Raw genomic sequence first — 56,125 nt, forward strand, 5'->3', positions numbered from 1 at the left:
CGGACGCGCTGCGGGTTCTCGCGGCGCGCTACCGGGACCGGCTGGCCACCCTCCCGGACGATGCCTACCCGGCGTTCGCCTACACGGCGACCGTGGGCCGGGCGCGCCACGCCGTCCGTGCCCGGGTGCTCGCCGCCAGCCGGCCGCAGGCCATCGCGGCGCTCGACGCGATCGCCGCCGGCGCCCCCGCGGAGCCCGACGACGGCGAGCTGACGGAGCTGCCCCGCGCCGTCGTCGACCTGCCGCACTATCCGTGGGAGCGGCGCCGCTACGCGATCGTCCCGGCCGGTGGTGCGCAGACCCCCAGCCGTCGCCTCACCACCGTCTGACCCGCGGCGCGAACGGCCCCGTTCAGCTCGCGCGTCTTCTCGCGCAGCGCCTCAGCAGTCCCCCATCTGCGTCTGATCATGGTGCGTCACACTCCTGCCCCGCTCCGCTCGGGTATCCGAAGAATCGAAGGGTGACGAGCGAAGGGTTGAGGATCTTGGTCGTTCCGGCAGCCAAGGTCCTCAACTCTTGCTCGGCGGCAACGGTAACCTTGGCGGCGGCCCGAATTCGCGGCTTGAAGCGCTGAGGATTTTGGTCGTTCCAACAGCCGAAATCCTCAACTCTTGCTTGGCGGCAATGTCAAACTGAAGATCGCGATTCTGCTGCGGGCTCTCCGGCAACCAGAATCCTCAGGTCCTGCTCGGCAGCGGCGGCAGGAAGGAACCACTGAGGCTCAGGACACCAGCGGTCCTCGCGACGCCCAGCCTTCTGGGGGTTGCGAGGACTGTGGCGTTTTCGGGTGCGTCAGCCGGCGAGACCGAGGCCGGCGGTGCCGAGGCCCGTGGGGACGTCGACCGGGGGGCCGGTGACCTCCGCGCCGAGCACCGCGGTCAGCTCGGCGCGGGACGCCACGTTCACCTTCGCGAAGATGGCCTTGGTGTGGTCGCGCACGGTGTGCTGGGAGATCCCCAGCCTGCGGGCGATCCGGTCGGTGCCGTGCCCGGCGACGAGCAGCTCGGCCAGCTGGCGTTCGCGCGAGGTGAGGCCGTAGAGGGCCAGCATCACCGGCAGCAGGTCGGCGCGGCTCGCGGGTTCCAGCACGACGGCGGTGCGCGCCGCGCCGGCGCCGCCGTGCGCCGGCGAGGAGACCAGCACCTCGCCCTGCACCAGCAGCCAGCCGCCACCCGGCAGCGACATTCGCAGCCGCGCCGGTCGGGGCGGGCCACCCCCGGCGGCGTTCGCCTGGGCCTGCACGGCCACCATCGTGACGGACACCGGCAGTTCGGGGGGTTCGACCGGGCTGATGCGTCGCAGCCAGCGGTCCGCCTCCGCGGTGGAGGCCTCGAGGCGGCCCGCGGCGTCCAGCACCAGCGTGCCGGAGCCCGCCAGCGGGGTGCGCGGCGGTGGGGTGCGGGCCAGGCCGGACCGCAGGCCGTGGCCCAGATGGCGGGCGATCGAGGCGACGTAGCGGACCTCGGCGGCGGTGAAGTCGGGCTCGTCGTCGGCACGCCGCAGACAGCCCATGCCCCAGGTGGCGCTACCATCTCGGGCGAGCAGCCGCAGCTCGTCGCGCAGCCCCAGCGGCTCGTAGACGGACCGGTGCCGGGTGGCGCGGTCCAGCTCGCCGCCGGTGGAGGCTGCGAGGGACACCGCGCAGCGCCCGGATCGGTCGAGGTCGAGGAACCCGTTGACGCCGGTGCCCGCCAGCTCGTCGTGCAGGTCGTCGGCGCGCAGGCAGACCTTGGGACCGACGGCGTGCAGCCGGGTCGGCAGCAGCGTCTCGGGGTCGGTCGTCATCCACGAGCCGGCGTCGTAGGGAACCACGCGGCGGACGCGCTCGGCGACCTCGGCGACGAGGTCCTCCGGGGCGATGCGTTGCTCGCACAGGTCCGCGATCCCCTCGCGAACGGCACTGGCGCGGATTCCGAGGGCAGGTTTCGCCACGCCCGCCATCTTACCTCACCACACCGATCGAAAAAATCCCCAAAGTTGGGGGGGTCCGCGAGGCCCCTAGTTGCGGGATGGGCGCGCCGGCCGGTCCCCGCAATTATGACGGGTACTGAATGAGCCTTTTCCGTCGTCGGCTTGGACGCGCGGTGGCCTTGGCCGTGTCCCGTGAGATGGAAAAAGCTCCATAGAGGAGGGGATTCCTCATGGCGATCACCGTTTACGGCGCGAGTGGATACACCGGGCGGCTGGTGGCCGCCGGGCTTCGGCGCCGCGGATTCTCCGTCGTGCTGGCCGGCCGGGACGGTGACCGGCTGCGGGCGCTGGCGACGGAGTTGGCCGCCACGGAGCCGGGTGATTCCGTCGACGGCCGGGACGTCGAGATAGGGACACGCCAGGTCGGCGTCGACGACCCGGCGGCCTTGGCGGAGGCCTTCCGCGGCAGCGACGTCGTCGTCAACGTGGCGGGACCGTTCGCCCTGGTGGGTGAACCGGTTGTCCGGGCCGCGATCGACGCGGGCGTGCACTATATCGACACGACCGCCGAGCAGCTGTTCGTGAAGAAGGTCTTCGACGAGTACTCCGGCCCCGCCGAGAACGCCGGGGTGACCGTCGTCCCGTCCGTCGGCTTCGACATCGTTCCCGGCGATCTGCTGGCGAACGTGGTCGGTCGTCGGGTCGAGCGGGCGACCGAGCTCCTCGTGGCCTACGACGTGCGCGACTGGGACATGACCCGGGGCACCGTCCGGTCGGCCTTCGGCGCGCTGACCAGCGGCAGCTTCGTCTACAGCGACGGTGAATGGCGGCCCGGCGACGGCACGACGCCCTACGAGGCGGTGACATTCCCGGGGAACGCGGAGCCGACGCCGGTCATCAACTGGGCGGGCCCCGAGGTCGTCACCGTCCCCCGGCACGTGCCGACCGACCGGCTGTCGGTGGTCATCAACGCCAGCATCGTCACGCCGGAGTTCCTGCAGCTGCTCCAGCTGCCCGCCGAGACCGTCGCGACCATCATCGACGGCCTCGCCGAGGGCCCGGACGAGACCCGCCGCGCGGCGGCCAGGTTCACCATCGTTGCGGAGGCCACCGGTGCCGACGGCCGCCGTGCCCGCGGTGTCCTGCACGCCAGCGACATCTACGGGTCGACCGCGGTGATCGTGGCGGAGGCCGTCCGCCGGCTGCTCGCCGAGCCGCCCCGCGCCGGTGTGCTCAGCCCCGCCCAGGCGTTCGACGCCGCGAGCTTCCTCGACTTCCTCGTTCCGCATGGTTACTCCTGGGCCGTGGAGACGCCGGCGGACGCGCCTGCCGCGCAGTAGCGGAATCGGCCGCGGGTCCGGGCGGGGAAACGACCGCCCGGACCCGCGGCCCGGAAACTGAGCCGTTTCCATCGTCGACTCGAAACCGCGGCGCCCTGACCACGCACCGTGAGATGGAAAAGGCTCATTGGTGACATTCGCTCGAAAGGAATTCGCAACCCATGACGGAAAAGCAGGAGTCCGGGGCGGCGGTGCGGGCCGTCGACGGGCCGGCGCGCGAGCCGGCCGCCGGGAGCTCTGCGCTGTCGAGCTCGGTGCCCCCGAACCAGGCGCCATCGAGTCCAGCGTCGTTCGTCTGGACGTCCGTTCACACGATCGCGTTGACGCTGTTGTGTGTCGCGGCGATGCTCGAAACCCTCGACATCACGATCGTGAATGTCGCGCTGCCCAGCATCCAGGACGATCTCGGTTTCTCCCAGGGCGACCTGCCGTGGGTGGTGAACGCGTACACGGTGGCGTTCGGCGGTTTCCTGCTGCTCGGTGGCCGGACCGGTGACGTGTTCGGCCAGCGGAGGATATTCGTCGGGGGAATCGCCCTGTTCCTGGCCGGCTCGCTCGCCGCGGGCCTGTCGCAGGACGCGGGCGGCCTCGTCGCCACCCGGGCGCTGCAGGGCCTGGCCGGAGCGTTCAGCATCCCGATGACGCTGGCCATGATCGCGTCGATCTTCCCGGCGGGCCCGGCCCGCAACAAGGCGCTGGCGGTCTGGGGTACCGCCGCCGGCGTGAGCAGCGCCCTGGGCGTGGTGCTGGGCGGCGTGCTCGTCAACGGGCCCGGCTGGCGGTGGATCTTCCTGCTGAACGTGCCGGTGTGCGCGCTCATCCTGGCCGGTGCCACCCGCTACCTGCCCGTGGACCGCACGACCCGGTCGCACCGCTTCGACGTCGTCGGCGCGCTCGTCTCCACCGGCGGCACCGCGCTGCTGATCTACGGGGTGCTGCAGGCCAGCGAGCACGAATGGGGGTCCGGGCGGACGATCGGCCTGCTCGCCGGCGCCGGCGTGCTCCTCGCCTACTTCGTCGTCCACGAGCTGTTCGTCGCGGCCGAGCCGCTGATGACGTTCTCGCTGTTCCGCAACCGTTCGGTGTCCGGCGCGAACGCGGTCCAGGCGCTCGTCGCGGTCGCGCTGTGGGCGATGCTGTTCTTCGTCACCCTGTACGCGCAGGAGGTACTGCACTACTCGCCGCTGAAGACCGGCCTCGCCTACCTGCCGCTCGCCGTGACCCTGTTGGTCGCCGCGCCGTTCGGCCCGCTGCTCGTCCCGAAGATCGGCATCCGCGCCGTCGTCGCCATCGGCTGCGCGATCGTCGCCGGCGGTCTGCTGTTGTTCACCGGGATCTCGCCGGACGGCGGTCTGGGCATGAACATCATCCTCCCGTCCGTGGTCGTCAGCCTCGGGTTCGCGATCCTGTTCGTCCCGATCAACATCGCCGCGGTGACGGGCGTGCCCGCCCAGAGCACGGGCATCGCCGCGGCGCTGCTGAACGTCAGCCGCTACGTCGGGGGATCGCTCGGCTTCGCGGTCATCGCGACGCTCGCCGAGAGCCGGACGGACGACGCGGTCCGTGCCGGTGACGCGGCGGCGGTCGCGCTCACCGAGGGGTTCAAGCTCGGCTTCGTCATCACCGCGGTGACCATGGTCGTCGGGGTGCTGGCCGCGCTGCTGCTGTTTCGCGAGGACGGTCGAGGCGAGAAGGTGGACCTCGCGGCGGTGCAGTCCGCCGCGATCGAGGGCGGCGGCTGACCGGGCCCGGGTCTGGGCCCGGGCACGGACAGCCCCTGGGCGGGTCGGGACGAATCCGTGGCCGGCCCGGCCCGGGGAGGTCAGCCGGCGAGCCGGGCCATGCCCATGTGCCGGTCGCCGACCAGGATCGCCCGCTGCACGTCCTGTAGGGAGCGGCAGGGCTCCAGGCCCAGCTCGTCGCGCAGCCGGGTGCGGGCCGTCCGGTAGACATCGAGTGCGTCGGCGACCCGCTCGGCCCGGTACAGCGCAACCATGAGATGGCGGTAGAACGGCTCGTGCAGCGGGTGCTCGGTGATGAGTGAGTACAGCCTGGGCACGAGCCGGCGGTGGCGGCCAAGCTCGAGCTCCGCCTCCAGGTTGGCCTCGAGGCAGCCCAGCCGCTGTTCGGCCAGCCAGGTGTCATACCAGACGATCATCGGGCTGGCGGTCGGCCGGCCGAGCAGCTGGCCCCGCCACAGCCCGAGCGCCCGGTCGAAGCAGGCCACGGCCTCCGTGTACTTCTTCAGTCGGACGTGCTCGTGCCCGCGCGCGGCCAGGTCCAGGAAGTCGTGGGCGTCGAGCGTGTCGTCGCCCAGATCCAGCAGATAGCCCGGGGCCCGGGTCACGATCGGGCTGTCCGTCCGGTCCGGCCGGGCGAGGAACTTGCGCAGGTTCGACACCATCACGTGGATGCCGGCGTTCGCGCTCCGTGGCGCGGCCGCCCCCCAGATCTCGTTGATGAGCTGGTCGGCCGACACCACTTCGTTCGGGCGGACCAGGAGGGTGGCCAGCAGGGTCTCCATCTTGGGGGCGCTGATGAAGCAGTGGCCGTCCTGCTTCGTCACCCGAAGAGGTCCGAGGATCTCGTATCTCATTGTTGTCCCATCGTGTCTCGTGGGGCGGTGCGTGCGGGCACGAATCGGTGTCCGGTTCCGCGTGACGGCGCGGCGGAGAGATCAGGGCTCGGATGGTCTGCAGAAATCACCAGGTGTTTCGGTGCCGGCGGGCCGGAGAAAACCCGGGATCCGGGGCGCGTTGAACTGCGGCGCGACGCTCCTTCAATAATTGCCTGAGAATTGTCCGCAGGGTACCCCTGAAGACCCCCTAGGCAACCCCTATACAGCTTCTTTCTGTCGTAATGTTAACCGGAAATGTCAGGGCCTTTTCCTTCTCCCGGTGGTATGGGTAGCCGCGAGGATGAGTAGGTGACGGAATAGGTTCGCTGATGGTGACCGATGTCACGCCGTACTGGTCGCGGTGGATCGTGGATTGTGGAATATCGGCGCCGGCGCCTACGCGGGATCTTCGCGGGCGAACTGCGTGAAAGCGGCACGCAGGCCGGCGCGGCCTTTCAGTCCGAGTTTGCGGTAAACCCGGGTGAGATGCTGCTCGACCGTACTCACGGTGATGTGCAGGATTCTGGCGATCTCCCGGTTGGTACCGCCCAGTGCCGCCTGCACCGCGACCTGATGTTCGGCCGAGGTGAGTGGGTCGCCCTCCGCACCGGGCGACCCGATCCGCAGCCGCAGCAGCGCGACCGTCGCCCGTTGGACGTCGTCGGAGCAGGCCAGGTGGGCCAGCCGCAGGCACCCGGCGGCGAAGTGCCGATCGCGGTCGAGGGCCTCCTCGATCGCCCGGCACAGCACGGCGAACGCCCACGGTCCCGGCTGGCGGTGCGCGGCGATCAGGTGCGCGGCGACGGTGCGCGCCGGCGCGCCGTCGATGTGCAGCAGGCGGGCAGCTTGCTGGTGCAGGTGCGCCCGTTCGTCCGGGGACATCTCGGCGAGCACCGCGGCCCGGGCGGCCGGATGCCGGAACCGGCCCGCGCCCAGCAGGCCGGCACGTTCCAGCAGGCCGGCACGGTCCAGCAGGTCCAGGGCCCGTTCGACGGTCGGCTCGTCCGCGTCGACGAGCTGGCGTAGCGACGCGGACGAGTCGGACTCGGCGAGGATCGCCAGCCCGCGGGCGACCTGGAGCAGGTCGGGCCCGCCGCGGTGAAGGCAGGTCAGGTAGGCCTGGCCGAAGGCCGTGCCGGCAACCGGCTCGGCGACCTGGGCGAGTCCGGTGAGCTCGGTGAGCTCGGTGAGTTCGGCCGGTTCGGCCGGTTCGGGTTCGGTGGGTTCGGGGAGCCCGGTGGGTTCGGGGAGTGCGGTGGGTTCGGGGAGTGCGGTGGGTTCGGGGAGTGCGGTGGGTTGCCCGGCCACGGCGGCGGCGTCCTCGATCAGAGCACGCAGCAGCAGCGGGTTCCCGCCGCTGACGTGGTGCCAGCGCGCGGTCGGGACCGCGTCGACGGACCGTCGGAGCCGGGTTTCGAGCAACTCGGCCACCCCCTGCGGTGACAGCGGGGAGACCTGGATCCGGTGGCAGTGGGGCTGGCGCAACAGGTCGATGTGCCAGGAGGCCCGCCGAGCGTCCGTCCCCACGTGCCCGATGTTCTCGCTGACGACCATCAGCACTCGCGACGCACGCAGCCAGCCGCCGAAGTACGCCAGGCAGCGCAGCGACGCCACGTCGGCGAACTGCAGGTCGTCGACACCGATGACGACCGGGACCCGGCGCGCCAGCGTGTCGACCACCGACCACAGGTCGTGCACGGCGCTGGTCGACAGCTGGTCGGCGGGGCCCTCGTCGGTGTCGGTGCGGGCTGCGGGGGCAGCGCCGGCGGCGGCGCGCCAGGCGAGGTCGCCCTCGGGGCCTGAAAGCGGTGGTGCGCGGAAAAACTGGCGCACCAGGGCCAGGGGTTTGTCGCGTTCGGCGGGGGAGGCGAGCGCGGTCAGCACCACCGCGCCCGTCGCCGCCGCATCCTCGACCAGGGCGTTCAACAGTTCGGTCTTGCCGGTCGCGACCGCCCCGGTGAGCACTACGACGCTGCCGGCCCCGAGCCTGCCGCGGGCCAGCAGCCGGGTGAACACCGCGATCTCCGCGGCCCGTTCGATCAGGCCGTGAGGACGCCGCGCCGCCTTCCCACCTGTGGGTCCCTCTCCGACCGCCAACGCGCTAGCGGGCCATCGCCCGTGTGGTGGACCCGGCGGGCCGGGGGACGGCGGCGAGCAGCTCCCGGGTGTACGGGTGCGCGGGCTGTGCGAAGACCCGCCCGAGCTCCCCGGACTCGACGACCCTGCCGTCGCGCATCACCAGGAGCCGGTCGCCGACCTGGTGGATCACCGCCAGGTCATGGGAGATGAACAGCATCGCCACCCCGAGGTCGCGTTGCAGGTCGGCGAGCAGGTCGAGGATCTGGGCCTGGATCGACACGTCCAGGGCGGACACCGGCTCGTCACAGACGAGCAGCGCCGGCTCCGGCGCCAGCGCCCGCGCGATCGCCACCCGCTGGCGCTGTCCGCCGGAGAGGTCCCGCGGCCGCCGTCCCAGCAGGTTCGCGCCGAGCCCCACCTGGTCGAGCAGGACGGCGACCCGGTCCCGCCGGGCCCGCCGCCCGCCCCGGCGGTGGGTGCCCGCCACCGCCTCCCCGACGATCCGCTCGACGGTGTACCGGGGATCGAAGGAGCTCAGCGGATCCTGCTGGACGGCCTGTATACGGCGGCGGTGCGGCCGGCGGTCGCGCTCGAGCACCCCGTCCCCGTTCCACGGGGCACCGGCGAAACGGACCGTGCCGGCGTCCGGTGTGAGCAGGCCCAGCACGATGCGGGCCACCGTCGTCTTCCCCGACCCGGACTCGCCGACGACGCCGAGCGTCTCGCCGGCGCGCAGCTGGAACGACACGTCGTCGACGGCGTGCTGCCAGGCCCCGCCGGGGCCGCGGAACCGCTTGGAGAGACCGTCGACGTCGAGGAGGACCTCGCCGCGGGCGCCCGCGGTGGGCACGTTCGCGGTGGGCAGGCTCCCGGTCGGCACGTGTGCGAGCGGCGGCGGTTTGGCAACGGTCAGAACGGCAGCTCCGGCAGCTCCGGCAGCTCCAGCGGAACCGGCGGGACCGGCGGAACCGGCGGGACCGGCCGGTCCGAACTGGTCGGACGGGCCCGCCGGGCCGGACTGGTCGGACTGGTCGGGGGTCGGCGCGGGGTGCCAGCACAGGACGCTGTGCCCGGGGTCGGCCTCGGCCGGGGGCGGGAGCTCCGTCCGGCAGCGTTCGTCCGCCAGCAGGCAGCGGGCCGCGTACGGGCAGCCGCCCGGACCGGCCCCGGGCTGGCGGGGCACCGGGACCGCCAGCCGGCTCCGCCTGGTGCGCAGCGTGGGGACGGCCGCGAGCAGCGCCTGGGTGTAGGGATGCCGCGGGTCGCGCAGCACCTGCGCCGCTGGTCCGCCTTCGACGATCAGCCCCCCGTACATGACGGCGATCCGGTCGGCGATGCCGGCCACGACGGCGAGGTCGTGGCTGATCAGCAGGAGTGCCAGGCCTTCCTGCCGGAGCCGTCGCAGCAGATCGAGCACCTGGGCCTGCACGGTCACGTCCAGGGCGGTGGTCGGTTCGTCGGCGAGCAGCAGCCGCGGTCCGGCCGCGACCGCGGACGCGATCAGCGCCCGCTGCCGCAGTCCGCCGGAGAGCTGGTGGGGGTACTGGCGGGCGCGCCGGGCCGGATCCGGCACGCCGACGTCGGCCAGCGTGTCCCTGACCCGCCCGGCGACCTCGTCCCGCGCGGCAAGCCGGTGGACGCGCAGCGGCTCGGCGACCTCCGCGCCCACCGTTCGCAGCGGGTCCAGGGACACCAGCGCGTCCTGCAGCACCAGCCCGATGTGCCGTCCGCGCACCGCCCGCCAGCGTGCCTCGGTGAGCGTGGTCAGGTCGGTGCCGTCGAAGGACAGCCGGCGGGCGCGCACCGTCGAACGCCCACCGGTCAGGCCGATCAACGTGCGAGCGGTGACGCTCTTCCCGGACCCGGACTCGCCCACGATCGCCAGGCACTCGCCGCGGTCGAGGGTGAACGACACGTCCCGCACCGCGTGCACCCGCTCGCCACCCACCTGGAAGGTCACGTCGAGTCCGTCGACGACCAGCAGCGGCCCGTTCACCGGCCCGTTCACCGGCTCGCCCGCCAGTCGACCCGTCCGGCGAAGCGGGCCTGCGCGTACCGGCCGACGACCGTCACCGCGATCACGGTTCCGGTGATCGCCGCACCCGGGAACACCCCTGTCCACCAGGCCGTCTGGAGGAAGTCGCGGCCCTCGGCCAGCATCAGGCCCCACTCCGAGTTCGGTGGGCTCGACCCGAGGCCGAGGAAGCTCAACGCGGACGCGTACATGAGCGCGGTGCCGAACCCGACCGTGGCCAGGACCAGCACCGGGCCGAGCGCGTTGGGCAGGACATGGCGCGCGATCACCACACCGCGACGCAGGCCGAGCCCGACCGCGGCCTCGACGTAGCCGGAGCGCAGCACCACCATCGCCTCGGTGCGCACCAGCCGTCCGTACACCGGGACGAGGGCGATCGCGATCGCGATCACGGTGTTCGTCGTCCCGGCTCCGAGCACGGCGACCACCAGCAGCGCGAGCAGGATTGGGGGCAGTGCGAGCAGCACGTCCGTCAGCCAGGTGAGGATCCGCTCCGCGCCGCGCCCGCCGAGCACCGTGGCCAGGCCGAGCACCACGCCACCGGTGACGGCGAGGCCGATCGCGGCGAGGCCGAGCAGCAGTGACGTGCGGGCCCCGTAGACGACGCGGGTGAACACGTCGCGGCCGAGCTGGTCCGTGCCGAACCAGTGGCCCGCTCCCGGTCCGACCAGTGCCTGCCCGGGGTCGATGTCGGTTGGCGCGCCGTCGGTCAGCAGCCCCGGCGCGACCGCGACGAAGGCAGCCAGCGCCAGCACCGCGGCCGCGACGACAACACCCGGCCGGGGGACCGACAAGCCGCGTGGACCCGGACGCCGGGCGCCGCCCGTGACCACGGTGTCGATGCCCGCCCCGGTGTCGATGCCCGTCCCGGTGTCGATGCCCGTCCCGGTTTCGATGTCCGTCTCGGTGTCGATGTCCGTCACAGCGCCGCCGCCGTCCGCAGCCTCGGGTCGAGCGCCAGCTGCACCAGGTCCACCAGGATGAACACGACGGCCACCACCGTGGCGGTCAGCAGGACCACGCCCAGCACGACCGGCATGTCCCGGCTGGACACTGCCTGCAGCAGCAGCGAACCGAGGCCGGGGCGACCGAAGACGGTCTCCACCAGCACCGCGCCGCCCAGCAGCGAACCCGTCACCCAGCCGGTCAGCGTGAGCAGCGGGGCCGCCGCGTGCCGGACCGCGTGCCGCAGTCGCACCCCGATCCGGCTGCGGCCCCGGGCCCGGGCGGCGACGACGAACGGCTGCTCCAGCGCCGTCTCGATTCCCTCCCGCAGCACCTGCGCCAGCACCCCGGCGACGGGCAGCGCGAGGGTGACCGCCGGCAGCACCAGCGCCGTGAGGTCCTGCGCACCCGCCACCGGGAAGAGGTTCAGGCGGAACGAGAACACCGTCAGCAGCACGATCCCCAGCCAGAACTGCGGGGTGGACAGCGCCACCAGCTCCGCCAGCGTGACCACGGCGCGCAGTGCCGAGCGGCGGCCCGCCGTGACCACCGCGGAGACCACCGCGATGACCACGGCGAGGGTGACGCTCGCCGCGACGAGCTGCACCGTCGGCCACAGCTGCTCCTCGATGAGCGTGGTGACCGGCTGCTGGAGCTGGTAGGAGCGGCCCAGGTCACCCGTCACCAGATCGCCCAGGTAGTGCAGATAGCGCACCGGTACCGGCTCGTCGAACCCGAAGTCGACCCTGATCTGCTCCCGGACCTGCGGGGACGCCGACGTGGCCGGCCCCAGCATGACCGCCACCGGGTCCCCGGGCAGCAGCTGCAACGCGGCGAACGCGAGGGTCGCCGCCCCGAAGACGACCGCGCCCGCGCGGGCGAGCCGCCGCCCGACCGCGCGCAGCACGACCCACCTCCGTGGCCGAACGGGTTCGACGGCCTTCACTGAGCCTTTTCCCTCTCACGTTTGTCGAGCGCTGTATCCACAGGCCGGAGCCGACGAGGGAAAAGGCTCATTTCCGGTCGCGCCAGGCGTCGTAGAACAGCGGCCAGGCGTTCGTGTCGAAAGCGATCCCGTGGACGTGCTTGCCGGCGGCGAGGATGGACGACGGTGTGTAGACGGGCACGACCGCGCCGATCTTGACCACCCGCTGCTGGGTGCGCCCGTAGACGTCGTCCCGAACCTTCTCGTCGAAGGTGCCCGCACCGGTCGTCGTCCAGGTGTCCACCTCGGGGTCCTTCACGAACGCGGCGTTCTGGCCGCCGCCGGCCAGGGCGCTGGCCGAGTGGAAGAACAGCCGCAGCACGTCCGGCTCGAACCGGGCCCAGCTGAAGTCCAGGACCGCGTACTTGCCCGCGTACGCCTCCTTCAGGTAGGTGCCGGCGTCGAGCGACGGACGGGTGAGCTCGATGCCGATCTTCTTGAGGTCCTCCTGGAACGCCTGGCCGAGGACGTCACGCTGTTCGCGGACGGTGGCCGGGATGATCGGCCAGGCGACGGTGAGCCGGCGGCCGTCACGGGTGCGGTAGCCGTCGGCGTCACGGCCCGTCCAGCCTGCCTCGTCGAGCAGCTGGTTGGCCTTGGCCGGGTCGTAGGGCCAGCTGTTCTCGAGGCTCTTGTCGTAGGAGGGCGTGACCGCGGTGAGCGGGCTCCAGGAACGCTTGTACTGGCCGAAGTAGACGGTCTTCACGTCCTGGTCGATGTTCAGGCCACGCTGGAAGGCGACGCGCACCCGCTCGTCGGTGAACGGTGCCAGCGTGGTGTTCAGGTAGAGGCTGTACGGCGAGCCCGCGGCGTCGCGGCGCAGCACCTGCAGGCGCCCGTTCGCCTCGACCGCGGCGACGTTCGCCGGCGGCACCGCACCGGCGACGTCGATCTGGCCGCTGGTCAGCGAGCCGATCCGGGTGGAGTTCTCCTTGAGGATGCGGATCGTCAACGTGTCCAGGTAGGCGGCGCCGGTGTGCTTCGCGGTCGCCGGTGCCCAGCTGTACGCCGGGTTCTTCGTCAGGACGATGCTCTGGCCCTTGGTGTAGCTGGTGAAGGTGAACGGCCCCGTGCCGACCGCCACCGGGCCGCCGCCGCACAGCTTGTCCGCGTCGGCGGTGAGCGTCTTCGGCGAGTAGAAGCCGAGATAGGCGGTGCTGGCCGCCTGCAGGAACGGCGCGAAGGGCTGGGCGAAGTTCACCCGGGCGGTGAACTCGTCGACGACGTCGGTGCCGGTGTAGCTGCCGAGCAGGCTCGCGGCGTACCGCGACTTCGTCGTGGGCGCCTTGATGTGGTCGAAGTTCGCCTTCACCGCGGCGGCGTCGAAACGGGTGCCGTCGGTGAACGTGACGTCCTGGCGGAGCTTGAAGGTGTAGCTCTTCAGGTCCGGCGAGGTCTCCCAGGAGCTCGCCAGCCACGGGTGGAACTTGCCGGACTCGTCCTCGGCGACGAGCGAGTCGAACACGTTGCGCTGGATGGCCGCGGTGATGTCCTGCGGGCTGACGTGGATGTCGAAGCAGGTCGGCTCGGTGTCGATCGCGTAGGTGACCGACCCGCCCGCGACCGGCTTCTCGGCGGTGCCGGTGCCCGTGCCGGCGGCGCCCGGAGCGGGGTCGTCGTCGGAGCCGCAGGCGGTGAGCAGGAGTCCCGCGGCGAGCGTCGCCGCCACCGCGAGTCGTAGGGGCCGTGCCACTGGACGTCCGGGTCTGGGGAAACGCATGGGTGAACTCCGAGGGTGTTGGGACGAGCTTCGTCAGGAAGGGGAGGAGGCCCCCACGCCGAGCCGGGCGAGGAGCTCGGCGCGCAGCTCGACGAACGCCGGGTCGGTCACGCTGCGCGGCCGCGGCAGCGTGACGTCCACGCTGTGCGAGATCACGCCGTCCTCCATGACCAGCGCCCGGTCGGCGAGCAGCAACGCCTCCTCGACGTCGTGCGTGACCAGCAGGATCGCCGGGCGGTGCCGCTGCCACAGCTGCTCGACCAGGCTCTGCACGCGGATCCGGGTCAGGGCGTCGAGCGCGCCGAACGGCTCGTCGAGCAGCATCAGCTCGGGGTCGCGCACGAGCGCCCGGGCCAGCGACGCGCGCTGCGCCTCCCCGCCGGAGAGCGTCTTGGGCCAGGCGTCGGCACGGTGGGCCAGCCCGACCTCCTCCAGCGCCGCGAGTGCGCGGGCCCGGTCGGGCCGGCCCGGCAGGCCGAGCACGACGTTGCGCCACACCCGTTTCCAGGGCAGCAGCCGCGGCGACTGGAAGGCCACCGCGCGCCGGGACGCGATCCGGACCTCGCCGCTGATCTCGTTGTCGAGGTCGGCGAGGATCCGCAGCAGGGTGCTCTTGCCGCAGCCGCTGCGGCCGAGCAGGGTGACGAACTGCCCCGCCGGGACGGACAGGCTGAGGTCGTCGATGACCGTGGTGTCGCCGAAGGAGCGGCGCAGGTTGCGGACGACGACCGCGGGTGGGGCTTCGGTGCCCCCTCCGGTGGCGGTCACGCTCCGCTGAAGGCCGGTCGCCATGACAGCAGCAGCCTTTCGAGTAGTCGGACGACGGCGTCGACGGCGAGCCCGAGAAGGGCGTAGACCACGAGGCAGACGACGATGATGTCGGTGCGCTGGAACTCCTGGGCCCGGTTCATCAGGTGCCCCAGGCCCCGGTTGGCGTTGATCTGCTCGGCGAAGATGAGCGCGAGCCACGCGATCCCGAGGGAGAACCGCAGACCGACCAGGACGTTCGGCAACGCCCCCGGCAGGATGACGTGCCGGATCAGCCCGGCCCGGCCGAGCCCCACCGTGCGCGCGGCCTCGACGAGGGTCGCGTCGACGTTCCGGATTCCGGCGTAGGTGTTGAGGTAGAGCGGGAACGCGACGCCGAAGGCGACGAGGGCGGTCTTCGGCCGCTCCCCGATGCCGAACCAGATGATGAAAAGCGGGATGAGGCCCACGAAGGGAACAGTGCGGATCATCTGGACGGCGGCGTCGATGAGGTCCTCACCGAGCCGGAAGAGCCCGGCCAGCAGCGCCAGCGTGATGCCGATGAAACCGCCCAGCAGCAGCCCGGTGCCGGCGCGCCGTAGCGATACCAGAATGGCCTTGGGAAGTTCACCGTTGCCCACCAGATCGGCGAACGTCGTTACCACTGTCCACGGCGAGGCGAGAAGTTCGGTGGACGCGCTGCCGGTCCACACCGCGATCTGCCATGCGGCCAGCAGACACAACGGTCCCACCGGACGTCGCACCCAACGGGGTACTCCCCGCCGCCGTGCACCGGCGGGCACGACGGTTGTCAGAACCGGCGCCACCTCGACCGGTGTTCCCTGTGCTCCGGTTGCTCCGGGTTCTCCGGATCTTCCCGGTGAATCAGTTTTCTCAGTGCCCTCGGGGGGCGTTCCGTTCTCGCCGTCCTTGCCGGCGGGAAAGGTCTGGATGGTCACGAATTCTCCCGTCGCGGGCGCACGAGTCATCGCCGTGAAGAGCCGTCACGGTCGCCGGTGAGAACGGGAAAGAGAAAGGCGACGGCGGTAGCCGTCTCGGTGAGCCTTTTCCATCTCACGGTCCACGGGCACGGATGCCGCGGGTCCGAGTCGCCGATGGAAATGCCTAGTCGTCGGCCCGGTGCCGTGGACATGCGGCGGACTTGATCCGCTGAAGGTCAATGTGACTCCGGGTAACCAGTTGCGCCGATCTGTACACGGGAGCAACCGAAACATGTCTGACGTGCCAGGTCAATGGGGATCAATGTGTGATGCAAGTCACTTCTTCACTTTTTAGATCGTCAAAGAAGCATTACGGACAGTTCTGTACTGTGCTCGGTGGGACGCAGCCGTGGTGAGGCTGAGCCGGTCTGTCATCGCCCTGTCACCAGGTCGCCCGGTCCGCTCTGGTGTGCTGCCCGTCCCAGCCCGATTTCCTGACCTCGGAGCGTTGTGCGATGTTGCGCGTGTTCAGACTGCTCGGATCCCGGCTGCGGGTCGGCGTCGCGGCACTGGTGGCCGTCGTGGCTGTCGTGGCCGTCGCCGCCTGCGGGTCGGATTCCGACGACGGCCCGGCGGCTACGACAGCCACCGGGCGGCCCGACCTCTCCCGCGTGACCCTGCGGGTGGCCGACCAGGTCGGCCAGCTGAAGGCACTGCTCGAGGCCTCGGACGCCCTGGCGGGCGTCCCCTACAAGATCGAATGGTCTGACTTCTCCGCCGCCGCACCGCTGCTGCAGGCACTACGCGCCGGCGCGGCCGACATCGGGCAGGCCGGTGACGCGCCCATCCTCAACGCGCTCGGCGCCGGCGCGCCGCTGAAGGTCGTCGGGGCGACCCGTGCCTCCGCCAAGGGCGTCGCGATCCTCGTTCCCAAGGACTCGCCGATCCGTACCGTCGCAGACCTGCGTGGCAAGACGGTGTCCCCGTCGACCGAGGGCAGCATCGGGCACTACCTGCTGCTCGGCGCGCTCAAGGAGGCGGGGCTGACCCCCGACGACCTGACGATCTCGTTCCTGGCCCCGCCGGCGGCGTCGGCTGCCTTCGATGCCGGGCAGATCGACGCCTGGGTGACCTGGGATCCCTACGTCGCGCTCGCCGAACGCAAGGGCGCCCGCATCGTCCGCGACGGCGAGGGGATCAACAGCGGCCTGGGCTTCGTCGTAGCCACCGAGGACGCGGTCGAGGACGCGGGCACCAAGGCGGCGATCGCCGACTTCCTGACCCGGCAGCGCAACGCGTTCACCTGGTCGAACCAGAAGCCGGAGGAGTTCTCGAAGATCTTCGCATCGCTGACGAAACTGCCCGAGCCGGTGGCCCTCGACGTGGTCAAGCGCCGCCAGTGGAGCGCACCGCCGATCGACGACCAGATCGTCAGTCAGTTCCAGAAGACCGCCGACGTCTACGCCGAGGCCGGTGTGCTCGAGAAGAAGATCGACGTGAAGCCGTTCTTCGTCCGCTCCCTGACCTCCTGACGAGGGTCGCGAACGGGGCCGCTCGCCGGGCCCGCCTGCTCCGGGACGTCACCACCCCCGTGGGGCGCGCTGGCTGTGGACATGTCCAGCCAGCGCGCCCTCGGGCATGGTGCGGGCGAATCGGCCCACTGACAGCCCGGTGAGCACGGCGTGAGCCGAGATCAACCGGTGTGTGTGCAGCCGGAGACGAACTTGTCGAAGGGAAGGCTGTCGGCGCTGCCCAGGATGAGCTTGACGTTGGCGGACCACTGGTCCGAGGTCACGGTGTCGGACCAGGCGGCGTGGACGCTGTCCCAGACCTGCTCGGCGACGGGGACGGGTACGTTCAGCAGGGTTCCGATGATCTTCGCCCCGGCGGTGCGGTTCGCGTTGTCCTGAAGCCAGCTGTTCGCCTGCGTCATGGCGGTGCAGAAGTTCTTCACCACCGCCGGGTGGCTCTCGCGGAACTTGGTGGTGGTCGACCAGAAGGACTGCAGACCCACCTTGCCGAGCTGGCCGGCGGTTCCCTGCAGCGAACCGGCGAGGACACGCAGGTCGATGCCGTGGGCTCCGGCCGCGGCGACCGCGTCGGAGGAGAAGACCGTCGCGTCGATCTGGTTGTGCCGTAGGGCCAGTTCCTGGCTGACCAGGTCACCGACGGCGACGAAGGTGACCTGGTCGGGCTTGATCCCGCCCGCCTGCAGAACGTACTGGGCGAACTTCTCGGTGAAGGCCCCGCGCGCGGTCACCCCGATCTTCTTGCCCACCAGTGCGTGGATGTCGGTGATTCCGCCGGTGGTGGGCGTGACCACCGCCATGTCGAGCCGGCCGAAGGGCGGCAGGGCGACGAGCGGTTCTCCCTGCTGCATCGCGGGGAAGGCGTTGGGGGGACCGCGACGGCGATCTGGGTGGTACCCCCGATCAGCCCGGCCAGCAGTTCGGGACCGGACTTGGCCTTGACGGTCGTCACGTTCAGGCCGGCGTCGCGGAAGAAGCCCTGCTCCTGGGCGACGGCGAACGGAAGGGTCAGCGCGCTGGTCGGGAAGTTTCCCACGGTGACGGTGGTGAGCGCGGCACTCGCATCGGCCTGGGTGGCGCTCGGGGTGGAGGAGCCGCATCCGAGCAGGCTGGTTCCCAGCGCGATCAGGCTGACAGCTACGAAGGCGGACCGTCTCGCGATGTTCATCTTCTTCTTCCTGTGAGTCCGGTTCTGCGCCCGTTTCAGGGCAGGGTGAACAGACCTCCCCGGCCGCTCTTTCGGAGCAGTGGGGGAGGGCGTTGTGGGGAAGGGTCAGCCGATGCGTCCGCGGAGGTGCTGGTAGATCTCCTCGTAGCGGCGGTTCAGCGTGATCAGGGGCAGGTCCCTCGGCCGCTCGATGTCGACTTTCAGGTCCTCGACCACCCTCCCGCCGCCGATCACGACGACCCGGTCCGCGAGGGCGATGGCCTCGCCCAGGTCGTGGGTCACGAACAGCACGGTCCGGTGCTCCTCGCTCTGCCACAGGTCGACGAAGCGCTGCTGCACCGACTGCCGGGTGTTCATGTCCAGCGCGGCGAAGGGTTCGTCCATCACCAGGATGTCGGGGTCGAGTGCCCAGGTACGGGCCAGCGCGACCCGCTGGCGCATGCCCTGCGAGAGCTGCCACGGCCACAGGCGCTCGGCGTGCCGCAAATGGACGGCGTCCAGCCAGTGCAGGGCTACAGACCGGCGTTCGGCCTTTGGGACGCCCCTTAGCTCGAGGCCGTACTCGACGTTGCGAAGGGCGCTGCGCCACGGCAGGAGAGCGTCGCGGGCCAGCATGAAGCCGAGGTGGGGCCGGGCGTCGCGGGGCCTGCGACCCATGACGGTCACGGAGCCGGATGTGGGATCGACCAGACCGGCCACCATGTTCAGCAGGGTGGTCTTGCCGCTGCCGCTCCGGCCGACGAGCGCGGTGAACTCGCCCCTGGCAAGGCGGAGGTCGACTCCGTCGAGGACCTGCCGGGGCCGACCGCCGTTGGTCGAGTAGGTCATGCCCACGCCGTTGAAGGCGATGGCTTCGTCGATCTCGCGGGCCTCGCCGGGGGCTCGCCCGGCGTCCGCGGGGGCCGGCAGGGTGTGCGGCGTCATGGTCATCTCAGGGGCTCCAGCCGCGCTCGTCGCGGGTACCGGATCGCTCATCGGTCGGCGGGCGGCTGCCAGCGGAGCAGTCGACGCTCGGCAAGGCCCATCAGCTGGTTCAGCGTGACGGCGACGAGCCCGAGCAGGAGCAGGATCCCGTACACCGCCTCCATCCGGAAGGTGGACGAGTAGTAGGCGATCAACTGGCCGAGCCCGTCGCGGGCGGAGATCAGCTCAGATCCCACCACCCCCAGCAGCGAGTAGATGAGCCCCAGCCGGAGCGCCGCGAAGATCGCCGGAGTGGCGACTGGAATCAGCACTTTCACGAACAGCTGGCGCTTCCCGGCGCCCAGCACCGTCGACAGCCGAAGCCACTCCGCGTCGGTCGAGCGGACGCCGGCTCGGGCCCCCGACAGCGCGATGAAGAACACCAGGGTCGAGGCCAGGGCCACCTTGGCCGATGTGTTGATCCCGAGGGCGACGATGAACAGCGGCGCCAGGGCGATCCTCGGCATCGCGTTGGCCGCGTCGAGGTAAGGGGTCAGGACCCGCTCGACCCGGGGCGCCAGGCCCAGGGCCACACCGGCCACCGTCCCGGCCGCCCCGGCCAGCACCCACGCTGCCAGTACCGCTTTCAGGGTGGCCCTGGTGTTGCTCCACAACTCGCCGGACCCTGCCGCGTCGAACAGGTAGGACGCCGTCTGCCCGGGCGACCTGGCCAGCACGGGCTCGGGCCATCTGGCCGAGGCCGCGAGCTGCCAGAGTCCGAGCAGGAGGAGCCCCACCATGAGCTGGGCGCCGCGCACGATGAGCGTCTCACGTGACAGCAGGGACCGCCGCCGGCCGGCCCCGGTCGGCCCGATCACGTCCTCGCGCTCCTCCGGGGGCGCCAGGGAAGGTTCGTCGATGGTTCGCAAGTCCACTCCAGTCGGTTCTGCTTCGGTCGGACCGACCCCCACGGATGCGGCCTTTGCCCGGTTCTGGCGGCTGCGCGATCGACGACACACTATCGAGATCGTTTATTGTTCACTTATCCTGTCGGGACAGTTCACTTGCCTTGTCAGGACATGGGAGCGCGACGTGAGGACCGGCGGACCCGTCACGGGGCCGGGGGATCCAGCCGCCCCTGGGTGGCTTTCCATGCGCTGGGGCTGCAGCCGTACTCGTTGCGGAACCAGCGGGAGAACCCGCTCGGCGCGGCGAAGCCCAGCAGCCGAGATATCTCGGTCAGCGAGTAGCGACCGTTGCGCAGGTGCTCTTCCGCCAGCTTGGCCCGTACCTGGTCGACCAGGGTGCTGAAGGACACGCCGAAGACATCCAGGTGGCGGTGCATGGTGCGGCGGTCCATCAGGAGGCCCTGGGCGATCTGGGTCGCCGAGCACCGGCCGGCGGGCAGGAAGAGCTCGATCATCGCGCGCACCTTCTCGACGATGGTCGCGTCTCTCGGCGCCCCGAGGGGCTTCAGCAGCTGGTGGGCGTAGGCCCGCAGATGCGGGTCGGACATCCGGTTCGGGGCATCAAGGTCCCTGCGGTGGAGCACGACCCCGCTGAATGGCTGCTCGAACCGCGGGATCAGGCCCAGAAACCGCTCGTAGACCTCGCAGTCGGCGGGAGCCGGATGAGCGAAGCATGCCGAGGCCGGCCGCCAGCCCGGACCCAGGAACTCGCGCAGGATCCCGTGCAGCGCGCCGACCGCCAGGTCATAGGACTGCTGGCAGGGGATGTCCTCCCCGAGGTCGAAGCCTACCGAGATGACGGCGATGTCGCTGCGTTCGCTCAGGTGCAGCCGTAACGCCTCGTTGTAGGTGTGTTCATAGCGGATCAACATGTCGACCGCGCTTCGCACGTCCGGTTCCTCGCGCAGGACAAGGCTCAGTGGCCCGAGGCTGGAGAACTGGCGGAGCTCGGCCAGCCTCATCCCGAACACCTCGCATCCCGACGCGGCGGCCGAGTTCTCCAGCAGCCCGACGATGGACGCGGCGGGGATTCTCGTGTCCTGCATTGCCAGTCCGGACGGGTCGAGACCCACGTCGTGCATGAGCCGGGCGGCGTCGGCGCCGATCCCGAGGCTCTGGCACAGCTCCAGGTACCGGTTCAAAGAGGCGTAGCGGGCGGTCGGCTTCACCGTGCGTATCCCCTGATGTCCCGAAAGGATAAATAGGATGTCCCCGACAGAAAAGCATAATGCCAGACCCTCCTCCTACGGTGTTGACGGCCACACCACCGGCGAAACAGGAGACAAGGCGTTGGCGAAGGCGGTCCGCTTCTACCAGGCGGGAGATCCCGAGGTTCTGCGCTGGGAGGCCGCCGAGGTCGGCGACCCCGGCCCCGGCGAGGTCCGCATCCGCCACGAGGCCGTCGGGCTGAACTTCGCCGACACCTACTTCCGCACCGGCCTGTACCCGGCGGAGCTCCCCGCTGGTCTGGGGGTCGAGGCCGCCGGGGTACTGGAAGCGGTCGGGCCCGGTGTGGACGGATTCTCGGTGGGCGACCGGGTCACCTACACCGGCAGCCCCCTCGGGGCCTACAGCACAGCACGGGTGATGCCGGCGGCGTCACTGATCGGACTCCCGGACGGGATCACCTGTGAGACCGCGGCGGCCATGACCATGCGCGGGCTGACCAGCGCCTACCTCCTGCGGCGCATCCGCACGCTGCAGGCGGGGGACACCGTGCTCCTGCACGCCGCCGCGGGCGGGGTCGGACTCATCTTCACCCAGTGGGCCCGACTGCTCGGGGTGAACGTGATCGGCACCGTGTCGAGTGACGTGAAGGCCGCCGTCGCCCGCGCCCACGGGTGCACCGAGGTCATCGTCTACACCCGCGAGGACGTTCCCTCGCGGGTCCGGGAGCTGACCGACGGCGCAGGGGTGCCGGTCGTCTACGACAGCATCGGCAGGACCACCTTCGCCGGCTCTCTCGACGCACTGGCCCGCCGGGGCCTGCTGGTCTGCTTCGGTACGGCATCCGGCCCTGTTCCGCCGATCAACGCCATGGACCTGGCCGTCAGGGGCTCCCTGTTCGTCACCCGGCCGGCTCTGGCCGATTACATCGCTGATCCGGCCGAGCGCGCGGAGCTGGCCCAGGAGCTGTTCGACCACGTCCTCGCGGGACGGATCCGCATCGAGATCAACCAGCGGTACGCGCTGCAGGACGCCGCGCGAGCCCATCGCGACCTGGAGCGCGGCCGGACCATCGGGTCGTCGGTCCTGTGTCCCTGAGTAATCCCTGAGCAGCTGTATCCCTGAGCAGCCGTATCCATGGGCACCGACCGTGAGATGGAGGACACGTGCACCGCACGACCACCGAAGCCGAACAGTCTTCGGGAACCGGTGCAAGGTCGATGACGGTCACCCGGCTCACCTCATCCCTCGGAGCCGAGCTGTCAGGCGTGGACCTGGCCGACGTCGCGCGCAGCGACGTGTTGTTCGCCGGGCTGCGGGCGCTGCTACTGGAGCACAAGGTGCTGTTCCTGCGTGATCAGGACATCAGCCGGGCGGACCATGTGGCACTGGCCCGGCGGTTCGGCTCGCTGGAGGATCACCCGGTGGCCCCGAGCGACCCGGACCACCCGGGGCTCGTGCGCATCTACAAGTCCGAGGACAGCGCGCCCGAGCACTACGAGAACAGCTACCACTGCGACGGGTCGTGGCGGCGGGAACCGGCCATGGGGGCCGTGCTGCGCTGCGTCCAGACCCCTTCGGTGGGCGGCGACACGATCTGGGTGAACATGGCCGCCGCCTACGAGGGCCTACCCGATCACGTGAAGGAGCGGATCGCCGGGCTACGGGCGCGCCACAGCATCGAGGCCACGTTCGGGGCCCGCCTGCCCGTCGCGGAGCGCCACCGGCTCAAGGAGCGCTATCCCGACGCCGAGCATCCGGTGGTCCGTACTCACCCCGAGACCGGGGAGAAGATCCTCTTCGTCAACGCCTTCACCACCCACATCGTCAACTACCACACCCCCGTGAACGTCCGTTACGGCGCCGACTACGCGCCGGGCGCCAGTCTGCTTCTCAACTACCTGATCGGCCGGGCGGCCATTCCTGAATACCAGGTGCGTTGGCGCTGGAGCGCTGACAGCTTCGCCATCTGGGACAATCGTGCCACCCAGCACTACGCCGTCCAGGACTACTGGCCGGCCGGCAGGAGGATGGAGCGCGCCGGAATAGTCGGCGACCAGCCCTTCTAGCGCTCGGCTCCAGCGGGGCGATGCTGATTGGAGATCCTCCGATGCACTTTCTCGATGATTCCCTTTTTCCGGAGAACCAGGAGCCGCTGGTAATCACCGCCGCCCCGTACGGCCCGGAATGGGAGCCGGCCGACTTTCCCGAGGACATCCCGGTGACGCTGGACCAGCACGTCCAGGCCGCGGTCGACTGCTACAACGCCGGGGCCACCGTGCTCCACATCCATGTCCGCGAGCTGGATGGCAGGGGATCGAAGCGCCTGTCGATGTTCAACCAGCTCCTGGCCCGGCTGCGCGACGCCGTCCCCGAGATGATCCTCCAGGTCGGCGGGTCCATCTCGTTCTCGCCGGAAAGCGAGGGAGACGCGGCCAGGTGGCTCAGCGACGACACCCGCCACCTGCTGGCCGATCTCGATCCCCGCCCCGACCAGGTGACCATCGCCATCAACACCAACCAGATGAACGTGGTCGAGTTGATGACCGCCGACGACATCCGGGGGACGTCATTCGAGCGTCCCGCCGTCTACGACGCCTTCCGGGAGATGTACGTCCCGGCCGGCCCGGGCTGGGTCGACGAGCACCTGCGCCGGTTGCAGGCGAACGGCATCCAGCCGCACTTCCAGCTGGCGAACATCGCCCAGCTCGAGACCGTGGAGCGGATCATCCGCCGGGGCGTGTACACCGGCCCGCTGAACGTCACCTGGGTGGCCATCGGGGGCGGCTTCGACGGCCCCGGGCCCTACAACATGATGGAGTTCGTCCGGCGGGTTCCCGACGGCGCCTCCCTCACCCTCGAGGCGCTGATGCGCACCGTGCTGCCGATCAACACCATCGCCATCGCCCTGGGCCTGCACGCCCGCTGCGGGAACGAGGACAACCTGTGGGGCCACAGGGGGGAGAAGATCACCACTGTCCGGCAGGTGGAGCAGCTCGTCCGCATCGCCGGCGAGCTGGGCCGGTCGGTCGCCGGAGGCAAGGAGGCCCGCGAGGTGTACAGGCTGGGCGAGACGTACAGCAGTGCCGAGGAGACCCTGGCGAAGCTGGGTTTCCCGCCCGATCGCAGGCCCGGGCAGCGCGGCTTCACCTTCCACGCCTGACCGGACAGGGAGGCGGGGACGGGCAGTCGACCTCGACGTGTGCACACCTGACCTAGAGGTTGGTCATCGCGGCGAACCGGTGCGACCTCTCGTGGCCTCACGGAGACTGCGTTCCTGACTGGGCGGATGGCGTGGCATCCTCTCCCGCGGCCTCAGCCGTCGTATCGCCGAGAAGCGGGCGCAACCACTGGGCCGCGGGATCGGAGTCGATGAGCAGAGCCTTGGTCAGCAACGTCATCGGAACCGCGAGCAGCGCCCCGAGCGGGCCGAGAACGAACGTCCAGAAGACCACCGAGAAGAAGGTCAGCGTCGCGGACAGCCTTACCACGTTCCCGACGACCTTCGGCTGGATGAACGACTGCACGACCATGTTGATCGATGAATAGACCGCCACGACCCAGAGCATGCGGGCGACCCCGCCCTCGAGCAGGCCGAGCAGCGCAGGTGGGAGCAGGCCCACCAGGAACCCGATGTTGGGGATGTAGTTGGTGATGAACGACAGCAGCCCCCACAACAGCGGCAGCGGAATCGCCAGCCAGTGCAGCGCAAGCACATCGAGCGCCGCGACGACCAGCCCGAAGAGCGAGGAAACGGCAAGATAGCGGCGCGTGTTGCGGGTGAACGCCCGCAATGCGTCCACCAGGAGCGGCCGCGACTCGGCGGCCACGTCGAGCCGGCGCGCAAACTGATCGCCGTCGATCGCCAGGAAGAAGACCAGAGCGACGAGGAACATCAGATTCGACCCCGCCGAGGTCAGCCCGGAAAGAATGTTCTGCAGCAGGCCGGACAGTTTGGACAGGTCGAGCCGGCCGACCGTCGTGCTGGCCTGCTCCGGCGTGACGCCGAGGTCCTCCAGCCGCCGGGCGGCCTGGTTGAGCAGCTTGTCGAACTGTGCGGCGTAGTCCGGCAGCAGCGTGACAAGTCGGGCGGCCGCCGCGACCAGGGCGACCACCAGACCAGCCATGATCGTATATATGGTCGTCATCGTCACGGCGACGCCGACCCACCCGGGTGCGCCGCGGCGGCGTAGGCACGCCTGTAGCGGATGGCACGTGACGACGAGGACCAACGCCAGGAATGTCGCGGCCAGAGTGTCCCGGAAGGCCCGCATCCCGGCTATGGTGACGACCGACGACGCCAGTCCCAACAGAATAACCGTCGAACGCGCCAGCGATCCTTTTGAGGCATTGATTGACGACATCGGCACCGTATTCCGACCCTTCTACGCTCGCGCATGCTGAGAGGCGTCGACGCGATGCCGATGAGCTCTACCAGTCGGGGGCGACGGATTTCGCGACGCCGCTGACCAGGAAATGTACCCCACTCATCGAGGTAGGAAGAACGGCATATCCCGTCCATGTCGGCTCATTAACCTCGGGCTTTCACCGGGGTGATCGTCTGTTGGGGTGCCGGGAATAGGAAAGTGCTCCTGAGCTGGGAGGATCGGGCTTGCTGAGGGCCTGAATCCAACCCAACCAAGGAGCACCTTCGCGGTGAAGACTACCGCTGTGTATCCGTCTGTCCGCGTGGACGTCGCTGGGCGTGGAATCGTGTCGCACGCGGGCGGGCTGATGCTGACCGAGACGGTCCGGGCCAGCGGACTCGGGCAGGCGCTGTCGGCGGCGTTGACACCGTGGCGGCCGGGCCGGGCGGTGCATGATCCGGGCAAGGTGCTGTGCGATCTGGCGCTGTCCGCGGCGTTGGGTGGGGACTGCCTCGCGGAGCCGGCGGTGGGGGTTCTACCCGACGAGCACGGCAGGCCCGTCCAGCTCCGCGACCTGATCTTCACACATCCGTCGGGCCGACACCTGGCGCCGGAGTACCTCACCCGGGCAGATGCAGCGAATCGCGCGGCGGGTCGGCCTGCTAGGCACGGTGCGGGTGGCTGCGGAGTCCGGCGACGACCTTGTCGTTATCGGCACCCGCTACCGGCCGGCGGCAGGGGTGTGGACGCTGTACCGGGACCGCGAACCGGTCGGACAGGTGGCCGTACTCGGCATCGCCGCCCAGGGCGCACGGTCGGTGCCGCATCTGGCCGAGCCGCTCCCCGTCGACTTGAGAGTGGGAGATGAGATCGGAGAGCGCATGGTGACAGTGATCGTGGGAACCGTCGCCGGACCGCCCTTCCTCTTCGTGCTCGGTAACGTCGCCACACTCGGCATCCGCCTCGGGGTCCCGGCCTACGTCGCGATCCCCGTGGCACCCTCAGACGATCTATCCGTCCAACGATCGCCGATCAGGCCCAGGTGACCGGGAGCCTCTCCGGACGGCCGATCGGCGCAGCGAGCTCGTAGCGCAGTTCCGACACCGGCACCGCCAGGCGCAGGGTGGGAACGAGGTCGATGAGCGCGGAGAGCACCTCGGTCAGCTCGACCCGGGCCAGATGCGCGCCGAGGCAGTGATGGGCCCCGTGGCCGAAGGCGAGGTTGGCCACCGGTTCCCGGGTGAGGTCGAGCCGGTCGGGGTCGTCGTAGAGGTCCGGGTCCCGGTTGGTGGCGGCGAACGGGGCGATCGCGACCTCGCCGGCCTTGACCGTGAACTCGCCGAGATCCACGTCCTCGGTCGCGACCCGGGGGAACGTCATCGACAGCGGGTGGTAGCGAAGCAGTTCCTCGACGGCCGTCGGCAGCAGCGTCGGGTCGGCGACGAGCGACTCCCACTGCGACCGATCGGTCAGCAAGGTGGCGACCGCGTTGGTGATGACTCCGGCGGTCGTCTCGAACCCACCGATGAGCAGCGTCAGCGCCAGCGAGCGCAGCTCGGCCTCGTTCAGCCGACCGTCATCGGTGTCCTGGGTGGTGATCAGGACGTCGAACAGCTTCGTCGCCGGCTCCCCGGCGGCGAGCTGCGCCTGGCGTTCCCTCACCAGACCGTCCATATAGCCGTACAGCGCCTTCTGCCCGGCGGCGGCGGCCTCCCGGTTCTGGGCGAACCGGAAAAGCGCCTCACCCCATGTGCGGACGTTCTCCCGATCGATCTGCGGCACGCCGAGGATCTGGCAGATGACGTCGACCGGAAGTGCGGCGGCCACATCACTGCGCAGGTCGGCCGGAGCATCCTTAGCGGTCATCTCGGCGACCTGCCGGCGAGCCGTCTGCGCGACCCACGGTCGGAGCTGCTCGATGCGGCGGTGAGCGAATCCGGTGGACACGAGCCGCCGGATTCGGGTGTGATCCGGCGGATCCAGCCACAGCAACGAGTTCGGGTCGGGAATCTGCGCACCGGTCAGCGGAGGTCGGAATTCGAGCGTCTTCGTGCGGGAGAAACGGGGGTCGCCGAGCATCGCTCGGGCCGGGGCATGCCGGACGATGAGCCAGATCGGGATCTGCCCGGGGCCGAACCGAACCCGAACCGCGGGTGCACGCCGGGCGATCTCGGCCAGCATTCCCGACGGGAGCGGACTGAATGTGTCCGGAAATGGAAAGGACGGGAGATCGTGATCCTGGTGCACAGTCTCGGTAACCGACATGGGGGACGGAAATCCTTTCACGGTCAGGGTCAGGAAACACGGCGCGCCGCTCGTCCGCCCTGATGGAGGGACGACGGCGGCGCTGGTCGAGCAAGGTGCCGCCCGCCAGGCGGCGTCGGGCACGGCGGCCGCGCTGCCGCGCGGGTGGGATTCGGTGCGGGTACCGGCGGTACGTGTGGTGGGCTGCCGGCCCCTGCCCCGACCGCCGACACCGGCTGGGCCGTCCTCGGGGCGCGATCGCAAGCCTTCACCGGGTGTGTACGTGCTCGTGACTAGGCCGGGGCGGGTCGGCGCTCAGATCCTCCGGGGTGCCCTCGTCCGCGGCGGGCGTCCACCACCCAGGCGGTGTTCCGGCCAGCTTGGGTCCGCCACCGCACCCAACCCCCTCAATTCGTACAATTGATTCAAATCACCCTAACGGTGACCATTGCGGTTAAGCAAGGAGTCGAGGCATCCTGGGGAGAACCTGCCAAGCCTCGATCCGCATCCAGCGCATGCTGGTCAGATCGTCCACGGGTATCTCGACGCCGAGGACATCGCCGAGGACCGCGACCGTGGCCCACAGCCGAAGCGACCGTGGGCCGGTGAGGACCCGGTCAGCCCAGCCTCAAGCCTGATCGCGGTACGGCGGTAGCGCCGAGGCGCGACCGCCGACCTCAGCCCACGACAGGTTGCTGGCCCCGTAGGCCTGCTCGCCCCGACGCCCTGAGCGCCGTGCTGGTGCGGGCCCGGGCCTGGTGCCATTCGGTGCTCGTCGCGGCAACGACGCCCGCGACCGTGGTGATCGCATCGACGCCGGAGACGGTGTGCCCGGCGCTGCCCGTGGGCTGACCTGCGCCGCCTGGAGGTACGAGCATGCTGACGGTGACCCCGTTGGGCGCGGTGCCAAGGGTGATGTCGTCGAGGCTGGCGCCGACGACAGCGGCGCGCCAGTTCGAGTCCGCGCCGCTTTCCCGGGTGGCGATGAACTTCGTGCCCATGTAGCCGAGGTCGTAGCCGAGGGTGACAGCTGCCCACAGCGCCGTGCCGTCGCTGATACCGCCGGCGAGAACCAGCGGTCCGTCATAGAACCGACGAACGGCGCGGGCGAAGGCGAACGGGTTGGCCCAGCCGGTGTGACCGCCCGCGCCGGCGCTGAGCAGCACGAGCCCGTCGGCGCCCGCGTCCACAGCCTTGCGTGCGTGCGCGAGCGAGGCGACGTCCGCGAAGACGCGACAGCCCTCGCGGTGAAGCGGGTCGATCACCGGAACCGGGTTGCCGACGCTCGTGATGACCAGCTCGACGGAATGGCGCACGATCGTCTGGAGGTCGTCGTCGAGGCGTTTGTTCGCCCGGTGCACGATCAGGTTGGCTGCGACCGGACCCGGTGTGGGAGCGCCGGTGACATCGCCGGCGGCCGTTCTCGTGGCATGAACGGAAGCCGCGATCTCGTCGAGCCACTCGTCGAGCTCGGCGTTCGAATGACAGTTGCTGGTCGGAAACGCGCCGACGATGCCCGCGGAACATGCGGCGGCCACGAGTGGCGGGGTGGACACCGTGGTCATCGGCGCGGCGATCAGCGGCAGCACCAGCCCGTCGGCCAGGAGCGGCCACTCGATCCGTGGCTTTCTGCCTTGTGTCATGGGTGTTTCGCTATCCCCTCGGTGCGGTGGCCACCTGGCTGATCACGGCCACCACCTGCCTGCCTGCCGCGTCCACGGGCGCGCGGGTGGCGGCTTGACCGTGTGACGCAGACCGCACTATAACGGCCATAGACCTATAACGAGCATAGGCGAGCGTGCGAGGTTGGCCGGCCGTGACATCGACGACCTTCCGCGAGCGACCCTGGACAAGATCGCGAAGGTGACACTGCGCCAGTGGGCCCTTCAACGCCTTGACCCGCCGGCGGTGGGATGAGGCGTTCCCGAAGCGTGCAGGCAGCGCCGTCACGCCGGGCCGCCCGGCGGGGGCGAAGGATCCGCGGATCTGATCAGCCAGCGCGATCCGGGTTTGGTCTCCCTGGTCTCGCTCGCTCGATCGCGGCCTCGACGCCGGCGACGAGGAGGTCGATCATGATCCGCAGCTGGACGTCGAGGTCGTAGGTGCCCATGAGCACGGCGTCAGGGCCGAGTTCGGGCCGGACGAGCTCGGGCCTGACCCGGTAGGTCAGGCCCGAGCTGCCGGCCACCGGTTCCATGGACCGCGCGGTGCGAACCGCGGCCTCGGCACGGGCATAACCGAGGACCTGCAGGAGGAGGACCTTCGCGTAGGTTCCAGCATCCTCGTCGGTCAACCCTGCCTGACGCATGATCGCGAGCGCCTCGGCCGACCACTGGGTGACCGCACGCGACGTCGCGGCAGGCAGCAGATCCAGTACATGCGGATGCGCGAGCAGTTGTTCGCGCGCGGCCGTGATGAACAGCCGTAGCCTTCGGTCCCAGGTCTGATCAGGGTCGGTATCCAGCATCATGTTCGAAAGGACGCGTTCGACGACCTGGTCGAGCAGCGCGGCTTTCGATCCGACATGCCAGTAGATGGTCGGCGCGCTCACGCCCAGCCGCTCGCCGAGCTGGCGGATCGTGAAGCCGGCGACCCCGTCGGCGTCGATCAGGGCGAGCGCCGCCGTCACCACCGCGTCCGCGTCCAGCCCGACCGGTAGGTGCGACCCCGTCAGCCGCCGTGCGGCAGCGGCTCGGCGGTCAGACACACTGCGACTGTAACGGTCCATGTTTGGACCACGGCGGCGACCGCAGTGGAGGATCCGGCGCTGTTCCGGCGCGGTGGGCCCACCGGTGGGTCGGGTCGGTCAGCCCGTGGCGCGGGAGGTGCCGAACATCGTGTCGAGGGTGACGGGCTCCAGCTGGCGCTGTTCGATCAGTTCCTCGACCTGGTCGAACAGCCCGGTGATGGTGGGATGGTTCGCGTGGCCGAGCATGATCGTGCCGGGCTGGAGATAGCGTCTGGCCTCGTTCATCAGCTGCTCCGGGGTCAGCACGGCGGAGTCGCCGAAGGAGCCGTTCCAGATCATGATGTTCGTGTAGCCGAGCTCGGCGACGACGCCGTCCACGTGACTGTTGTGGGATCCGTAGGGCGGTCGGAACCAGGGGCGGCCGGTGATGCCGAAGATCCGCTGGATCCATTCCTCGTTCCGCTCGACGTCCGCCCGGATGTCCGCGTCGGCCCGGCCACGGGCGAGCAGGTCGCGGTGCGTCCAGGTGTGGTTGCCGATCTGTACCTGGCCGGCCTCGATGAGTGGCCGCAGGGCGGCGGCATGCTGGTTCCAGATCGCCTCGTAGCAGCCGTTCGGCTGAAAGCTGATCGGGATCCCGCTGCGTTGCGCGAAGGCGACGTAGGCGGCGACCACCTCGGGTGCGTAACCGTCGTCGATGGTCAGGGCGATCCGCCGCGTCTGGCCTGGCGCCTGGAAGACGACTTTCGGGCGGCCGGGGTGCGGCGGTGGGATCGGTGGCAGCGCTGGGCCTGACGACATGCTCACCGAGCCCACGGTGGCGCCCTGGTCGGCAGGCCCGCTGGCGCCGGCGGCCAGCGGTGCCGGATGCTGCGCCGGCTGACCGACCGGCCTGGTTGGACTGCCGGTCAGCGGTGTCCGCTGCTGCGTCGGCTGCCCGGGCGAGATGGATCCGGACGAACATCCGACGAGGAACTGGGCGGCACCGATGCTCAGCAGCGACAGCAGCGTTCTGCGCTCCACGTCGCGACATTAGCAATGATCACGGGTACTCCGGTCATTTGCCGACCAAGTCGGCATCAAGGGGGGCGGGTTCGAGCCCGGGTCGGGCCGGTTCGCCGGCGACGGATCGGGGCTGGACGCTGCCGGGGTGGCCGGGGTGGCCGGGGTGGCCGGGGTGGCCGGCCGGGGTGGCCGGGGTGGCCGGGGGAGAGCTGGGGGAGAGCCGGGGCCGGCGCGGTGCGGCGGCGACCACGGGCGCCGCGACCCGGCACTCCACGGCGCGGGCCGGCCACGTCCTCGGCATCCCGCGGCCTTTTGAAACGTGACGCCGGCCACGGGCTGTCCGACGATCTGCCTGTGGGTGACGGGGAAATGCGGAAAGTCAGCGATCGGGACCGTATCCGGTGACGCTGGGTGCTTGCCTTCGGGTCAAGATCCGGCCTAATGTTGTGCTCGTTCCGGTCGGGAGCATGAACCGGCCGGAGCGCGAACACCGGGCCGACGCCGAGTTCTGCCCACGGTTCCGGTGCATATCCTCTCTCATTTTCGCGGGGCAGAAACGGAGAACCTTTCCGGGGCTGACCATTTTCCATCTCACCTTTGTCGAGTGCTGTAGCCACGGGCCAGCGCCGACGATGGAGAAGGGTCATTGTTCCGGGTGGATGCGAAGAAGCATCTCCGCTGCGGGCCAGGCTTTTCGGCCAGTGTGCTCGCGTGCCCATTTCGGGCTTCCGTAGGTGTCGTGGGAAAGTGCATTTCTTGTCGATCCGACGCACAGTCAAGAGCAGCCTGCGTAACCGTCTCGCCGCCGTCACCATGGTGGGAGCCGTCACCACTGGTGTCGGGCTGATGGCTGCCTCTCCGGCGAGCGCCGCCTCCGACTCGTCCATCGCCCTGGCCGCCAAGAGCGCGGGCCTGTCCGGCTGCCGTGGCGTGCCGACGTCCACCTGGGTCGCCATCGCGCTGGCCGAGTCCGGCGGCAACCCGAGTGCCCGGCTGGCCACCAGCATCGAGGACTCCCGGGGCCTCTGGCAGATCAACACCTGGGCACACCCCTGGACCAAGGGCATCAACCTGTACGACACCCACGCCAACGCGGCGGCGGCCAGGAAGGTCTGTTCCATGCAGGGCCCGACCGCCTGGTCGACCTACAGCAACGGCGCCTACCTGAAGTACCTCGGCCGCGGCCACGCCGCGGGCTGACCCGGCTGAGCTGAAGCCGGACCGCGCCCGAACGCCGATGCACGGCTGAAACGGCGCGGAAGCTCGGACGCACGGAGGGCCTCCCTTTGCCGGGAGGCCCTCCGTCGTTTTCAGGGCTCAAGGCGCGTCGACGGATACCGTGGGCGGCTTTCGGGCGAGCGGCGCATCCTGGGAGGCCGCGGTCATGCGGGGTGACGCGCTGATCAGCCCGTTCGCGGCTGGTGATCTTCGCCCTGACCGCGGCGGTCGGGGACTCCGGCCGGGTGGCGATCTGACTGCTACTCGGACGATCCTGGCCGCGTGGACTGCGGACCGAATGTAGGACATGATGTTCTACACTCGGCGCATGGACCGGGTTGGCGTGCGGGAGCTCAATCAGAACACCAGTCAGGTCATCGACCGTGTTCGGCACGGCGAGACGATCGAGGTGACGGACCGTGGCCGTCCGGTGGCGCGGCTGGTGCCCATCGGTCGCGGCACGGCGGCGCTTGACCGCCTGGTGGCCGAGGGGCGCGCGATACCGCCGGTGACAGGTGGGCCTGTGCCCATGCCGCCACTTCTCGGCAGCCCCTCCGTGAGCGCGACCGATGAGCTGATCGCCATGCGCGACGAGGAGCGCTGGTGATCTATCTGGACTCGGCGGCCGTGGTGAAGCTTGTCGTGGCCGAGCCCGAAAGTGCGGCACTCGTCGACTGGCTCAACGCCCGCGACGACCTGCCGCGGTTCACCTCCGCGTTGGCGGAGGTGGAGGTCGCGCGCGCGATCAGGCGAGCGGCCCCGGAGGCATCGGGACGCGTGCCGCGAGTGCTGGACCGGATGTACCGCCTGGAGATCGATGGCCGCGTGCGGAACGTCGCGGCTGCTTTCGATGACCCACTGCTGCGGTCCCTTGACGCCATCCACCTGGCCACCGCGCTTCGACTGGTAGACGCGAACGACACCCAGCTCGAGGCGTTCGTGACCTACGACAAGCGCCTGCTCGAGGCCGCGCGTCGAGCCGATCTCCCGACCGCGTCGCCGGCCCCGCCCTCCGCCTCGGCAGGCTGACCGGCCGGCCTACGCGATGCCAGGTGGCGGAAACACGGCAGGTGCCGGAATCAGAAACAGGTCAGGTGCCGGAATAGGGCAGCCGCATGCCGATGGTGTGCGCGTCGCGCGCGGCGGCCCGGTCGAACTGTCGGGCTTCGTCAGCATGCCCGGCGCGGCGTAGCGCCTGGGCGAGCCGCCGCCGGGTACGGATCACGAACGGCACCCCACCGGTCTTCTCGGCAAGCACCAGCGACGACCGCAGGTCGGCGATGGCCTCGTCCACCCGGCCCAGCGCCAGGGCGAGGCCGCCCCGGTACAGAGCGGCGGGGCCCATGCAGGTCAGGCCGAGCACAAAGGTCACCAGCGTGTCGCCGTACCTCGCGATGCGGTCCGCGAGGCCGGCCGCCCACTCGGCCATGGCCGGGACGGCGTCGACCAACTGCGCCACGATCTCGGCGAGGAGCACGACGTAGACCGGTTCCATGGCACCAGGCGCGACGTCGGCCAGGTCCGGCTGGACGAGGCGGCGGACCTCACGGGCCGCTGACTCGGGGCGTCCGGTGTCCGCGAGCGCGAGGGCGCGGATCAGCGCCCACTCGGCGATCACCTGTTCCTCCATGTCGTCCACCTGTGGGAGGAAGTCGCCCATGGTGCCGCGGTCCCAGGCGGTGATGCCGTGGATGGTGGCGGCGGACTGGGTGAGCGCGTTGATCGCCCCGGGCGTCACGCCCGGCATCGGCCCGCCCAGAACTGCCGCGACCTCGGCGGCCTGGTCGTACCGCCCCGCATAGAGGTGATGCATCGCCTGCCAGCACCGGTCCAGCAGGTCGAAGTCAGGGTCGCGCACCTGGCGCAGCCGCCGGCTGAAGGCGGCCGACTCGCCCTCGGCGGCTTCGACCTCGCCCAGCTCCCACAGGACGGCCCGACGCAGGTGCCGGGCCACCAGCTCGCCGCTCGGCGGGCCCTCGACCGTCGCCAGCAGCGTGTCGGCGATCGCCAGCCGAAGGCCGGTGTGCGCCGGTGTCCAGGCCGCGAGCGCCCGGGCGATCAGCAGGCCGGCCGGTTCCTCGGCCGCCCCGGGCCGGGTCGTGCGCTGTTCGGCGAGCACCTCGGCGGCCCGCCCGATGAGCCGGCTGGCCGCCGCCGGCTCCCCATAGCACGCCCGGACGGCCGCCGAGGTGAGCAGCCGGAGGCGGAGGTCCCCTTCGGCCGCGGGCAGGGCCGCCGCCGCGGCGTCCAGATCGGCGATCAGGCCCGGCACCGGGACGTAGAACAGGGAGCTGTAGCCGCCGACCGCGTCGCCGGCGCGGGTCAGCGTCGCGAGGCCCGCGCGGACGGTGTCGCCGTGCGCGGTGGCGATCCTGGCTGCCTCGGTGAGGACCTGCTGTGCCTCCGCGAAGTCGGCGGACCGCCGTAGTGCCTCGCCGCGGATCACCATCAGGTCGACCCGCAGGTCGGGATGGTCCCCGGGGACGAGGTCGAGACCGTGGCCGGCGAGGGTCGCCGCGTCCTCGAACGCGAACTGCGCGAGTGCGGCCCTTGCCGCGGCAGCCTGCGCCTGGGCGGCGCGCAGGTCGGGATGTCCGGCCGCGGCTACGCGGAGGTGGTGCGCGAGCACCGCGGCAGGCACCGACGCGCCCTGGTGGGCGACCAGGGCGTCGGCGACGAGGCCGGCCAGCCGGGCCCGCTCGGCCGTGCCCATCCCGACCAGCACGGCCTCCCGGACGATGTCGTGGGTGAACCTCAGCCGGCCAGGGGCGGGCACGTCGGCCAGCCCGGCGGCGACGGCGATGTCCACCGCGTCGAGCGCGCCGGCCTGGGGCAGCCCGGCGGCGGCTGACACCACCGGCAGAGCCGCCTCGCGGCCGACCACGGCGGCCGCGGCGAGGAGGCTTGTCAGGCCGGCGGGCATCGCGGCCAGCCTCGCGAGCACGGTGTCGCGTACCCCGGTCGGCAGTGTGCCGGCCGCCGTGGCCTGGTCAACAGCCGTGGCCTGGTCGTCTGCCGTGGCCTGGCCGGCGGCCGTGGCCCGGCCGACAGAGGTGGTCGCCGCCAGCCGGGCGAGCTCGACGACGAAGAAGGGATTGCCGGCGGTGCGGCGGCGGACCGCCGCGGCCTGCTCGGGGGTGGGCGCCATGCCGCTCACGGCGCCGAACAGGCGGCCGACGTCCGTCGGCGGGAGCCCGGCCAGCTCCACCCTGGTCAGGGCGGGGTGACGGGCGAGCACGCCGAGCAGCCGGCGGAGCGGCTCGCCGTCCTGGCCGTCACCGGCGGGGTCGCCTGGGGCGGCCGTCCCGGCGCGCCCCGGGCGGAAGCTGCAGACCAGCAGCACCGGGACGTCTGTCAGCTCGCTGGCGAGGATCTCCAGCATCGCGGTCGAAGCCGGGTCGGCCCAGTGGAGATCCTCGAGCAGTGCCAGCACCGGACCGGCGGAGGCGAGCTCGGCCAGATGGCGGCCGATCGCCAGCGCCACCTCGAACCGGACCGGACCGTCACCGTCCCGGACCGCCCCGAACGCGCCCACCACCTCCGCGGGCAGTCCTCGTAGCAGCTGCCGCCATGGCCAGTAGGCCGGGGCGCCGGAGACCTGCGTGCAGCGGCCCCACCGGGTCTGCGCCGGTACCCGCCGGGCGAGTTCCTCCAGCAGCCGGGTCTTGCCGATGCCTGCCTCGCCGGAAAGCAGGGCCACGCCGGTCGTCAGCCCGGTGGTGGTCCGCTCCCACGCCTGTTCGAGGGCGGCGAGCTCCCGGTCTCGGCCAAGCAACGGCAGCTGCCCGCCGGCGGCCCCGGCTCCGGCGGCCCCGGCCCTGGGGGTGGCGGGCGCGGGGGCGGTGGCGGCCGGGGCGGCTAGGACGCCGGTGTGGGGGACGCCGGGGCGCGCCAGCCCGGCATCGTGGCGCAGGATCGCGGTCTCCAGCTCCCGGAGATCCGGCCCCGGTTCGAGGCCCAGATCATTCGCCAGGGTCTGCCGTGCCTGACGAATAACGGTGAGCGCGTCGGCCTGCCGGCCGCCGCGGTACAGCGCGGTGGCGAGCTGGGCATGCAGCCGCTCCTGCAGCGGGTGCTGGCTCGTCAGGACGCGCAGCTCACCAATCACCGCATCGTGTTCGCCCAGGTCGAGCCGGACGGCGAGAAGGTCTGCCCGGACGGCCATCTGGTCCTCCGCCAGCTTCACCCGCGCCGCTTCGGCTGTCGGGTGGTCCGCCAGGTCGGCGAACGGCTCACCCCGCCAGAGGGCGAGCGCACGCTCCAGATGAGCGCGGGCACCGACCGGGTCCCCGTCGTCGAGCGCCCGCCTGGCCAGGGCCCGTGACTCGTCGAGGCGCCCGGTGTCGAGATCGGCGGGGGAGACCGCGAGGGCGTAGCCCGAGCCTCGGGTGACGAGCAGCCGGTACGGCGGGCTGGCCCCGGGCTCCAGGACCCGGCGCAGCACGGACAGATGCGCCTGCAGCGTGGACCGCGCGGCGGGTGGCGGTTCGCCCTGCCACAGCTCGTCGGCCAGTGCGTCGGCGGTGACGGTGACGCCGGGCCGCAGCAACAGGAGGGTGACCAGCTCCCGGCGCCGCCGCGGGCCGAGCTCCAGCGGGGAGCCGTCGCGGGCGGTGGCGATGGTCGGTCCGAGCACACCGAACCGCACGGGAGAGGAGCCGCTCACCGCTCCGATCGACCCTCCCCGATTCGCCGCCGGCTGGGCACCAGCCGGACGCAAGGCGCACGCAAGGCATTCACCGCAGGACGGCCAGCGTAGTCGGCAACAGTCGTCCCTGGTGAAGGGATCGGCACCCGGCCGCCCGGTCATGAAGGAGAAGCCATGTCCGCTCTGGAGTCACAGCCACTCGCCGGCGCGCCGCCGGAGCCGCGCCCGGAGCCGCGCCCGGAGGCCGCCGTGCCGGCGTGGCCGGATGACACGACGCTGCGCCGGGTGCTGCTCGGTGCCGGCGGTGTCCTGTTCGCGCTGGGAAACCTGCTGCACCCGCTCGAGCACAACGAGGCGGCCGAGCAGGCGGCGACCTGGTCCGCCGCCCACCTGCTCTTCGGAGTCGGCGGTGTGCTGATCGCCGCAGGGCTGCCGCTGCTGGCCGGCCGCCTCGGGCCTGGCCGGCTGGCCCGGGCCGCCTACGCGCTGGTCTGGATCGGGTTCGTGACGATGCCCGCGAACGCCTACATCGAGCTGTTCGTCGCACCGAACATCGACCACCACACCCTGCACGAGATCGAGTCCGACATGACGCTGGTCGCCCTGCCGGTCGCGTTCGCGTTCATCATCGGAGTTCCGCTGCTCGGCATCGTCGGGTGGCGGGCCGGCGGGCTGTCCAGGCCGGTGGCCGCGGGTCTCGTCCTCGCCGGTGTGACGCTCCTGTTCGGGCAGGGCCTGCCGGTGAAGGAAGGCTACTGGATCATCCCGGCTACCGTCGTCGCAGGCCTGGCGCTGGCGGCAACCACCCTGCCGTGGAGCGACAGCAGCCGGCCGCGACGAGGCGGGAGCTGAACGAGTGCGCCCGTTCCACACCACCTCCGGCACCGCCGGGGGTGGCCCGCGGACGGTCCCACCGGGCAGGCCGGCGCCCGTGCCGCTCGCCACCGCGACGACGACCGGCGGCTCCTACGGCCTGCTCCGGGTCCGGCTGCTGCCCGCCGACGAAGCGCCGTACCTGATCCACCACGGCGAGGACCGGTCGTTCGTCGTCCTGGACGGACGGATGCGGGTCGAGGCCGCTTCACGCCACTTCACCGCCGTCACCGGAGACCTCGTCTTCGTCCCCCGCGGCCGGCCGCACCGGTGCCTCGCCCTGGACGGGCCGGCCGACGTGCTCATGCTGTTCACACCGGGTGGGGCCGAAGGGCTCTACCTCGCGCTCTGGCCGCCGGGGCACGACGCCGACCTCATCGTGCCGCTGTCGGCCGAGTACAACGTCGACGTGCTCGCCCTGCCTGCCCAGGCGCCGGACGAACCGCACCATCACGACGGTTGATGTGCCTCCATCCGACACCGGCCCGGCGACTCCACGGTGCGGGCCGGCCACGTCCTCGGTATCCCATGCCACCGGTGATCAGACAGCGCCCCGCCCCGAGTAGGCGGAATCCAGCAGTGCGAGCAGACCGCCTGTGAGCTGCCCGGGCTCGGTGATGCGGGCTCGGTGGGTGACCATCGAGTTCCATGAGCCGGATGGTTCGAGCGCCGGATCGACCAGACCGGGGTCCAGCCTGAGCCCGAGGTCGAGGCGATCACCGGTGGGTGCGACGATGGCGAACTTCCGTCCGCCGCGGGTGAAACCGACGTACTTCGTCGTCGGCGCGATCCCGGTGTCGTTTCCGAGCCCCTGCACGTGCTTGAGCAGCGCCTCGTAGGTCGGCGCCCAGACAGTGCGAGGCCCCGAGAAGAGCGTCGCAACGCTGTCGCTGGTCGCTCCTGTGACGCTGATGGGCAGGGCTTCCTTCAGCACGGCGACGATGGCCATCGCATGGCCCCGACCCAGCCCGTGGTCCGCCGCGAGCCAGGAGATCACGTCGCCGGGTCTGATGGCCACGTCGAGCAGGCCTCGCTCGCCGGCGAGGCGGACGAAGTCGTCCGGACCGAGCCCGGTCCTGTCCCTGATGGTGTTGAGATAACCCTGGAAACTCACCGGTGTGCTCCTTCGGAGGATTCGAGCGGGATCGGCGCGGGAGGGGTGCCGGGCATGGATTGGTCGCGACCGAGGTCAACAGCAGGCCGGCGGCGACCTGGGGTCGGTTGCTCATGGCGCTGCGCCCTCGTCGTCGGCCGGGTCATCGGCGGGGCGGATCAGGGCGTCGAGTCCGGCGAGTCGCCGGGCCAGGAGGGCCTTCTCGGGCTCGTTGTGCGTCGAACGGATTGCCCGGCGCAGATAGTCGGCGGCCAGCAGCGGGTTGCCGTCGGCTGTCTCGATCTCCGCCATCGTCGCCGCGAGATAGGGGTAGTCGGTCATCCGGGTGTCCGCGAGAAGCGGGGCAAGGATTTCGCGTGCGGCCGCGGTGCCATAGGCCTTCCAACGCGCGATGCCGCGGCTCAGTTCGGCCACCGGGCTCGGGTGCCGTTGGAGGTAGGAGTCGTACAGCTGCGCGATCCGCCGCCAGTCTGTCTGCTCGTAGGTGAGTGCCTGGGCGTGACACGCAGCGATCCCGGCCTGATGGGTGTACGGGCCGCCGCCCAGCCGGATCGCCGTAGTGAGGGCCTGTAACCCGCGGCGGATGAGCAGGCGATCCCAGCGCATCCGGTCCTGGTCCGCAAGCAGGACAGGTCCGTCGGCACCTCGACGGGCCCGGAAACGGGAGGCGTTCAGTTCCATCAGCGCGAGCAGACCGTGTGTCTCGGCCGCGTTCGGCAGGACGTGGACCAGCATCCGGCCCAGTCGCATCGCCTCACCGGCGAGGTCGGGGCGGGTCCAGTCCGGGCCGGACGTGGCCGTGTAGCCCTCGTTGAAGATCAGGTAGATGACCTCCAGGACTGTTGGCAGCCGCTGGAGCTGCTCAGCCGTCGTGGGGTTCTCGAACGCGATTCCCGAGTCGCTGATGGTGCGTTTCGCGCGAGAGATTCGCTGGCCCGCGGTCGCGGACGGGATGAGTTGGGCGCGGGCGATCTCCTGCGTGGTCAGTCCGCCGAGGAGGCGCAGTGTCAGTGCCACGCGTGCGTCACGTCCGAGAGCAGGGTGGCAGCACACGAACATGAGCCGCAGGATGTCGTCGTCGATATGGCCGTCCGCGCGGTCCTCCATCGAGACCTCCTCGTCCGGTGCCTGGTCATGTGCGATGCGCTCGTACTTCGAGCCCAGGTCGACGATGCGGCGGAGCTGAGTGATCGCGATGCGGCGAGTCACCGTCATCAACCAGGCACCCGGCCGGTCCGGAAGTCCGTCGACGGGCCACTGCTCCATGGCAGCCACGAAAGCGTCCTGCGCGACCTGCTCCGCCAGGCTGGGATCTCGCAGGATGGCGTGCGCTGCCGCCACCAGGCGAGGGAACTCGATGCGCCACTGGTTCGCGACGACGTCGGGGTCGACAGTCCCCGGGCCCGCGGTCGGGTCCGCGGCCGGGTCCGGTGACCGCGCTGGGGCCGGTTCGGTGTCCGGTTCGGTGTTCAGCTCGCGTCCCCCGGCCCGCCGGCGCCGGTGACCTGACGAATCTCGACGTCGCACTCCCCGTCATGCGCGATCGCGAACCGACGGCCCCACTCCTTGGCTTCCGCCAGACTGCGGGCCTCGATGAAGGCGAATCCTCCGACGACCTCCTTCGCCTCGGGGAAGGGCCCGTCGGTGATGCTGACCTCGCCGCCGTGGGCCTGGATGCGGGCTCCGTAGGCGCTTGGGAGCAGGCCGTCGGCCTGGAGCAGCACCCCGGACGCGGCGGCCTCCCGGAGGAACTCGCCCATCCGTCGCATCAGTTCGGGACTGGGCAGGTTGCCGGCTTCGAAGTACTCGTTCGACTTGCTCATGATCAGGAAACGCATCGGTCGTTCTCCTCGTGTGGACCGCTCCGGCGGACTCGCGCCCTCGACGGCTGTCACCCCTACGTCGCGTGAGTGGGCCGGTTTTCGACATGCGGCGAACAGATGTTTCCAGGCCTTGACGCAGGGCGGCGGGCGTTGGGGAGCAGGCTACGGCGCCGGCGGTGGTCGCCGGCGCGGGTCGCCGGCGCGATCTTCCGCCTTCCGCCTTCCGCCTTCCGTCGGTTGCCCCGCCCGGGCAGGTTCGTCGCGGCGCGGTGTCGAAACCGCCAGGCCGCCGATCGACGTACCGGTGCGACTGCCGCCGCAACATCACCCGTCAGATGCACCACATCAACATGAACAGGACCTGCCATGCGCCTTCTGACCGCCAGCTACTTCATCTCGCTCGACGGCGTTGTCGACTCTCCGCAGACCTGGCACCTCCCGTACGCCAACGAGGAGGTGATGCAGGTCGTCGGCGAGGCCATCGCGGGGGTCGACGCGCTTCTCCTTGGCCGTCACACGTTCGAGGAGTGGAAGGCCTTCTGGCCCGGCCAGAGCGGCTACCCACTGGCCGACTTCATCAACGGTGCGCACAAGTACGTCGCGACCGACACCCTCACCGATCTCGGCTGGGCACCGTCGACGATCCTTTCGGGGGACGTGGTCACCCGGGTCGCCGACCTGAAGAGCTCCCCGGGCGGTGACATCGCCATCAACGGCAGTGCGACCCTGACCCGGCACCTGCTCCAGGCCGGGCTCGTCGACGAACTGCGCCTGCTCGTGCACCCGCTCGTCGTCGGCAGGGGCAAGCACCTGTTCGAGACCGGCTCGGCGCCGGTCGGGCTGGCGCTGGAAAGCCAGCGGACCTTCGGCAACGGAGTGACCTACCAGGTCTACCGACCGGCTCTCGCCGCCAACGCCGCCAACGCCGCCTGAGCCCACCGGCAACAAGCGATCTTCCGTATCTGGAGGGAACCATGAGCACCACGTCGGCCGGCACCGGCTTCGAAACCACTATGGTCACGTCACGCGACGGCACGGTCATCGCCACGGATTCGATCGGCTCCGGCCCGCCGCTGATCCTTGTGGGCGGAGCCTTCAGCTACCGGCGATGGAAGGGCTTCGTCGACCTCGCGAGGCGGCTGTCCGACACGTTCACCGTGTTCGGCTATGACCGACGCGGGCGCGGCGAAAGCGGCAACGGCCCGTCGGACGCCGCCACCGACCTGGTGGCCCGAGAGGTGAACGACCTCGCTGCCGTCGCCAGGCTCGCCGGCCGCGATCCCCTCATCTTCGGGATGTCATCGGGTGGTGTCCTCGCTCTGCGCGCGGTCGCGGCTGGCGTGCCTGCCCGCGGGGTGGTCGTCTACCAGCCGCCGTTCGTGGTCACAGATTCGGGCACTGTCCCACCGGCCGACTTCGGATCCCACCTGGACGGGCTCATCGCCGAGGGCAGGCGCTCGGCAGCCGTCCACTACTTCATGACGAGGGGCATGGGCGCGCCGGTGCCGATCGTCGCGTTCATGCGGTTGGCGCCGTTCTGGAAGGACCTCAAGGCCGTCGCGCACACCCTTCCCGCCGACGTCGCCGTCATGGGCGGGACGGTCCAAGGAATGCCGCTCGACCTCGACCCCTGGAACCGGGTCGAGGTACCCGTGCTCGTCCTCGACGGAGGCAGGAGCCCGAAAGGCACCGCGCTCGCGGCGTCCCAACTCGTCAGCCGCCTGCCCGCCGCGGAGCGAGTCACCCTGACCGGGCAGGGGCACAACGTGTCGATGGCGGCGCTCGAGGACGCGATTCGCGGGTTCGGCGCCGGACGCACGCCCGACTCCTGAACGGACGGCCGCAGGGGCAGACAGCCGGCGCTGGTGTGGGCCGCACGGAAGATCCGGCGACGGGTGCACTGGATGTCGAACGGGTGAATATAGATTGAAGTCGGTGTCGGGGAATCGGCGACAAAATGCGTCGGGAAGTACTGTGGCGTGGACAGCAGCTCGGGCAAGAAATGAAAGGACAGCAATGAGGCGCGTCTTCACGTCATTTCGGCTGGTTGCCCTGTTCGTGGCCGCTTTTGTCGGCATGGTACTCGCTCCCGGAGCGGCATTGGCGGCCGCTCCGGAGCCCACCGGTTCGTTCTCCGTCGTCGCGGACGACTGCCTGTTCGGCTACACCAAGGGCGAGCTTTCCTGGCGCACCCTCGGCACCCCCGGAGTTCCGGTCGTGGACGTCAGGGGATCGGTCTACGACATGTACAACAACGTGTGTCTGCCCATCCGCGACGACGGGCTTCGTACCACCGCGTTCTTCACCGCCTACAGCGGCACCGTGCCGGTGGACCTGGCGGCACGGCAGGTGGACAACGGGGAGCGCGCATTCGCGTTCACGCTCCAGCCCGGTGGCCTCGTGGGCACCATCGACCACGTGACCATCCGGGTCTGCCGTACCGCCGTCCCCGGCGCGGTGGCTCCGTCCTCCAGCTACTGCGGCGCGCCGCAGACCTTCTACGCCCCGACCCGGTAGTCACGGCGCGGTGTCCGGCGCACCGGGACTGGCAAAGGCCACCGAGACGGCCTGAGGCCTTGGATGAGGGCGACCACGGCCTGTCCGTGGTCGCCCCGGGCACTACGAGATCTTCGCGATGGCGCCGCAGGAGAGGGCCGGCGCGCTCCACTTGCCGTCCTTGAGGTGGGCGAGTGTTCCGCAGGGTGATGCGGCGACATGGTTCAGCGGCCAGCGGGTCTCCGGTACCGCCCCGGTGACGTAGTTGGTGTAGTCGCCGTTGAGGGTCTTCAGCAGCGCATCGACGGTGAGGTCACGCCCGACCTTCTGCAGGGCCGTGACGAGCATGTCGGCCGCCCAGTAGCCGGCCATCGCCGGCAGGCTGTCCGGCAGGTCCGGGGCGTACGCCTTGAAGTCCGTCAGCATCTGGTTGATGCCGGCGATGTCCGTGGACAGACCAGGCTGCCACTGCATGACCGCGTAGGTGTCCGCGAGCTCCTTCGCCCCGGCCAGGCGCGGGTCGTAGAAGGGGGTGAGCAGGATTCCGTCGTACCCGGCCGCGCGGAAGGCGCCGAGCAGCTTCACGGCGTCACCGACCGGCGTGACCATGAACACCGCCGCCGGCGGCGCACCCTGGTCGGCGGTCATGACCGCCTGGACGATCGGAGTCGGGTCGGAAAGGCCGGAGACGGGGATCGGTGTCTTCTCGTAGACGACGTCGAATCCGGCGGCCTGGAATCCCTGGGCCACGGTGATGTTTCCCTGGCGAGCGGCGTCGTTGTCGATGCCGATCATCGCGATGCTCTTCGGGGATCCCGCTGGGATGAGGGCGTTCACCATCGCGGGCGGCCCGGTGTTCACCGAGATCCGCTGCTCGGCGGTGGGTGTCTGACAACCGACGATGCTGAAGCCGATGGCGTTTCCGCAGAAACCGCTTTCGGTTCCCCAGCCGAAGAACGGTGTGACCTCTTTGCAGAACGTGTCGAGGTAGCTGGACGTCGTGGTGAGCACCGGTGCCGCGGCGAAGACCTCCTCCCGCGACACGAGCGAGGTGGCCTGGGCGGAGTTGCGCGCCGGATCCGAGCCGTCGTCGCGCACGCCGATGTAGTCGATCTTGCGGCCGGCTATCCCACCCTCGGCGTTCGCGCGGGCGAATCGCGCCTTTGCGCCCGCGTCGGCGTCACCGAACGCGATGCCGCTGGGGCTCGTCACCGTCGCCAGTCCACCGATCTTGATGGACGTGTCGGTGACACCGCGAGTGGGGTTCGAGGCCTTGCCCTGGCAGTCCAACGAGGCCGGGTCGACGGTGACGTCGGTCTGGTTCCAGCCGTGGTCCGCGCCGAGCTTGAGCAGGGCCGGATCCACGGCGGCGGTGTCGTTGCCGCTGTCCCCGCCGCCGCATCCGGCGATTCCGACAACACCTGCCACAGCCAGGATCAGCACCGATTTCCTGAATAACCTTCGCACCTGGTTTCCTCTCTTCTGTGAAACCGGACATCGTGTGTCAGGGCCCTGCCCGTCGAGGGCCAAGATGCCCGCGGCGCCGTCGTCCTCGCCGCGAGCCCCGGTCGTCATGAGCCTTTTCCGGCGTCGACGCGGACCTGCGACGACCCTGAATGGCAAACGTGAGATGGAAAAGGCTCAATGGTCATGGGATGACCACCGAGCGCAGGACGTCTCCGGTGTGCATCCTGGAGAACGCCGCTTCGACGCCGTCCAGCGAGATCTCCTCGGTGACGAAGGCGTCCAGGCCGAGCCGGCCCTGAAGATAGAGATCGATGAGCATCGGAAAATCCCGCGACGGCAGGCAGTCGCCATACCAGGACGACTTCAGCGCGCCGCCGCGACCGAACACGTCGAGCAGTGGCAGTTCGAGAGTCATCTCCGGCGTGGGGACGCCGACCAGGACGACGGTGCCAGCCAGGTCGCGGGCGTAGAAGGCCTGTCGGTAGGTTTCCGGGCGGCCGACGGCGTCGATCACGACATCGGCACCGAAGCCGTCGGTGATCTCCCGGATGGCGGCGACCGGGTCGAGTTCCTTCGCGTTGACGGTGTGGGTCGCGCCGAAGCCCTTCGCCCACTCGAGCTTGCGGGGATCGGTGTCCACCGCGATGATCTTGGCCGCGCCGGCGAGGTGGGCGCCGGCCACCGCGCCGTCTCCGACGCCGCCACAGCCGATCACCGCGACGCTGTCACCGCGGGTGACCCCGCCGGTGTTGACCGCCGCCCCGATACCGGCCATCACTCCGCAGCCGAGGAGCCCGGCTACGGCCGGGCGTGCGGCGGGGGAGACCTTCGTGCACTGGCCGGCGTGTACCAGGGTCTTCTCGGCGAAGGCGCCGATGCCCAGGGCCGGTGACAGCGCCGTCCCGTCGGGCAGCGTCATGGGAACGGAGGCGTTGTGGGTGGCGAAGCAGTACCAGGGCCGGCCCCGCAGGCAGGCGCGGCAGGTGCCGCAGACCGCCCGCCAGTTGAGCACCACGAAGTCGCCGGGGGCCACGTCCGTCACGCCGGCGCCGACCGACTCGACCACTCCGGCGGCCTCGTGCCCCAACAGAAAGGGAAAGTCGTCGTTGATGCCACCGTCGCGGTAGTGCAGATCGGTGTGACAGACCCCGCAGGCCTGTATCCTGACGACCGCCTCGCCCGGGCCGGGATCGGGCACCAAAATGGTGGTCAGTTCTACCGGCCTGCCTTTTCCGCGGGCGATCACACCACGGACTTCCTGCATTATCGGTCTCCTCGGAACCCTCAGAATATTTTCCGTCTCACGGCGCGGGAGTGTCAGGGGCGCCGCAGGCGCGAGTCGACGATGGAAACGGCACCCGACAGATCCGCCCCGTGCCGCCATGCCGCCTTGTGAGACCCGCTGGCGGCCGGTCCAGGAACATCTGCGCATCGCGTTGAATCACCACCTCGGGCCGGTGGATAACGGGAATGTGGAACGAGAAAAATCGGCAAGCACAGTCGTGGAATCGCGGGAACGAGAGAGCTCGGGGTGCGCGGCCGTGGCGGGGCGAGGCCCGCGCCACGGCGAGCCTCGCGTCGTGCCACGCGCAGCCCGCACGTCGCAGTCGTTGCCCCGGTCGCTGCCTCGGCCTCCGCTCCGCGCGTCGCCGTCGCTGCCCCCGTCGCGGTCGAGATCGCCCCTGACGTGCTGTGCCGGCAGGGCGGTCACTCATCACCAGCTTCCAGAGGGGACAATGACACATATGATGGATCGATGTTTCTTCTGGGGCAACGTCCAATCCGGAGATCGATCGATCGCTGTGCGTAGTGGTTTTCTGATCCGGTCGCCTGGAGGATGGTGAGGTGACCGGTGCCGACCGGACGGCTCGGTGGTGCTCCGCGTCTGGCGGGGCCAGGAGGGGCGCGCGGCAACGGGCGGGCGCAACCGGGGTTACAGAGTGCAAGAACACTTCTTGACCCGCGGGGCCGCCGAGGGCGGGTAGGACAGTCCGGACGGGCAGGGCACAGGGCCGTGGTCAGGCAGCAGGGAGTGGCAGGCATGGGTCGCAGAGGGTGGGCCGGCGTACCGCCGGCCGACGACGCCCAGGCGCGCGAACGCATCATCGACGCCGCGATCCACAGCGTGGCGCTACGCGGGGCGGCGGGAACCACCCTGTCCAACGTCGCGACCGACCTCGGTGTCATCCGTAAGACGGTCTACCGCTACTTCACGAGCACCGAGGAACTCTTCGCCGCCGTGTCAGACGCCGCGGCGGAACGCTTCGTGGCACAGTTCGAGGCGAACTTTCCCACGGACGTCGACGACATCGCCGATTTTCTGGTCGAGGCGATGGCGTTCATCATCGAGCGGTTCCCGGACGAGCCGCTGCTCATGCTGCTGCTCGCCGGCGGCTACCCCACCACGTTCAGTCGGCGGATGATGGCGCCCGCCCAGATCGCCCGCGTGCGCACGATCCTTGTCAACCGGCGCGTGAACTGGGCGGAACTCGGCTACGACGATGAGATGCTCGATCAGCTCGTCGAGCACGTGCTTCGGATCATGCAGTCACTGATCCTGGCCCCGCCCGACCCGCCCCGGACGGGACAGGAGCTGCGCACCTACCTCCGCCGCTGGGTGGGTCCCGTCCTGTTCCCGGCTTCGCAGCGGGTCCCGCGTCCCGTCGGTTAGCCGCCCGGGGTGTGCTGTCACTGCTGCCGACTCAGGCCGCCACCCGGAATCCGATGTTGCCGGCTGAGCTGTCGGGGGTGTTCGAGCTGCGCGCGGCGACGCGATAACGGTTGCAGTAGGACGAGTGACACATGTGCGAGCCGCCGCGCATGACCTTGGCGAGGCCACCGGGCGGCCCGGTCGGATTCGTACGCGGGCCGGTGGTGTGAAAGTCGGCGCTGAACCAGTCCGCGCACCATTCCCAGACATTGCCGACGACGTTGTAGAGGCCGTGGCCGTTGGGACGGTAGGCCTTGGCCGGGGCGGTGCCCAGGTAGCCGTCCGCCCCCGTGTTCACCGTCGGGAAGACGCCCTGCCAGATGTTGCACTGGTGCCGACCCTTCGGCATCAGTTCATCACCCCACGGGTAACGGCGCTGCTCCAGGCCGCCGCGCGCGGCGTACTCCCACTCGGCCTCGGACGGCAGGCGGGTGCCCGCCCAGGCGCAGTAGGCCTGCGCGTCGTTCCACGAGACGTGCACGACGGGATGGTTCTGGCGCGATGCGATGGACGAGCCAGGTCCTTCGGGGTGTTTCCAGAACGCCCCGGCCACCGCGTGCCACCAGGGCACCTCGTGGACGACGGGCGAGTTCCTGCTGACCTCTTCGGAAAGGAAGCCCTCGAAGACGAAGGAGAAATCGTGACGCTCCGCGTCGGTGGCGTACCCGGTCGCCTTGACGAACGTGGCGAACTGGGCGTTGGTCACCGTCGTCGCCTCGATGGCGAAGGGGCTCAGGTCGATCTCCCGGACCGGCCCTTCGCCGTCCGCGGGGTAGCCCTCCTCATCCTCGGTACCCATGAGGAAACGCCCGCCGGGAAGCTTGATCATCCGCGTCGTGCGGGCGCCGGCTGCTCGGATGGGCGCCGCCGCGCCTCCGGCGGTGCCGGGATCGCGGCCGGGGGTGCAGCAGGAAGCAGACATGGGTTTCTCTTCGTTTTCTCGTCGTCGGACCGGTCGCGGTGGCCCGTCCCGTGGGGTCGGACCACCGCCACCAGTGACCCTTCTCCGTCTCACCGCCCACAGCCAGGGATTCCGCGAGTCCGCGTCGACGACGGAGAAAGCTCCGGTGAGCCTTGCGCGGGCCGTCAGGCCGCGCGGTCGGCGGTGAGCTGGGCGGCGAGGGCTGGGATTCCGAGAGCCTGCTCCTGCGCCGGCGTCGCGTTGTAAAGGAGATTCACCAGCTGGCCCGGGTCGTTCACCAGGTCGTAGTACTCACGGAACAGCACCTGCCCCGTCCCGACCTGCTGGCCGCTGGCATTGGCGTGCAGGTCGTAGTACTCGACGTACTGCCTGGTGGTGCTGACATAAGAGGCCCAGGTGGGTACACCACCGGCGGCGGTGCCCTTCTTCCAGAATTCGGTCAGGATGTGGTCGCGGCTGGAGGAGGAGAGCAGCGAGAAGCCGTTCTGCGGGGTGGTCGGCGTGATTCCCGCGGCGTCGAGGATCGTCGGGGCGATGTCGATGTGCGCGACGATGCGGTTGTCGACCGTTCCGGAACCCAGGCCGCCGCCCGGCCAGGACACGTAGAACGGCAGCTCGTGGGCCGGCGTGTAGGGAACCGACTTGGCGACCCGGCCGTGGTCGCCCCACAGGAACCCGTTGTCGGGGACGTAGAAGACCAGCGTGTTCTCCAGCTGCCCGAGGGCCACCAGCTTGTCCCGGAAGGCCTGCACCGCGTCGTCCACGGACAGCAGCGTGCGCAGCTGCCGCTCCCGCACCGCCTGGCCGTCCGCGAGGGTGCTGGTCGAGTTCTGCACGTAGGGCGGCTTGTCGCTCTTGTCGGTCTCGTGCACCGCCGGCCGGCCGTTCCACTCCGGCACGACCGTGTCGGCGTACTGGGCGGCCGGCGTGTTGGGCCCATGCGGGGCGTACGGAGCGACGTAGGCGAACCACGGCCGCGTGTCGGTCGCGGCCCTGTCGAGGAAGCTCAGCGTCCGGTTCCTGAGGACGTTGGTGGTGTAGCCATTGATCGTCTGGACCGTGCCGTTGACGTTGTAGGTGCCGTCGACGTAGCTCGGCTTCAGCAGCGCCCATTCCTCGAAATGCGGCGGGCTGGCGTTGATGTCCCAGCCGTTGAGGTACTTGCCGAACAGCCCGGTGCGGTAGCCGGCCTGGGTCAGGTAGCGCTGGACGGTGGTGTTCTGGCCCAGGTTTCCGGGGTTCGCGTTGACCCGCACCCCGTGGTTGTGGGCGTAACGACCAGAGAAGATCGACGAGCGTGAGGGCGCGCACAGCGGGGTCGTGCAGTGGGCGTTGGTGAACCGGACACCCTGCTCGGCAATCCAGTCGAAGGTCTTCTGCGTCGCCCACTGCGTCGCCTTGGGCTGGTCATCCGTGACGATGACCAGGATGTTCGGCCGGGTGGCCGCCGACGCCGGCGAGACGAGCCCCGGGATCGTCGACAGGCCGGCTGTCGCCGCCGCGGTCGCCGCCGCCAACGACCCGGCGAGAAAACCTCGACGGCTGGTCGATCCCGGCGCGTGTTCGGAGCTCTCCGGATTTCCCTCGTTCATTCTTCGCGTCCCTTCCTGGGATGCTCAGGCCCGTCGGCCGCTCCAACGGGCGATTTCGCGCCCGCGCCGACTAGCGGAGGTTGATCCGGCGCAGGTCGTAGGCGGCGACGGTCCGGCCGAGCTCTGCGCCGACCTCGTCGGTGTGGCGGAAGTGGACGCCTTCCCAGACCCGGGCGTCGATGTTGTCCTGGGTCGCCTGCCGCCACGAGCTGTAGGTCCGGGTGACTCCGGGCGCGGTGGCGCTGGTGACGGCGATCGGCCGCGCCGGGCCCGAGCCGGTGAACGCCTCCAGCACCCGCTGCGCGGCACCGGCATAGGTGGTGTGGCCACTGGGATATTCGGGATGCGCCGGGGTCGCGATGAGCGGCGTCCAGTTCGGATCCGCGACGGTCGTCGGGTCGCCGTCGGTGTCGGCGAAGCGGATGGCCGTGACGGGACGCCAGCGGGTGTAGACGTACTTCGCCTCGTACCCGGCGATCTGGGCGTCGATGGTCACCTGGTGGAACGTGGCGACCAGATGCGTCCTCCAGGCCAGCGGCCGCGCGCGCTCCTGCTCGACGAGTCCGCGCAGGATCGCGGTGTAGCCGGCGAGGGACGACTGGGCCCAGAACTTCGCGACGTCGGTCTGCTCCGCGGTGCGCACCGTGCTGTCGACGGACCCGACGGCCCGGACCTCGGCGAGGTCGCGCTGGTAGGCCGGCGAGCCGAGCGGGTCCGGCGGCCCGGGACGGAACCGGTTCGCCGGGCCGAGCAGGAACGTCCGCCCCTTGCCCTGCCCGGACCCGACGGCGGGAGCGTAGGCCGGCGGCGTCGGCCGCCAGACCCCGGGTGCCTCCGCCGGCGGGGTGTAGGGGGCGTTCACCGAGGCGACGTCCAGCCCGTCACCGGTCCGCTCGGCGAGCAGGGCCCGGGCGGCGCGGTGCCCCGCCTCGACCCCGGCGGTTTCGTCCTTCCCGTCGGGGACGTCCGCCAGCGTGGCGGCCAGCGCCGCGTCCAGCTCGGCGGTGCGGGCGGGAACCTGCGCGGCGAGCCCGTCGTGGATGGCGGTCGCGAATGCCGCCGTCGCGAAGTCCGTGTCATTCCGGCCGGGGCTGGCATGCCCGCCGTGCCCGCCGGAGCCTCCGTGCCCGCCGGAGCCTCCGTGCCCGCCGGAGCCTCCGTATCCGCCGGGGCGGCTGGCGATGGCGCGGTCGGCGGCCAGCCAGCTCACGGCCCAGATCCGGCTGTTGGCGACCTGGGCTGGCAGGGCCGCCGCGGCGACCGTCTGCGCGGTGACGTCGTACCAGTCGAGCACGACATCCGTGCCGGGCCCGGTGCCTGTGCCGGCGGGCGCCGGTGCGGCGACGGCTCCGGTCGTGGTGGTGCTGGCGAGCATGGCGGCGGCCAGCGTGGCGGTGAGAAGGAGGGCCCGCGCAAGCGGGCGGGTACGGGCGCGCGACAAGGGCACGGTCGTCTCCGTGAAGGCAGGAACGAATGCGTCTTCGGGCAGTCGGCATCGAGGGCCGGAGCTGACGGGGGAGCGGCGAGGTGCGTCAGAGGCCGTGACAGGCCGCGCTCGTCACGCGTCCGAAGTCGACATACAGCCGACCCACGAGGAGACACGAGCGCATACCCGGACTCTCCCATGATCCGTGCCCGCCCGACGGCAATTCCCGACTTTTTCGGTCGACATTTTGGTGAATCGCTGTCGTGCGCTAACCGCGCGGAGCCGAGGGGTCTGGTCGAAGCGGATGGGTGGGAACGGCCGAGATCGCCGCTGCCGGGCGACCCCGGCTGGCCGGCTGCTTCCAGGCGAGAACTGAGGATGTTGGCGTCGGAGGGCGTGTAGCAAAATCGCGAGAAGCGGCGAGGGTCCGGGGCCACCGGCATCGGCCTGACGGCCCGTGTCCACTCGCCGCCTGGCCACCCTTCAGGGACCCGGCACCGTTCGCGCCGCGCCGGCAATTCATCTCAAGAGAGACAAAAGGGGCGAAGGGTCGCTTGATAATCCGCAAGAGTTGAGGATTTTGGTTGTCGGAACGACCAAAATCCTCAACTCTTGCTCGGCAGCAGCCAAAGTCCGAAGCTCGGGATTCTGCTACCTGCTCCAGAGCGACGAATATCTTCAGGTCTTGCGGACTGGTAAATGCGCAGCCGGCGAGTTGGCCTGCGCCGGGGACGGGACCTCGGCGGGCGAGCCGAGCCCGAGGCCGGCCCGCCCGCCCGCCCGCCCGCGAAGCCGCGTGCGCTCAGTGGGAGGACGCGAGGCTTTTCGCGGTGTCGGCTGGCGTGGGTTGCGCGGGTGGCGCCAGGGTGGTGTGGCTCTCCGGGGCGAGCCGGATATTGACCGCGGCGCCGACGTCGAGGCCCAGCGCGCGGAACTCGTTGCGGGTCAGCGTCACCACGACGGCCTGGCTCGGCTCGCCGGTGGTGGCGACGTCGACGCGGATCTCGAAGCCGATCCGGTTGATGCGGGCGATCTGCCCGCTGATGTCGCCCGCGGCCGGATCCCCGCTGTGCAGCTGCAGGTCGTGCGGCCGGACGAGCCTGTCCCCGAGCTGGGTGACGGGGCCGAGGAAGCTCATGACGAAGTCGTTCGCCGGCCGGTCGTACAGGTCGTCCGGGGACCCGATCTGCTCGATCCGCCCCTCGTTGATGACCACGATCTCGTCGGCGACCTCGAGGGCCTCCTCCTGGTCGTGGGTGACGAACACGGTGCTGACGTGCACCTCGTCGTGCAGGCGGCGCAGCCAGTCGCGCAGCTCCCGGCGGACCTTGGCGTCGAGTGCGCCGAACGGCTCGTCGAGCAGCAGCACCGTCGGCTCGATGGCGAGTGCGCGGGCCAGGGCCATCCGCTGGCGCTGACCGCCGGACAGCTGTGAGGGAAGCCGCTCGGCGAACTGCTCCAGATGCACGAGGGCGAGCAGCTCGTCCACCCGCGAGCGGATCTCGGCCTTCGGCCGTTTGCGGATCTCCAGGCCGAAGGCCACATTGCGCCGCACCGACAGGTGCTTGAACGCGGCATAGTGCTGGAAGACGAAACCGACGTTGCGTTTCTGCGGCGGCAGGCCCGTCGCGTCGACGCCTTCGATCACGACCCGTCCGGTGTCGGCCTGCTCCAGTCCGCCGATGATGCGAAGCAGCGTGGACTTGCCGCCGCCGGACGGGCCGAGCAGTGCCGTGAGCTGGCCGGTCGGAATGCTCACGGAAACGTCGTCGAGCGCCACGAAGTCGCCGAAGCGCTTGTTGACATTGGTGATCTCGATGCTCACCGCTTTTCCTTCGGATCCTTCGGACGAATGAGGGACACGACGACGATGCAGGCCACCGCGACGAGTGCGAGCAGGAAGGCGGTGGCGTAGGCACCGCCCCGGTCGAAGTTCAGGTACTTCTCCTCGACGACGAGGGTGGCGGTTCGGGTGTCGCCGGAGACGTTGCCGGAGACGACCTTGACGGCGCCGAACTCGCCGAGGGCACGGGCCAGGCTCAGCACGACGCCGTAGACCACGCCCCATTTGATGGCGGGAAGGGTGATGCGGCGAAACGTCTGGACGGCGTTCGCGCCGAGGCTGCGGGCGGCCTGCTCCTGCTCGTCCCCGACCTCCTCCAGGACGGGGACCACCTCCCGGATCATCAGCGGCAGGGCGATGAAGGTCGTGGCCAGGATCATGCCCGGGGTGGCGAAGATGACCTGGAGACCGGCGTCCTCGAGGGTCGGCCCGAACCAGCCGTCCCGGCCGCCGTAGACCAGGATCAGTGCGAGCCCGACCACGATCGGCGACACCGACAGCGGGACGTCCAGCACGGCGTTGAGCAGCCGCTTGCCCGGGAAACGGTAGCGGACCAGGAGGAACGAGATGCCCACCCCGAACACCGTGTTGATGATCACCGAGGTGACCGCGATCGTGAGGGTGAGCCGCAGCGCGTGGACGGTGTCGGGGTCGTCCAGAATGGCGCTCAGGTCGTCGAAGCCGTCCTTGAACGTGTTCTGCGCGACGAGGTAGAGCGGCCACGCCACGAGCAGGAACAGATAGGCGATCACGACCAGCCGCAGCGCGTACCGGCCCACCGGTGGCCGGCCGCGCCGCCGGGCCCGGCCGGGCAGCGGCGCGTGCTCGGCCGGGTGGTCGGCTGTCGCTTCGATCGTCGGTGTGTCAGCCACGGCGCACCATCCTCCGTTGCAGGACGTCCACCGCGACGATCACGACGAACGAGATCGCCAGAAGGACGACCGCGACCGCCGCCGCGTTCTCGGGATTGTCGTTCTCGATGCTGCTGAGAATGCGCACCGACGCCACCTCGGTATGCATCGGCAGGTTGCCGGACAACAGCACCAGTGAGCCGTACTCGCTGACGCCGCGGGCGAACGACAGCGCGGCTCCGGCCGCGATGGCCGGGGTCAGGCCCGGCAGAATGATCCGCCGGAAGATGGTGAACCGCCGCGCGCCCAGCGAGGCCGCCGCCTCCTCGGCCTCCCGGTCGAGCTCGGCCAGCACCGGCTGCACGGTGCGGACGACGAACGGCAGCGTGACGAACAGGAAGGCCAGGAAGACCGCGGTGCGGGTGTTGGCGATGTTCACACCCAGCGGGCTCTTCGGGCCGTAGAGGGAAAGCAGCACCAGCCCGGCGACGATTGTCGGCAGCGCGAACGGGATGTCGATGAGGATTTCCAGGACACGCTTGCCGGTGAACCTGTCCCGCACCAGCACCCAGGCGATCGCCGTGCCCATCACGATGTTGACCAGGGTGACGAGGAAGGCGGTCCCGACGGTGAGCTCGATAGCGGCGGCGGTCTGCTCCTGGGTGACCGTGCGCCAGAACTGGCTCCAGCCACCTTCCGACGCCGTCACCGCGACCGCCGCCAGCGGGATGAGAACGAGCAGGCTGAACCACAGCATGGCCACGCCGAGGCCCACACCGGACACCCGGGTCAGCGGCAGCCCGCCGGGCGCCGACCCGCGGTCTCCCGCGGATCGGCGCCCGGTGACGGTTGTCGATGTCACAGTGCTACTTGGCCTTGCCCGAGGCGGCGATCACCTTGACCACGATGCCGGTGTCCTCGGCGAAGAACTTCTTCGACAGGGCCGACCAGCTCTCGAAGTCGTCCTTGACGGTGAGCAGCTTCTTCGGCGTCGGGAACGGGTTCTTCGGGTCGAGCGCGCCTTCGACCTCATCGACCTTGACTCCGTCGATGACCGGGCGGAAGCCCTTGAGCGCGAACTGGCGCTGGCCCTCCGGGCTCAGCACGAAGTCGTACCACTCCTTGGCCTTCGGGTCGGCCTTGGTGAGGACGGCGCCGGGGTTCTCGATGAGGATGGTGGTGTCAGGGACGACCCAGTCGAGCTCCTCGCCGCTCTGGCGGGCCAGGATGGCCTCGTTCTCGTAGGCGAGCAGAACGTCACCGGTGCCGCCCAGGAAGGCGGTGGTGGCGTCACGGCCGCTGCTCGGCAGCGAGACCACGTTCGCGAAGAGCTTGGTCAGGTACTCCTCGGCCTGGGCGTCGGTTCCGCCGTTCGCGGAGATGTGCCCCCAGGCGGCCAGCGCGTTCCACCGGGCGGAGCCGGAGGAGGCCGGGTTGGGGGTGACGATGCCGATGCCCGGCTTGATCAGGTCATCCCAGCCCTTGATGTTCTTCGGGTTGCCCTTGCGCACCGCGAGCACGACGACCGACGACGACACGATGCCCTTGGTGGGGCCGTCGTCCCAGGTGTCGGCGACGAGCCCGGCGTCCACCAGCCGGGTGACGTCACTGGCGACGGAGAAATGGACGTAGTCGGCCTTCAGGCCTGACACCACCGCGCGGCTCTGGTCGCCGGAGGCGCCGTAGGACGTCTCGAACTTCACGCCCTTGCCGGCTTCGGTCTTGTTCCACTCGGTGGCGATGGCCTTGTTCGCCGCCTCCGGCACCGCGAAGCCGACGATG

At 70.4% G+C, this 56,125-nt stretch carries 48 protein-coding genes and 3 pseudogenes (1 of these 51 cut by a window edge); 19 read left to right on the forward strand and 32 right to left on the reverse strand.

The window, feature by feature from the left end; translation table 11 throughout:
• Positions 1 to 329: pseudogene (locus FREUN1FDRAFT_RS07125) on the forward strand (hypothetical protein); the annotation flags it as partial.
• 463 nt (positions 330 to 792) lie between these two features.
• Here FREUN1FDRAFT_RS07125 and FREUN1FDRAFT_RS07130 read toward each other — a convergent pair.
• The gene (locus FREUN1FDRAFT_RS07130; protein WP_006539311.1) at positions 793 to 1,941 is read right to left on the reverse strand and encodes a helix-turn-helix transcriptional regulator; all 1,149 of its coding nucleotides are present in this window, start codon (positions 1,939 to 1,941) and stop codon (positions 793 to 795) included.
• Between the two features lie 200 nt (positions 1,942 to 2,141).
• On the opposite strand from FREUN1FDRAFT_RS07130, the gene FREUN1FDRAFT_RS07135 reads away from it, so the two are divergent.
• Both FREUN1FDRAFT_RS07135 and FREUN1FDRAFT_RS07140 read left to right on the forward strand, forming a co-directional pair.
• On the forward strand, positions 2,142 to 3,251 hold the full coding sequence (locus tag FREUN1FDRAFT_RS07135; RefSeq protein ID WP_006539312.1) for a trans-acting enoyl reductase family protein: 1,110 nt from the start codon (positions 2,142 to 2,144) through the stop codon (positions 3,249 to 3,251).
• A gap of 161 nt (positions 3,252 to 3,412) precedes the next feature.
• Complete coding sequence (locus tag FREUN1FDRAFT_RS07140) at positions 3,413 to 4,993, forward strand: MFS transporter (protein WP_006539313.1); 1,581 nt, start codon at positions 3,413 to 3,415, stop codon at positions 4,991 to 4,993.
• A gap of 80 nt (positions 4,994 to 5,073) precedes the next feature.
• Here the strand turns inward: FREUN1FDRAFT_RS07140 and FREUN1FDRAFT_RS07145 are convergent, their stop codons facing one another.
• The 8 genes from FREUN1FDRAFT_RS07145 to FREUN1FDRAFT_RS07180 all read right to left on the reverse strand — a co-directional run bounded on the left by FREUN1FDRAFT_RS07145 (position 5,074) and on the right by FREUN1FDRAFT_RS07180 (position 15,338).
• Positions 5,074 to 5,847 carry an AfsR/SARP family transcriptional regulator gene (locus FREUN1FDRAFT_RS07145; RefSeq protein ID WP_006539314.1) on the reverse strand — a complete coding sequence of 258 codons (774 nt, stop codon included), beginning with the start codon at positions 5,845 to 5,847 and terminating at the stop codon, positions 5,074 to 5,076.
• 417 nt (positions 5,848 to 6,264) lie between these two features.
• Positions 6,265 to 7,965: a LuxR family transcriptional regulator gene (locus FREUN1FDRAFT_RS07150; protein WP_035950520.1), complete on the reverse strand. Its 1,701-nt coding sequence runs from the start codon at positions 7,963 to 7,965 to the stop codon at positions 6,265 to 6,267.
• Positions 7,966 to 7,969: 4 nt separating this feature from the next.
• Positions 7,970 to 9,955 (reverse strand): ABC transporter ATP-binding protein, encoded by a 1,986-nt coding sequence (locus FREUN1FDRAFT_RS07155; RefSeq protein ID WP_006539316.1) that lies wholly within the window; start codon positions 9,953 to 9,955, stop codon positions 7,970 to 7,972.
• Entirely contained in the window at positions 9,952 to 10,905 is a 954-nt protein-coding gene (locus FREUN1FDRAFT_RS07160; RefSeq protein WP_006539317.1) for an ABC transporter permease, read from the reverse strand. The genes FREUN1FDRAFT_RS07155 and FREUN1FDRAFT_RS07160 overlap by 4 nt, the downstream gene beginning before the upstream one ends.
• The gene (locus tag FREUN1FDRAFT_RS07165) at positions 10,902 to 11,834 is read right to left on the reverse strand and encodes an ABC transporter permease (protein ID WP_006539318.1); all 933 of its coding nucleotides are present in this window, start codon (positions 11,832 to 11,834) and stop codon (positions 10,902 to 10,904) included. The genes FREUN1FDRAFT_RS07160 and FREUN1FDRAFT_RS07165 overlap by 4 nt, the downstream gene beginning before the upstream one ends.
• Before the next feature lie 106 nt (positions 11,835 to 11,940).
• Entirely contained in the window at positions 11,941 to 13,632 is a 1,692-nt protein-coding gene (locus FREUN1FDRAFT_RS07170; protein ID WP_006539319.1) for an ABC transporter substrate-binding protein, read from the reverse strand.
• Between the two features lie 33 nt (positions 13,633 to 13,665).
• Entirely contained in the window at positions 13,666 to 14,424 is a 759-nt protein-coding gene (locus FREUN1FDRAFT_RS07175) for an ABC transporter ATP-binding protein (protein WP_006539320.1), read from the reverse strand.
• Positions 14,397 to 15,338, reverse strand: coding sequence for an ABC transporter permease (locus tag FREUN1FDRAFT_RS07180; RefSeq protein ID WP_006539321.1), 942 nt, complete (start codon positions 15,336 to 15,338; stop codon positions 14,397 to 14,399). The genes FREUN1FDRAFT_RS07175 and FREUN1FDRAFT_RS07180 overlap by 28 nt, the downstream gene beginning before the upstream one ends.
• 497 nt (positions 15,339 to 15,835) lie before the next feature.
• Between FREUN1FDRAFT_RS07180 and FREUN1FDRAFT_RS07185 the strand changes: the two genes are divergently transcribed.
• Positions 15,836 to 16,852, forward strand: a complete 1,017-nt coding sequence (locus FREUN1FDRAFT_RS07185) for an ABC transporter substrate-binding protein (protein ID WP_006539322.1) — start codon at positions 15,836 to 15,838, stop codon at positions 16,850 to 16,852.
• Positions 16,853 to 17,013: 161 nt separating this feature from the next.
• On the opposite strand, the pseudogene FREUN1FDRAFT_RS07190 reads toward FREUN1FDRAFT_RS07185, so the two are convergent.
• Together FREUN1FDRAFT_RS07190 and FREUN1FDRAFT_RS47940 are read right to left on the reverse strand one after the other, a co-directional pair.
• A pseudogene (locus FREUN1FDRAFT_RS07190) lies at positions 17,014 to 17,685 on the reverse strand (ABC transporter substrate-binding protein); the annotation flags it as partial.
• Positions 17,577 to 17,885: an ABC transporter substrate-binding protein gene (locus FREUN1FDRAFT_RS47940; RefSeq protein ID WP_369809775.1), complete on the reverse strand. Its 309-nt coding sequence runs from the start codon at positions 17,883 to 17,885 to the stop codon at positions 17,577 to 17,579. The gene FREUN1FDRAFT_RS47940 and the pseudogene FREUN1FDRAFT_RS07190, both read right to left, overlap by 109 nt.
• Between FREUN1FDRAFT_RS47940 and FREUN1FDRAFT_RS44975 the strand changes: the two genes are divergently transcribed.
• Positions 17,788 to 18,033, forward strand: coding sequence for a hypothetical protein (locus FREUN1FDRAFT_RS44975; protein ID WP_035950524.1), 246 nt, complete (start codon positions 17,788 to 17,790; stop codon positions 18,031 to 18,033). The two genes, FREUN1FDRAFT_RS47940 and FREUN1FDRAFT_RS44975, sit on opposite strands and share 98 nt — an antisense overlap.
• Positions 18,034 to 18,122: 89 nt before the next feature.
• Here FREUN1FDRAFT_RS44975 and FREUN1FDRAFT_RS07200 read toward each other — a convergent pair whose 3' ends face one another.
• The 3 genes from FREUN1FDRAFT_RS07200 to FREUN1FDRAFT_RS07210 form a co-directional block, all read right to left on the reverse strand.
• Entirely contained in the window at positions 18,123 to 18,947 is an 825-nt protein-coding gene (locus FREUN1FDRAFT_RS07200; RefSeq protein ID WP_006539325.1) for an ABC transporter ATP-binding protein, read from the reverse strand.
• 41 nt (positions 18,948 to 18,988) lie between these two features.
• The gene (locus tag FREUN1FDRAFT_RS07205) at positions 18,989 to 19,849 is read right to left on the reverse strand and encodes an ABC transporter permease (RefSeq protein ID WP_006539326.1); all 861 of its coding nucleotides are present in this window, start codon (positions 19,847 to 19,849) and stop codon (positions 18,989 to 18,991) included.
• Positions 19,850 to 20,031: 182 nt separating this feature from the next.
• Positions 20,032 to 21,057, reverse strand: coding sequence for an AraC family transcriptional regulator (locus FREUN1FDRAFT_RS07210; protein ID WP_006539327.1), 1,026 nt, complete (start codon positions 21,055 to 21,057; stop codon positions 20,032 to 20,034).
• 121 nt (positions 21,058 to 21,178) lie between these two features.
• Between FREUN1FDRAFT_RS07210 and FREUN1FDRAFT_RS07215 the strand changes: the two genes are divergently transcribed.
• The 3 genes from FREUN1FDRAFT_RS07215 to FREUN1FDRAFT_RS07225 all read left to right on the forward strand — a co-directional run bounded on the left by FREUN1FDRAFT_RS07215 (position 21,179) and on the right by FREUN1FDRAFT_RS07225 (position 24,218).
• Positions 21,179 to 22,153, forward strand: a complete 975-nt coding sequence (locus tag FREUN1FDRAFT_RS07215) for a quinone oxidoreductase (RefSeq protein ID WP_035950527.1) — start codon at positions 21,179 to 21,181, stop codon at positions 22,151 to 22,153.
• Between the two features lie 122 nt (positions 22,154 to 22,275).
• Positions 22,276 to 23,124: a TauD/TfdA family dioxygenase gene (locus FREUN1FDRAFT_RS07220; protein WP_035950558.1), complete on the forward strand. Its 849-nt coding sequence runs from the start codon at positions 22,276 to 22,278 to the stop codon at positions 23,122 to 23,124.
• Positions 23,125 to 23,165: 41 nt separating this feature from the next.
• Positions 23,166 to 24,218 carry a 3-keto-5-aminohexanoate cleavage protein gene (locus FREUN1FDRAFT_RS07225; protein WP_006539330.1) on the forward strand — a complete coding sequence of 351 codons (1,053 nt, stop codon included), beginning with the start codon at positions 23,166 to 23,168 and terminating at the stop codon, positions 24,216 to 24,218.
• Between the two features lie 97 nt (positions 24,219 to 24,315).
• Here the strand turns inward: FREUN1FDRAFT_RS07225 and FREUN1FDRAFT_RS07230 are convergent, their stop codons facing one another.
• Positions 24,316 to 25,365 carry an AI-2E family transporter gene (locus tag FREUN1FDRAFT_RS07230; protein WP_232295079.1) on the reverse strand — a complete coding sequence of 350 codons (1,050 nt, stop codon included), beginning with the start codon at positions 25,363 to 25,365 and terminating at the stop codon, positions 24,316 to 24,318.
• Positions 25,366 to 25,711: 346 nt separating this feature from the next.
• Between FREUN1FDRAFT_RS07230 and FREUN1FDRAFT_RS45960 the strand changes: the two are divergent.
• Positions 25,712 to 25,948 (forward strand): annotated as a pseudogene (locus tag FREUN1FDRAFT_RS45960) (transposase); the annotation flags it as partial.
• 106 nt (positions 25,949 to 26,054) lie between these two features.
• Positions 26,055 to 26,468 (forward strand): hypothetical protein, encoded by a 414-nt coding sequence (locus FREUN1FDRAFT_RS45965; protein ID WP_006539332.1) that lies wholly within the window; start codon positions 26,055 to 26,057, stop codon positions 26,466 to 26,468.
• On the opposite strand, the gene FREUN1FDRAFT_RS07240 is transcribed toward FREUN1FDRAFT_RS45965, so the two are convergent.
• The 4 genes from FREUN1FDRAFT_RS07240 to FREUN1FDRAFT_RS07255 all read right to left on the reverse strand — a co-directional run bounded on the left by FREUN1FDRAFT_RS07240 (position 26,455) and on the right by FREUN1FDRAFT_RS07255 (position 31,378).
• The gene (locus tag FREUN1FDRAFT_RS07240) at positions 26,455 to 27,687 is read right to left on the reverse strand and encodes a cytochrome P450 (RefSeq protein ID WP_006539333.1); all 1,233 of its coding nucleotides are present in this window, start codon (positions 27,685 to 27,687) and stop codon (positions 26,455 to 26,457) included. The two genes, FREUN1FDRAFT_RS45965 and FREUN1FDRAFT_RS07240, sit on opposite strands and share 14 nt — an antisense overlap.
• Positions 27,688 to 28,343: 656 nt before the next feature.
• Positions 28,344 to 29,309, reverse strand: a complete 966-nt coding sequence (locus FREUN1FDRAFT_RS07245) for a nitronate monooxygenase family protein (RefSeq protein WP_006539334.1) — start codon at positions 29,307 to 29,309, stop codon at positions 28,344 to 28,346.
• A 347-nt stretch (positions 29,310 to 29,656) separates the two neighbouring features.
• On the reverse strand, positions 29,657 to 30,373 hold the full coding sequence (locus tag FREUN1FDRAFT_RS39550; protein WP_050795766.1) for a TetR family transcriptional regulator: 717 nt from the start codon (positions 30,371 to 30,373) through the stop codon (positions 29,657 to 29,659).
• Positions 30,374 to 30,472: 99 nt separating this feature from the next.
• Complete coding sequence (locus FREUN1FDRAFT_RS07255) at positions 30,473 to 31,378, reverse strand: polysaccharide deacetylase family protein (protein ID WP_006539336.1); 906 nt, start codon at positions 31,376 to 31,378, stop codon at positions 30,473 to 30,475.
• Between the two features lie 729 nt (positions 31,379 to 32,107).
• On the opposite strand from FREUN1FDRAFT_RS07255, the gene FREUN1FDRAFT_RS07260 reads away from it, so the two are divergent.
• The 3 genes from FREUN1FDRAFT_RS07260 to FREUN1FDRAFT_RS07270 all read left to right on the forward strand — a co-directional run bounded on the left by FREUN1FDRAFT_RS07260 (position 32,108) and on the right by FREUN1FDRAFT_RS07270 (position 33,607).
• Positions 32,108 to 32,560, forward strand: coding sequence for a transglycosylase SLT domain-containing protein (locus tag FREUN1FDRAFT_RS07260; protein ID WP_006539337.1), 453 nt, complete (start codon positions 32,108 to 32,110; stop codon positions 32,558 to 32,560).
• 346 nt (positions 32,561 to 32,906) lie between these two features.
• On the forward strand, positions 32,907 to 33,185 hold the full coding sequence (locus tag FREUN1FDRAFT_RS07265; RefSeq protein WP_035950569.1) for a type II toxin-antitoxin system Phd/YefM family antitoxin: 279 nt from the start codon (positions 32,907 to 32,909) through the stop codon (positions 33,183 to 33,185).
• Positions 33,182 to 33,607, forward strand: coding sequence for a type II toxin-antitoxin system VapC family toxin (locus tag FREUN1FDRAFT_RS07270; protein WP_006539339.1), 426 nt, complete (start codon positions 33,182 to 33,184; stop codon positions 33,605 to 33,607). The genes FREUN1FDRAFT_RS07265 and FREUN1FDRAFT_RS07270 overlap by 4 nt, the downstream gene beginning before the upstream one ends.
• 61 nt (positions 33,608 to 33,668) lie before the next feature.
• Here FREUN1FDRAFT_RS07270 and FREUN1FDRAFT_RS07275 read toward each other — a convergent pair whose 3' ends face one another.
• On the reverse strand, positions 33,669 to 37,244 hold the full coding sequence (locus FREUN1FDRAFT_RS07275; protein WP_006539340.1) for an AfsR/SARP family transcriptional regulator: 3,576 nt from the start codon (positions 37,242 to 37,244) through the stop codon (positions 33,669 to 33,671).
• Positions 37,245 to 37,400: 156 nt separating this feature from the next.
• Here FREUN1FDRAFT_RS07275 and FREUN1FDRAFT_RS07280 point away from each other — a divergent pair, with 156 nt between their 5' ends.
• Both FREUN1FDRAFT_RS07280 and FREUN1FDRAFT_RS39555 read left to right on the forward strand, forming a co-directional pair.
• The gene (locus FREUN1FDRAFT_RS07280; RefSeq protein WP_006539341.1) at positions 37,401 to 38,078 is read left to right on the forward strand and encodes a hypothetical protein; all 678 of its coding nucleotides are present in this window, start codon (positions 37,401 to 37,403) and stop codon (positions 38,076 to 38,078) included.
• A gap of 4 nt (positions 38,079 to 38,082) precedes the next feature.
• Positions 38,083 to 38,562 (forward strand): cupin domain-containing protein, encoded by a 480-nt coding sequence (locus FREUN1FDRAFT_RS39555; RefSeq protein ID WP_006539342.1) that lies wholly within the window; start codon positions 38,083 to 38,085, stop codon positions 38,560 to 38,562.
• 78 nt (positions 38,563 to 38,640) lie between these two features.
• Here FREUN1FDRAFT_RS39555 and FREUN1FDRAFT_RS39560 read toward each other — a convergent pair whose 3' ends face one another.
• The 3 genes from FREUN1FDRAFT_RS39560 to FREUN1FDRAFT_RS07305 all read right to left on the reverse strand — a co-directional run bounded on the left by FREUN1FDRAFT_RS39560 (position 38,641) and on the right by FREUN1FDRAFT_RS07305 (position 41,051).
• Positions 38,641 to 39,213: a DUF4287 domain-containing protein gene (locus tag FREUN1FDRAFT_RS39560; protein ID WP_006539343.1), complete on the reverse strand. Its 573-nt coding sequence runs from the start codon at positions 39,211 to 39,213 to the stop codon at positions 38,641 to 38,643.
• Between the two features lie 111 nt (positions 39,214 to 39,324).
• Positions 39,325 to 40,740 carry an RNA polymerase sigma factor gene (locus FREUN1FDRAFT_RS07300; RefSeq protein WP_006539344.1) on the reverse strand — a complete coding sequence of 472 codons (1,416 nt, stop codon included), beginning with the start codon at positions 40,738 to 40,740 and terminating at the stop codon, positions 39,325 to 39,327.
• Entirely contained in the window at positions 40,683 to 41,051 is a 369-nt protein-coding gene (locus tag FREUN1FDRAFT_RS07305) for a YciI family protein (RefSeq protein WP_006539345.1), read from the reverse strand. The genes FREUN1FDRAFT_RS07300 and FREUN1FDRAFT_RS07305 overlap by 58 nt, the downstream gene beginning before the upstream one ends.
• 351 nt (positions 41,052 to 41,402) lie before the next feature.
• On the opposite strand from FREUN1FDRAFT_RS07305, the gene FREUN1FDRAFT_RS07310 reads away from it, so the two are divergent.
• From FREUN1FDRAFT_RS07310 to FREUN1FDRAFT_RS07320, 3 genes are all read left to right on the forward strand, one after another.
• Positions 41,403 to 41,969 carry a dihydrofolate reductase family protein gene (locus tag FREUN1FDRAFT_RS07310; protein ID WP_006539346.1) on the forward strand — a complete coding sequence of 189 codons (567 nt, stop codon included), beginning with the start codon at positions 41,403 to 41,405 and terminating at the stop codon, positions 41,967 to 41,969.
• Between the two features lie 41 nt (positions 41,970 to 42,010).
• Entirely contained in the window at positions 42,011 to 42,868 is an 858-nt protein-coding gene (locus FREUN1FDRAFT_RS07315) for an alpha/beta fold hydrolase (protein ID WP_006539347.1), read from the forward strand.
• 184 nt (positions 42,869 to 43,052) lie between these two features.
• Positions 43,053 to 43,553 (forward strand): hypothetical protein, encoded by a 501-nt coding sequence (locus FREUN1FDRAFT_RS07320; protein WP_006539348.1) that lies wholly within the window; start codon positions 43,053 to 43,055, stop codon positions 43,551 to 43,553.
• Positions 43,554 to 43,655: 102 nt separating this feature from the next.
• Here the strand turns inward: FREUN1FDRAFT_RS07320 and FREUN1FDRAFT_RS07325 are convergent, their stop codons facing one another.
• Entirely contained in the window at positions 43,656 to 44,975 is a 1,320-nt protein-coding gene (locus FREUN1FDRAFT_RS07325) for an ABC transporter substrate-binding protein (protein ID WP_006539349.1), read from the reverse strand.
• A 205-nt stretch (positions 44,976 to 45,180) separates the two neighbouring features.
• Complete coding sequence (locus FREUN1FDRAFT_RS07330) at positions 45,181 to 46,263, reverse strand: S-(hydroxymethyl)mycothiol dehydrogenase (protein ID WP_006539350.1); 1,083 nt, start codon at positions 46,261 to 46,263, stop codon at positions 45,181 to 45,183.
• A 777-nt stretch (positions 46,264 to 47,040) separates the two neighbouring features.
• On the opposite strand from FREUN1FDRAFT_RS07330, the gene FREUN1FDRAFT_RS07335 reads away from it, so the two are divergent.
• Positions 47,041 to 47,670, forward strand: a complete 630-nt coding sequence (locus FREUN1FDRAFT_RS07335; RefSeq protein WP_006539351.1) for a TetR/AcrR family transcriptional regulator — start codon at positions 47,041 to 47,043, stop codon at positions 47,668 to 47,670.
• Positions 47,671 to 47,701: 31 nt separating this feature from the next.
• Here the strand turns inward: FREUN1FDRAFT_RS07335 and FREUN1FDRAFT_RS07340 are convergent, their stop codons facing one another.
• From FREUN1FDRAFT_RS07340 to FREUN1FDRAFT_RS07370, 7 genes are all read right to left on the reverse strand, one after another.
• A complete protein-coding gene (locus tag FREUN1FDRAFT_RS07340) occupies positions 47,702 to 48,631 on the reverse strand; it encodes a formylglycine-generating enzyme family protein (protein ID WP_006539352.1) in 930 nt (309 codons plus the stop codon).
• 164 nt (positions 48,632 to 48,795) lie between these two features.
• Positions 48,796 to 50,223 (reverse strand): sulfatase, encoded by a 1,428-nt coding sequence (locus tag FREUN1FDRAFT_RS07345; protein WP_006539353.1) that lies wholly within the window; start codon positions 50,221 to 50,223, stop codon positions 48,796 to 48,798.
• A 70-nt stretch (positions 50,224 to 50,293) separates the two neighbouring features.
• On the reverse strand, positions 50,294 to 51,670 hold the full coding sequence (locus FREUN1FDRAFT_RS42895; protein WP_006539354.1) for a vanadium-dependent haloperoxidase: 1,377 nt from the start codon (positions 51,668 to 51,670) through the stop codon (positions 50,294 to 50,296).
• Between the two features lie 781 nt (positions 51,671 to 52,451).
• Complete coding sequence (locus FREUN1FDRAFT_RS07355) at positions 52,452 to 53,474, reverse strand: sulfate/molybdate ABC transporter ATP-binding protein (protein ID WP_006539355.1); 1,023 nt, start codon at positions 53,472 to 53,474, stop codon at positions 52,452 to 52,454.
• Complete coding sequence (locus FREUN1FDRAFT_RS07360; protein ID WP_050795768.1) at positions 53,471 to 54,307, reverse strand: sulfate ABC transporter permease; 837 nt, start codon at positions 54,305 to 54,307, stop codon at positions 53,471 to 53,473. Before FREUN1FDRAFT_RS07360 ends, FREUN1FDRAFT_RS07355 begins: the two co-directional genes overlap by 4 nt.
• Positions 54,308 to 54,356: 49 nt before the next feature.
• Positions 54,357 to 55,205, reverse strand: a complete 849-nt coding sequence (cysT, locus tag FREUN1FDRAFT_RS07365; RefSeq protein ID WP_006539357.1) for a sulfate ABC transporter permease subunit CysT — start codon at positions 55,203 to 55,205, stop codon at positions 54,357 to 54,359.
• A gap of 4 nt (positions 55,206 to 55,209) precedes the next feature.
• On the reverse strand, positions 55,210 to 56,125 hold the 3' portion of the coding sequence (locus FREUN1FDRAFT_RS07370) for a sulfate ABC transporter substrate-binding protein (protein ID WP_035950600.1). 131 nt of this gene lie beyond the right edge of the window; only the last 916 of its 1,047 coding nucleotides appear in the window; its start codon lies beyond the right edge, outside the window; the stop codon is at positions 55,210 to 55,212.

It is taken from the genome of Parafrankia sp. EUN1f (assembly GCF_000177675.1).
Taxonomy (GTDB): Bacteria; Actinomycetota; Actinomycetes; order Frankiales; family Frankiaceae; genus Parafrankia.

Excerpts from the sequence above, each read along its gene's own strand:
- FREUN1FDRAFT_RS07175 (WP_006539320.1), bottom strand. The coding sequence starts at position 14,424 with ATGGCGACCGGCCTTCAGCGGAGCGTGACCGCCACCGGAGGGGGCACC.
- FREUN1FDRAFT_RS07225 (WP_006539330.1), top strand. The coding sequence starts at position 23,166 with ATGCACTTTCTCGATGATTCCCTTTTTCCGGAGAACCAGGAGCCGCTG.
- FREUN1FDRAFT_RS07240 (WP_006539333.1), bottom strand. The coding sequence starts at position 27,687 with ATGTCGGTTACCGAGACTGTGCACCAGGATCACGATCTCCCGTCCTTT.
- FREUN1FDRAFT_RS07130 (WP_006539311.1), bottom strand. The coding sequence starts at position 1,941 with ATGGCGGGCGTGGCGAAACCTGCCCTCGGAATCCGCGCCAGTGCCGTT.
- FREUN1FDRAFT_RS07320 (WP_006539348.1), top strand. The coding sequence starts at position 43,053 with ATGAGGCGCGTCTTCACGTCATTTCGGCTGGTTGCCCTGTTCGTGGCC.
- FREUN1FDRAFT_RS07340 (WP_006539352.1), bottom strand. The coding sequence starts at position 48,631 with ATGTCTGCTTCCTGCTGCACCCCCGGCCGCGATCCCGGCACCGCCGGA.
- FREUN1FDRAFT_RS45965 (WP_006539332.1), top strand. The coding sequence starts at position 26,055 with ATGCAGCGAATCGCGCGGCGGGTCGGCCTGCTAGGCACGGTGCGGGTG.
- FREUN1FDRAFT_RS07145 (WP_006539314.1), bottom strand. The coding sequence starts at position 5,847 with ATGAGATACGAGATCCTCGGACCTCTTCGGGTGACGAAGCAGGACGGC.
- FREUN1FDRAFT_RS07170 (WP_006539319.1), bottom strand. The coding sequence starts at position 13,632 with ATGCGTTTCCCCAGACCCGGACGTCCAGTGGCACGGCCCCTACGACTC.
- FREUN1FDRAFT_RS07200 (WP_006539325.1), bottom strand. The coding sequence starts at position 18,947 with ATGACCATGACGCCGCACACCCTGCCGGCCCCCGCGGACGCCGGGCGA.
- FREUN1FDRAFT_RS07280 (WP_006539341.1), top strand. The coding sequence starts at position 37,401 with ATGTCCGCTCTGGAGTCACAGCCACTCGCCGGCGCGCCGCCGGAGCCG.
- FREUN1FDRAFT_RS07140 (WP_006539313.1), top strand. The coding sequence starts at position 3,413 with ATGACGGAAAAGCAGGAGTCCGGGGCGGCGGTGCGGGCCGTCGACGGG.
- FREUN1FDRAFT_RS07345 (WP_006539353.1), bottom strand. The coding sequence starts at position 50,223 with ATGAACGAGGGAAATCCGGAGAGCTCCGAACACGCGCCGGGATCGACC.
- FREUN1FDRAFT_RS07185 (WP_006539322.1), top strand. The coding sequence starts at position 15,836 with ATGTTGCGCGTGTTCAGACTGCTCGGATCCCGGCTGCGGGTCGGCGTC.
- FREUN1FDRAFT_RS07330 (WP_006539350.1), bottom strand. The coding sequence starts at position 46,263 with ATGCAGGAAGTCCGTGGTGTGATCGCCCGCGGAAAAGGCAGGCCGGTA.
- FREUN1FDRAFT_RS07135 (WP_006539312.1), top strand. The coding sequence starts at position 2,142 with ATGGCGATCACCGTTTACGGCGCGAGTGGATACACCGGGCGGCTGGTG.
- FREUN1FDRAFT_RS07245 (WP_006539334.1), bottom strand. The coding sequence starts at position 29,309 with ATGACACAAGGCAGAAAGCCACGGATCGAGTGGCCGCTCCTGGCCGAC.
- FREUN1FDRAFT_RS07310 (WP_006539346.1), top strand. The coding sequence starts at position 41,403 with ATGCGCCTTCTGACCGCCAGCTACTTCATCTCGCTCGACGGCGTTGTC.
- FREUN1FDRAFT_RS07315 (WP_006539347.1), top strand. The coding sequence starts at position 42,011 with ATGAGCACCACGTCGGCCGGCACCGGCTTCGAAACCACTATGGTCACG.
- FREUN1FDRAFT_RS07265 (WP_035950569.1), top strand. The coding sequence starts at position 32,907 with ATGGACCGGGTTGGCGTGCGGGAGCTCAATCAGAACACCAGTCAGGTC.
- FREUN1FDRAFT_RS07305 (WP_006539345.1), bottom strand. The coding sequence starts at position 41,051 with ATGCGTTTCCTGATCATGAGCAAGTCGAACGAGTACTTCGAAGCCGGC.
- FREUN1FDRAFT_RS07335 (WP_006539351.1), top strand. The coding sequence starts at position 47,041 with ATGGGTCGCAGAGGGTGGGCCGGCGTACCGCCGGCCGACGACGCCCAG.
- FREUN1FDRAFT_RS07220 (WP_035950558.1), top strand. The coding sequence starts at position 22,276 with ATGACGGTCACCCGGCTCACCTCATCCCTCGGAGCCGAGCTGTCAGGC.